60 protein-coding genes (1 of these 60 cut by a window edge) are annotated in these 55804 nt (G+C 62.6%); 32 read left to right on the plus strand and 28 right to left on the minus strand.

The window, feature by feature from the left end:
* Window positions 1–65 precede the first annotated feature (65 nt).
* Window positions 66–986, plus strand: coding sequence for an SDR family NAD(P)-dependent oxidoreductase (locus tag GWP04_01365; protein NIA24197.1), 921 nt, complete (start codon window positions 66–68; stop codon window positions 984–986).
* Window positions 976–1821, plus strand: a complete 846-nt coding sequence (locus GWP04_01370; GenBank protein NIA24198.1) for a 3-alpha,7-alpha,12-alpha-trihydroxy-5-beta-cholest-24-enoyl-CoA hydratase — start codon at window positions 976–978, stop codon at window positions 1819–1821. The genes GWP04_01365 and GWP04_01370 overlap by 11 nt, the downstream gene beginning before the upstream one ends.
* 24 nt (window positions 1822–1845) lie before the next feature.
* Here the strand turns inward: GWP04_01370 and GWP04_01375 are convergent, their stop codons facing one another.
* The 6 genes from GWP04_01375 to GWP04_01400 all read right to left on the minus strand — a co-directional run bounded on the left by GWP04_01375 (window position 1846) and on the right by GWP04_01400 (window position 8202).
* A complete protein-coding gene (locus tag GWP04_01375) occupies window positions 1846–2028 on the minus strand; it encodes a hypothetical protein (protein NIA24199.1) in 183 nt (60 codons plus the stop codon).
* Window positions 2028–2588, minus strand: coding sequence for a hypothetical protein (locus GWP04_01380; GenBank protein NIA24200.1), 561 nt, complete (start codon window positions 2586–2588; stop codon window positions 2028–2030). Before GWP04_01380 ends, GWP04_01375 begins: the two co-directional genes overlap by 1 nt.
* A gap of 71 nt (window positions 2589–2659) precedes the next feature.
* Window positions 2660–3292 (minus strand): thiamine diphosphokinase, encoded by a 633-nt coding sequence (locus GWP04_01385; protein ID NIA24201.1) that lies wholly within the window; start codon window positions 3290–3292, stop codon window positions 2660–2662.
* A gap of 136 nt (window positions 3293–3428) precedes the next feature.
* The gene (locus GWP04_01390) at window positions 3429–5387 is read right to left on the minus strand and encodes a prolyl oligopeptidase family serine peptidase (GenBank protein ID NIA24202.1); all 1959 of its coding nucleotides are present in this window, start codon (window positions 5385–5387) and stop codon (window positions 3429–3431) included.
* A 46-nt stretch (window positions 5388–5433) separates the two neighbouring features.
* Window positions 5434–6936 (minus strand): 4-alpha-glucanotransferase, encoded by a 1503-nt coding sequence (gene malQ / locus GWP04_01395; GenBank protein NIA24203.1) that lies wholly within the window; start codon window positions 6934–6936, stop codon window positions 5434–5436.
* A 48-nt stretch (window positions 6937–6984) separates the two neighbouring features.
* The gene (locus GWP04_01400) at window positions 6985–8202 is read right to left on the minus strand and encodes an ATP-grasp domain-containing protein (protein NIA24204.1); all 1218 of its coding nucleotides are present in this window, start codon (window positions 8200–8202) and stop codon (window positions 6985–6987) included.
* Between the two features lie 213 nt (window positions 8203–8415).
* Between GWP04_01400 and GWP04_01405 the strand changes: the two genes are divergently transcribed.
* Both GWP04_01405 and GWP04_01410 read left to right on the plus strand, forming a co-directional pair.
* Complete coding sequence (locus GWP04_01405; protein NIA24205.1) at window positions 8416–8919, plus strand: hypothetical protein; 504 nt, start codon at window positions 8416–8418, stop codon at window positions 8917–8919.
* A gap of 33 nt (window positions 8920–8952) precedes the next feature.
* Window positions 8953–9630, plus strand: coding sequence for an endonuclease V (locus GWP04_01410; protein ID NIA24206.1), 678 nt, complete (start codon window positions 8953–8955; stop codon window positions 9628–9630).
* Between the two features lie 14 nt (window positions 9631–9644).
* Here GWP04_01410 and GWP04_01415 read toward each other — a convergent pair whose 3' ends face one another.
* On the minus strand, window positions 9645–10106 hold the full coding sequence (locus GWP04_01415) for a hypothetical protein (protein NIA24207.1): 462 nt from the start codon (window positions 10104–10106) through the stop codon (window positions 9645–9647).
* 108 nt (window positions 10107–10214) lie between these two features.
* On the opposite strand from GWP04_01415, the gene GWP04_01420 reads away from it, so the two are divergent.
* Window positions 10215–11009, plus strand: a complete 795-nt coding sequence (locus GWP04_01420; GenBank protein NIA24208.1) for an alpha/beta fold hydrolase — start codon at window positions 10215–10217, stop codon at window positions 11007–11009.
* Window positions 11010–11015: 6 nt separating this feature from the next.
* Here GWP04_01420 and GWP04_01425 read toward each other — a convergent pair whose 3' ends face one another.
* Complete coding sequence (locus GWP04_01425) at window positions 11016–11792, minus strand: SDR family NAD(P)-dependent oxidoreductase (GenBank protein ID NIA24209.1); 777 nt, start codon at window positions 11790–11792, stop codon at window positions 11016–11018.
* A 53-nt stretch (window positions 11793–11845) separates the two neighbouring features.
* On the opposite strand from GWP04_01425, the gene GWP04_01430 reads away from it, so the two are divergent.
* Entirely contained in the window at window positions 11846–13057 is a 1212-nt protein-coding gene (locus GWP04_01430) for an aminotransferase class III-fold pyridoxal phosphate-dependent enzyme (protein ID NIA24210.1), read from the plus strand.
* A 248-nt stretch (window positions 13058–13305) separates the two neighbouring features.
* On the opposite strand, the gene GWP04_01435 is transcribed toward GWP04_01430, so the two are convergent.
* Both GWP04_01435 and GWP04_01440 read right to left on the minus strand, forming a co-directional pair.
* Window positions 13306–13584 (minus strand): hypothetical protein, encoded by a 279-nt coding sequence (locus tag GWP04_01435; GenBank protein NIA24211.1) that lies wholly within the window; start codon window positions 13582–13584, stop codon window positions 13306–13308.
* A gap of 98 nt (window positions 13585–13682) precedes the next feature.
* Window positions 13683–13799 carry a PTS transporter subunit EIIB gene (locus tag GWP04_01440; protein ID NIA24212.1) on the minus strand — a complete coding sequence of 39 codons (117 nt, stop codon included), beginning with the start codon at window positions 13797–13799 and terminating at the stop codon, window positions 13683–13685.
* Between the two features lie 147 nt (window positions 13800–13946).
* On the opposite strand from GWP04_01440, the gene GWP04_01445 reads away from it, so the two are divergent.
* From GWP04_01445 to GWP04_01470, 6 genes are all read left to right on the plus strand, one after another.
* Window positions 13947–15551, plus strand: coding sequence for a hypothetical protein (locus tag GWP04_01445; GenBank protein NIA24213.1), 1605 nt, complete (start codon window positions 13947–13949; stop codon window positions 15549–15551).
* A gap of 38 nt (window positions 15552–15589) precedes the next feature.
* On the plus strand, window positions 15590–16837 hold the full coding sequence (locus GWP04_01450; protein ID NIA24214.1) for a DUF3160 domain-containing protein: 1248 nt from the start codon (window positions 15590–15592) through the stop codon (window positions 16835–16837).
* A gap of 45 nt (window positions 16838–16882) precedes the next feature.
* Window positions 16883–17725 (plus strand): DUF3160 domain-containing protein, encoded by an 843-nt coding sequence (locus GWP04_01455; GenBank protein NIA24215.1) that lies wholly within the window; start codon window positions 16883–16885, stop codon window positions 17723–17725.
* 501 nt (window positions 17726–18226) lie between these two features.
* A complete protein-coding gene (locus GWP04_01460; GenBank protein ID NIA24216.1) occupies window positions 18227–18766 on the plus strand; it encodes a redoxin domain-containing protein in 540 nt (179 codons plus the stop codon).
* 8 nt (window positions 18767–18774) lie between these two features.
* A complete protein-coding gene (locus GWP04_01465) occupies window positions 18775–20724 on the plus strand; it encodes a Rieske 2Fe-2S domain-containing protein (GenBank protein NIA24217.1) in 1950 nt (649 codons plus the stop codon).
* 22 nt (window positions 20725–20746) lie between these two features.
* Window positions 20747–21313, plus strand: a complete 567-nt coding sequence (locus tag GWP04_01470; GenBank protein ID NIA24218.1) for a ribonuclease HI — start codon at window positions 20747–20749, stop codon at window positions 21311–21313.
* A 6-nt stretch (window positions 21314–21319) separates the two neighbouring features.
* Here GWP04_01470 and GWP04_01475 read toward each other — a convergent pair whose 3' ends face one another.
* Window positions 21320–22300: a Gfo/Idh/MocA family oxidoreductase gene (locus GWP04_01475; GenBank protein ID NIA24219.1), complete on the minus strand. Its 981-nt coding sequence runs from the start codon at window positions 22298–22300 to the stop codon at window positions 21320–21322.
* Window positions 22301–22331: 31 nt separating this feature from the next.
* Between GWP04_01475 and GWP04_01480 the strand changes: the two genes are divergently transcribed.
* The 6 genes from GWP04_01480 (at window position 22332) to GWP04_01505 (ending at window position 26784) form a co-directional block, all read left to right on the plus strand.
* On the plus strand, window positions 22332–22766 hold the full coding sequence (locus GWP04_01480; protein NIA24220.1) for a hypothetical protein: 435 nt from the start codon (window positions 22332–22334) through the stop codon (window positions 22764–22766).
* 46 nt (window positions 22767–22812) lie between these two features.
* On the plus strand, window positions 22813–23421 hold the full coding sequence (locus tag GWP04_01485; protein NIA24221.1) for an NAAT family transporter: 609 nt from the start codon (window positions 22813–22815) through the stop codon (window positions 23419–23421).
* 86 nt (window positions 23422–23507) lie between these two features.
* Window positions 23508–23990: a hypothetical protein gene (locus tag GWP04_01490; protein ID NIA24222.1), complete on the plus strand. Its 483-nt coding sequence runs from the start codon at window positions 23508–23510 to the stop codon at window positions 23988–23990.
* Window positions 23991–24062: 72 nt separating this feature from the next.
* Window positions 24063–25025: a zinc-binding dehydrogenase gene (locus GWP04_01495; protein ID NIA24223.1), complete on the plus strand. Its 963-nt coding sequence runs from the start codon at window positions 24063–24065 to the stop codon at window positions 25023–25025.
* A gap of 30 nt (window positions 25026–25055) precedes the next feature.
* Window positions 25056–26135, plus strand: a complete 1080-nt coding sequence (gene amrS / locus GWP04_01500) for an AmmeMemoRadiSam system radical SAM enzyme (protein NIA24224.1) — start codon at window positions 25056–25058, stop codon at window positions 26133–26135.
* Window positions 26136–26178: 43 nt separating this feature from the next.
* Window positions 26179–26784: a hypothetical protein gene (locus GWP04_01505; GenBank protein ID NIA24225.1), complete on the plus strand. Its 606-nt coding sequence runs from the start codon at window positions 26179–26181 to the stop codon at window positions 26782–26784.
* Here the strand turns inward: GWP04_01505 and GWP04_01510 are convergent, their stop codons facing one another.
* On the minus strand, window positions 26785–27276 hold the full coding sequence (locus GWP04_01510; GenBank protein ID NIA24226.1) for a prolyl-tRNA synthetase associated domain-containing protein: 492 nt from the start codon (window positions 27274–27276) through the stop codon (window positions 26785–26787).
* Window positions 27277–27328: 52 nt separating this feature from the next.
* Between GWP04_01510 and GWP04_01515 the strand changes: the two genes are divergently transcribed.
* Window positions 27329–27925, plus strand: a complete 597-nt coding sequence (locus GWP04_01515; protein NIA24227.1) for a PH domain-containing protein — start codon at window positions 27329–27331, stop codon at window positions 27923–27925.
* A 351-nt stretch (window positions 27926–28276) separates the two neighbouring features.
* A complete protein-coding gene (locus GWP04_01520; GenBank protein NIA24228.1) occupies window positions 28277–28981 on the plus strand; it encodes a hypothetical protein in 705 nt (234 codons plus the stop codon).
* Between the two features lie 48 nt (window positions 28982–29029).
* On the opposite strand, the gene GWP04_01525 is transcribed toward GWP04_01520, so the two are convergent.
* Both GWP04_01525 and GWP04_01530 read right to left on the minus strand, forming a co-directional pair.
* Window positions 29030–29560: a hypothetical protein gene (locus tag GWP04_01525; GenBank protein NIA24229.1), complete on the minus strand. Its 531-nt coding sequence runs from the start codon at window positions 29558–29560 to the stop codon at window positions 29030–29032.
* Window positions 29561–29596: 36 nt separating this feature from the next.
* Window positions 29597–30454 (minus strand): hypothetical protein, encoded by an 858-nt coding sequence (locus tag GWP04_01530; GenBank protein NIA24230.1) that lies wholly within the window; start codon window positions 30452–30454, stop codon window positions 29597–29599.
* A 159-nt stretch (window positions 30455–30613) separates the two neighbouring features.
* Here GWP04_01530 and GWP04_01535 point away from each other — a divergent pair, with 159 nt between their 5' ends.
* Together GWP04_01535 and lnt are read left to right on the plus strand one after the other, a co-directional pair.
* Window positions 30614–31516, plus strand: coding sequence for a DUF4349 domain-containing protein (locus tag GWP04_01535; protein NIA24231.1), 903 nt, complete (start codon window positions 30614–30616; stop codon window positions 31514–31516).
* A gap of 59 nt (window positions 31517–31575) precedes the next feature.
* Window positions 31576–33033 carry an apolipoprotein N-acyltransferase gene (gene lnt / locus GWP04_01540; GenBank protein ID NIA24232.1) on the plus strand — a complete coding sequence of 486 codons (1458 nt, stop codon included), beginning with the start codon at window positions 31576–31578 and terminating at the stop codon, window positions 33031–33033.
* 18 nt (window positions 33034–33051) lie between these two features.
* Here the strand turns inward: lnt and GWP04_01545 are convergent, their stop codons facing one another.
* Window positions 33052–33831 carry an NAD-dependent deacetylase gene (locus GWP04_01545; GenBank protein ID NIA24233.1) on the minus strand — a complete coding sequence of 260 codons (780 nt, stop codon included), beginning with the start codon at window positions 33829–33831 and terminating at the stop codon, window positions 33052–33054.
* Window positions 33832–33913: 82 nt separating this feature from the next.
* Here GWP04_01545 and GWP04_01550 point away from each other — a divergent pair, with 82 nt between their 5' ends.
* From GWP04_01550 to GWP04_01560, 3 genes are read left to right on the plus strand one after another with little or no spacing between them, the layout of a single operon-like run.
* A complete protein-coding gene (locus GWP04_01550; protein NIA24234.1) occupies window positions 33914–35248 on the plus strand; it encodes an MFS transporter in 1335 nt (444 codons plus the stop codon).
* Window positions 35248–36006 carry an NTP transferase domain-containing protein gene (locus GWP04_01555; GenBank protein NIA24235.1) on the plus strand — a complete coding sequence of 253 codons (759 nt, stop codon included), beginning with the start codon at window positions 35248–35250 and terminating at the stop codon, window positions 36004–36006. Before GWP04_01550 ends, GWP04_01555 begins: the two co-directional genes overlap by 1 nt.
* Window positions 36007–36060: 54 nt before the next feature.
* Window positions 36061–37398 carry a GAF domain-containing protein gene (locus tag GWP04_01560; GenBank protein NIA24236.1) on the plus strand — a complete coding sequence of 446 codons (1338 nt, stop codon included), beginning with the start codon at window positions 36061–36063 and terminating at the stop codon, window positions 37396–37398.
* Between the two features lie 54 nt (window positions 37399–37452).
* Here GWP04_01560 and GWP04_01565 read toward each other — a convergent pair whose 3' ends face one another.
* Window positions 37453–39420 carry a hypothetical protein gene (locus GWP04_01565; GenBank protein ID NIA24237.1) on the minus strand — a complete coding sequence of 656 codons (1968 nt, stop codon included), beginning with the start codon at window positions 39418–39420 and terminating at the stop codon, window positions 37453–37455.
* 110 nt (window positions 39421–39530) lie between these two features.
* On the opposite strand from GWP04_01565, the gene GWP04_01570 reads away from it, so the two are divergent.
* Both GWP04_01570 and GWP04_01575 read left to right on the plus strand, forming a co-directional pair.
* Entirely contained in the window at window positions 39531–40730 is a 1200-nt protein-coding gene (locus GWP04_01570) for an acyl-CoA dehydrogenase (protein ID NIA24238.1), read from the plus strand.
* Window positions 40727–41788, plus strand: coding sequence for a phosphotransferase (locus tag GWP04_01575; GenBank protein NIA24239.1), 1062 nt, complete (start codon window positions 40727–40729; stop codon window positions 41786–41788). Before GWP04_01570 ends, GWP04_01575 begins: the two co-directional genes overlap by 4 nt.
* On the opposite strand, the gene GWP04_01580 is transcribed toward GWP04_01575, so the two are convergent.
* Together GWP04_01580 and GWP04_01585 are read right to left on the minus strand one after the other, a co-directional pair.
* Window positions 41763–43487 carry a hypothetical protein gene (locus GWP04_01580; GenBank protein NIA24240.1) on the minus strand — a complete coding sequence of 575 codons (1725 nt, stop codon included), beginning with the start codon at window positions 43485–43487 and terminating at the stop codon, window positions 41763–41765. The genes GWP04_01575 and GWP04_01580 overlap by 26 nt on opposite strands.
* The gene (locus GWP04_01585; protein ID NIA24241.1) at window positions 43484–43987 is read right to left on the minus strand and encodes a hypothetical protein; all 504 of its coding nucleotides are present in this window, start codon (window positions 43985–43987) and stop codon (window positions 43484–43486) included. Before GWP04_01585 ends, GWP04_01580 begins: the two co-directional genes overlap by 4 nt.
* A 96-nt stretch (window positions 43988–44083) precedes the next feature.
* Between GWP04_01585 and GWP04_01590 the strand changes: the two genes are divergently transcribed.
* Genes GWP04_01590 through GWP04_01610 form a run of 5 tightly spaced genes read left to right on the plus strand, consistent with a single transcriptional unit; the run spans window position 44084 to window position 48910 of the window.
* Entirely contained in the window at window positions 44084–44806 is a 723-nt protein-coding gene (locus tag GWP04_01590) for an NTP transferase domain-containing protein (protein ID NIA24242.1), read from the plus strand.
* 25 nt (window positions 44807–44831) lie between these two features.
* Window positions 44832–45776 (plus strand): sugar-binding transcriptional regulator, encoded by a 945-nt coding sequence (locus tag GWP04_01595; GenBank protein NIA24243.1) that lies wholly within the window; start codon window positions 44832–44834, stop codon window positions 45774–45776.
* A complete protein-coding gene (locus GWP04_01600; GenBank protein NIA24244.1) occupies window positions 45773–46753 on the plus strand; it encodes a pyruvate dehydrogenase (acetyl-transferring) E1 component subunit alpha in 981 nt (326 codons plus the stop codon). The genes GWP04_01595 and GWP04_01600 overlap by 4 nt, the downstream gene beginning before the upstream one ends.
* On the plus strand, window positions 46746–47741 hold the full coding sequence (locus GWP04_01605; protein NIA24245.1) for an alpha-ketoacid dehydrogenase subunit beta: 996 nt from the start codon (window positions 46746–46748) through the stop codon (window positions 47739–47741). Before GWP04_01600 ends, GWP04_01605 begins: the two co-directional genes overlap by 8 nt.
* Window positions 47738–48910 carry a hypothetical protein gene (locus GWP04_01610; GenBank protein NIA24246.1) on the plus strand — a complete coding sequence of 391 codons (1173 nt, stop codon included), beginning with the start codon at window positions 47738–47740 and terminating at the stop codon, window positions 48908–48910. The genes GWP04_01605 and GWP04_01610 overlap by 4 nt, the downstream gene beginning before the upstream one ends.
* A gap of 41 nt (window positions 48911–48951) precedes the next feature.
* Here GWP04_01610 and ptsP read toward each other — a convergent pair whose 3' ends face one another.
* The 10 genes from ptsP to GWP04_01660 form a co-directional block, all read right to left on the minus strand.
* Window positions 48952–50664 (minus strand): phosphoenolpyruvate--protein phosphotransferase, encoded by a 1713-nt coding sequence (ptsP, locus tag GWP04_01615; protein NIA24247.1) that lies wholly within the window; start codon window positions 50662–50664, stop codon window positions 48952–48954.
* Complete coding sequence (locus GWP04_01620) at window positions 50661–50933, minus strand: HPr family phosphocarrier protein (protein NIA24248.1); 273 nt, start codon at window positions 50931–50933, stop codon at window positions 50661–50663. The genes ptsP and GWP04_01620 overlap by 4 nt, the downstream gene beginning before the upstream one ends.
* Window positions 50926–51528: a hypothetical protein gene (locus GWP04_01625; protein NIA24249.1), complete on the minus strand. Its 603-nt coding sequence runs from the start codon at window positions 51526–51528 to the stop codon at window positions 50926–50928. Before GWP04_01625 ends, GWP04_01620 begins: the two co-directional genes overlap by 8 nt.
* A 5-nt stretch (window positions 51529–51533) precedes the next feature.
* A complete protein-coding gene (locus GWP04_01630) occupies window positions 51534–52823 on the minus strand; it encodes a hypothetical protein (GenBank protein NIA24250.1) in 1290 nt (429 codons plus the stop codon).
* Window positions 52823–53197: a PTS sorbitol transporter subunit IIA gene (locus GWP04_01635; GenBank protein NIA24251.1), complete on the minus strand. Its 375-nt coding sequence runs from the start codon at window positions 53195–53197 to the stop codon at window positions 52823–52825. Before GWP04_01635 ends, GWP04_01630 begins: the two co-directional genes overlap by 1 nt.
* 92 nt (window positions 53198–53289) lie before the next feature.
* A complete protein-coding gene (locus GWP04_01640; GenBank protein NIA24252.1) occupies window positions 53290–53838 on the minus strand; it encodes a hypothetical protein in 549 nt (182 codons plus the stop codon).
* A gap of 24 nt (window positions 53839–53862) precedes the next feature.
* Complete coding sequence (locus tag GWP04_01645; GenBank protein ID NIA24253.1) at window positions 53863–54393, minus strand: PTS sorbitol transporter subunit IIB; 531 nt, start codon at window positions 54391–54393, stop codon at window positions 53863–53865.
* A 16-nt stretch (window positions 54394–54409) separates the two neighbouring features.
* Window positions 54410–54955 carry a PTS sorbitol transporter subunit IIC gene (locus GWP04_01650; protein ID NIA24254.1) on the minus strand — a complete coding sequence of 182 codons (546 nt, stop codon included), beginning with the start codon at window positions 54953–54955 and terminating at the stop codon, window positions 54410–54412.
* A 79-nt stretch (window positions 54956–55034) separates the two neighbouring features.
* Window positions 55035–55472: a hypothetical protein gene (locus tag GWP04_01655; GenBank protein NIA24255.1), complete on the minus strand. Its 438-nt coding sequence runs from the start codon at window positions 55470–55472 to the stop codon at window positions 55035–55037.
* Window positions 55472–55804, minus strand: partial view of a sugar-binding transcriptional regulator gene (locus GWP04_01660; GenBank protein ID NIA24256.1) — the 3' portion only. The gene runs 645 nt beyond the window's last position; 333 of the gene's 978 nt are visible here — the last part of the coding sequence; its start codon lies off the right edge, out of view — the gene reads right to left on this strand; its stop codon occupies window positions 55472–55474. The genes GWP04_01655 and GWP04_01660 overlap by 1 nt, the downstream gene beginning before the upstream one ends.

The raw sequence follows: 55804 nt of genomic DNA on the forward strand, positions 1-55804 counted from the left end.
CCGCTCGCGGCGTCCTCGTCCTCGACGGCACTAGCGTTGAGGACAACGACCACGAGGAGGAGACCATGTCGGATTTCGTGTTCGATCGGCGGGTGGCCATTGTCACCGGTGCCGGGGGAGGACTTGGTAGAGCCTACGCGCTCGAACTCGCCCGCCGTGGTGCCCGCGTGGTCGTCAACGACCTTGGCGGAGCCGTGGATGGCGTTGGGGGCGGGGCCGCGCCGGCCGACGGTGTCGTCAAAGAGATCGAGGCAGCCGGCGGTGAGGCCGTCGCGAACTACGACTCTGTGGCAACTCCTGAAGGGGGAGCCGCAATCGTCCAGACGGCTCTCGACGAGTATGGAACCGTCGATATCCTCATCAACAACGCGGGCATTCTGAGAGATCGGAGCTTTGCGAAGTTGGAGACGTCCGATCTGAAGGCGGTCCTGGCCGTGCACCTCGAGGGAGCGTTCTACGTCACCCAGCGTGCATTCAGGGCGATGAAAGAGCAGGGCTATGGACGCCTCGTTTTCGCCTCGTCGAACGCCGGCATCCTCGGGAACTTTGGCCAATCGAACTACGGCGCCGCCAAGATGGGTCTTGTGGGCCTTTCGAACGTCCTGGCGATCGAGGGGGCCAAATACAACATCAAGTCGAATGTGATCGCTCCGCTGGCGAGAACACGGATGACCGAGGATCTTCTCGGGCCGCTCGCCGAGTTGATGGACCCGGAACAGGTCGCTGCGATGGTGGTCTATCTGGCATCGGAGGAATGCGCGTTCACCCACGAGATCTTCTCGGCGGGCGGGGGCCGCTATGCGCGGTTCTTCGTTGGGGCGACGAAGGGGTGGTTTGCAGGTGCCGGTGTCGTCCCGAGTGTCGAAGAGGTCGCTACCCACCTCGACGAGATTCGCGACACGGACGGATTCCAGATTCTCGGGCAGATCTCAGAGGAGATCGGGTTGCTGCTCCGGTCGTTGAGAGGGGAAGACGATGCCGATTGACATCGAGCGGGTCTTGGGCGTCTCGCTTGCCGAAACGACCGAATCCTGGGATGAAGACAGAGTGATCCTGTACCAGATCGGTGTGGGGGCCGGTGTTCCGGCAACCGATCCGGACGAACTCCGGTATGTCTACGAGGCCGACCTGAAGGTGTTGCCCTCGTTCGTCACGATTCCTGCGATGTCCTCGATGTTCGGCATCGGCGCGGTGGAGGGTCTGACGTTCAACACGGTTCTGCTCGTCCATGGTGATCAGGAGGTGGTCATACATCGGGCGTTGCCCACATCGGCAACTGTCAAGCAGACGGGGCGCATCGCCGAGATCTGGGACAAAGGCAAAGGGGCGCTGGTCGTCATCGAAGTCGTGGGGCGGGACGCGAATGGAGATCCCCTCTACACGGCCAGATCGGGGCTGTACCTTCGTGGCGAAGGGGGATTCGGCGGTCCATCAGGTCCTCGTGCCGGTGATACTGCTCCGGATCGGGAACCCGATCTCATGGTGGAGTCGCCGACGCTCGAACAGCAGGCGTTGCTCTATCGGCTGAACGGAGACAAGAGCCCGTTGCACGCGGATCCGGCCGTTGCTGCCATGGCGGGGTTCCCCCGACCGATTCTGCACGGACTGTGTACCTACGGAATCGTGTGCAAGGCGGCCGTCGACGGCGTGTTCGAGGGCGACGTCTCGAGGGTCCGGGCCTATCGCGCGCGCTTCTCCAAACCGGTGATCCCGGGTCAGACGATCCTGACTTCCCTGTGGCGGCAGGGGGATCGTGTCATCCTGAGGGCATCGGTGAAAGAAACGGGCCAGGTGGTGCTCACCAACGCTTCGATCCGGTGAGCACCACACTCTCGTTCTCTCGGCTCAGCCTCGCCGTCTGAACGGCGCCCATGCGGCAAGCACGATGCCGAGCAGGATGCCTGCGATCGGCAGGCCGATCAAGGTCGTCGTCGTGAGGGGCGCAATGCCGAACTGCTGAAGCGACAGGGCAAGGAAGAATCCGAAGAAGAGACCGGAGATGATTCCGAGAATTGGCTTGCCTTTCATCAGATCCTCCTCCCGAATGCCGATCCAAGCAGCGCAAGCCCGGCCACGAGCGTGCCTGCCACCGAAACGATGCCGAGCGGGGTCGAGAGCGGAGAGCCATCGATCTTGACCATTACGTGTCCGTCACAGCGTCCCCCGTCGGCCTGGTGAAAGCCGGAAAGCTCGTAGACCCCGCGCGGAATCAGCGACACCGGCACCGGGAATTGTGCCTTGAAATCATCCAGGCTGTAGGTGCCGTTCGCCGATCGCACGTCGCCACTGTTCGGATGCCCCCATTCGGCGATCTTGATGGTCCACGGTCCGACCACCATGCCAAGGCTCCCGTGGTGGTTCGTGTTCAGGAAGCTGACCGATCCCTCCCACGTAGCGACGACTCCCTCCTTGTCGATGGGAACGACGATGGGATTGTTCGGGGTGTCGTTGTCGGGTCCGTAGGTGATCCCGTCGATCACGGCGGACCCGGTGCAGCCGCCAACGATGACAGCGTTTGCGGCGGCCGGGAACAGCACTACGGCTGTGATCAGGAACCCGGCAAGAAGCAGACTCCACAGGCGTCTCAAAGTGGCCCTCCTCTCGTTGTCCTGAACCTATCAGATCGAGAGGAACGATCAATGGAAAAGGTCGTGCCGGCTCATCTCTCGGGGAGCACAACGAGCAGGTTTCCGTCGGCGACGCCGATTTCCACCTGTTCGCCGAGGAACCGGTTTGACATCCCTCGAGTGCCGCCGGGTTGGAGGTCCTCGTCGTGCAGCGGCCATTGCAGACCGGAGGTTCGAACACGGTGCACCGGTCCACCGAATGCCAGCAGGCTGATGGTCTCTCCCGGTGCGCCGTGCAGGTGCAACGTTCCGTTGACTCGGTACGCCGTGCCCGTCCCGGTCCGCCACTCCACGTCGAGTCCCGTCTGCGCGGCCAGGAGCGAGGCATTGGCCAGGAAGTGGTCCATGCGGCCGCCGTGCCCACCGATCACGATGACCGAGGAGACGCCTTCCTCGCGCGCATGCGCCAACGCGAGTTCGAGATCCGTGGCATCCTTGTCCACCGGATGGTGCTGGATTCGAGTGCCCAGGCGCTTTGTGTTTTCGAGCGCCGTCGCCGACACGGAATCGAGATCACCGATCACGATGTCGACGCGAATGCCGAGCGTCGCGGCCAGATCCACCCCGGAGTCCGCGGCGATCACGTATGCGTCTCCAGGAAGCCCGTCCAGGACCGCCACAGGGACCTGGTCGCCTCCGGAGATGATGATTGCCATGTCGGTCATTTCTTCAGGATAGAGGAGGAGCCTCACCGTGAACGGATGGTTGAGGCGAATGACAAAATCGTCTTACGCGCATTCTGCGCGTAAGAATCCGCTGACCTGGGGATTCAGCGAGACCTCAGGGGAGTTCGACAATGTCTCAACTACTGGTTGAGGCCCTGTCGAGATGGCGAGCAAGCCACGTCTGGACCTCTTGATACCAGTGCAGAGAGTTCTGCGGCTTGAGGATCCAGTGGTTCTCGTCGGGGTAGTAGACAAGGCGCGCCTCCACTCCCTTGGCTTTCAGGATCCCGTAGAACTCCAGGCCCTGTGTCGATGGAACGCGAAAGTCGCGCTCCCCGGCGATGACGAGTGTGGGAGTCCGGCAGCCTGCGGTGTGCCGTGCGGGGTTCCAGCGGTCCACCGTGTCGGGGTCTTCCCAGTAGTCGGCACCGTAGGAGCGGATCCTGCCCATCGTCACGTCCGACGCATACATGCCCGGCAGGTCGGTGACCGCCGCGTGGGCGACTGCACACGCGAATCGGTCGGTCTGTGTCGTGAGCCAGGTCGTCAGATAGCCGCCGTAGGAACCTCCGGCGATGGCCATGCGGTCCTCGTCGAGAAACCCTCGTTCGAGGAGGTGGTCGGTCGCCGACAGGATGTCCTGCGTGGGCAGATCGCCCCAGGCGCCTTGAATCGATGTCGCGAAGTCCTGGCCCCAGGAAGTCGATCCGTGGAAGTTGACCAATGCAACGACATAGCCGGGTGCCGCGAACGTATGTGCGTTCCATCGGAAGTGAAACGTGTCTCCGAAGATGCCATGGGGGCCCCCGTGGATCATATGCACGAGTGGCCAGCGGCGAGCTGGATCAAAGTCGGGCGGGTAGACGACGAACGCCTGGATCGGGTCGCCGTCAGCTCCTTCGAAGGTGATTTCTTCGACATTGCCCAGCCGGAGGTCCGCCATCGACTCTTCGGTGAAGTGGGTCAGTCGTTGGCTTCCGGATATGTCGACACTCACGACTTCCGGGGGATGGCTGAGGTCCTGGAGGGTGGCGAACAGTGTGTCCGTGCCGGGCACCGGATGGCCAAAGGTCCCTCCTCGAGCAATCTGTCGTGGTTCCACGTCCTTCGGCGGCATCTGGTACAGATTTACCCGTGCGCGGTCCTCCGCGGTGAACACGAGGTCTCCTTGCGCGGTGAACTCCCATGAGGATGCGGAACGGTCCCAAGCTTCCGTGAGGACATGGTGTTCGTCCGGCTGCCGGTCATACCTCACCAGCCGAACGCGGTCCGCGTAGTAGTCGATTTCGCGTTGCATTCCGTAGACGATGAGGGTTCCGTCCGGGCTGTAGCGGGGCCGAAGCTCATGCCCGGTGCCGTCAGGAGTGAGACAGCGGGTCGCTCCGCCGGCGACCGGGGTTGTGAAAACGGCGGTGCGAGGCCGGTCATGCGGCGGTGCACTCGTGTCGGCCGAGAAGGCGACTTCCCTTCCGTCCGGCGAAACATCGTAGGAGTCGGCTTCCTGATCCCAGCTCCACCACCGTTGCGAGTCGGGGATGAGGTCTCGGATCTCTCGCGAGGCGAAGTCGAACAAGAAGATGTGCGGAACGCTTCCATCGGTCAGCCAGCGGTCCCAGTAGCGGTAGAGGCGGTCTTCGGTCACGTGGGCCTTGACCTTCGCATCCTCGCGCCGATCCCGCAGCTTCCGGGTGTCTTCGATGGTCGGTGCCTCGGTGAACAACGGCGAGAGGAAGAGCAGGCCGTCACCGTCGGGCATCCACTTGGGTCCGAGCACACCGAGCGGCATGTCGGTCAGGCACTCGGCCTCGCCTCCGTCGAGTGGCATCACATAGAGTTGCGCCGGCTCGTCGGGGCTCTCTGAGCGAACGAAGGCGATGCGGGCGCCGTCGAGCGCAATGGCGGGGGACTTCGCATCGTGTTTCGGATTGGTGAGCAGCTTCGGCTCTCCGGGAGTGAGCAAGTACAGGCTGGTCGTCGCCTTGTTGTCGTCGAGATCGAATCGCGTGACGGGAACCACGACAATCCCGCCGTTTGCGACCGGGTCGCCGACGCGGGGAAGTGTCCAGAGGTCGTTTGCAGTGATGGAACGTGTCATATCGAGCAATGTAGTGGTGTGCGCGGCGGTGACGACCCGGCCGGGTCTACTCGCCGCTCCTCCTCCGCTTTCCCGGCTTGCGTCGGGTGGCGCGGTTCAACGCCTGCATGCGCTGCTGCACCTCGGCAGTGACCGCGCCGGGAATCGCGCGCCACTGCCAATTGCCAGACGTGGTCCCGGGGCGGTTCATTCTGGCTTCTGTCGGGAGGTCGAGCAGATCCTGAAGCGGGGCCAGGGCGAGAACCGATCTCGACTTCCAAACAGCCCACATGCTGTCCCATGCGATTTGGCTGTCGTCGGTCCCCAGATACTCCAGCACGAATGAACGGCGGGCTTCATCGAGGCTGTCGAACCAGCCTCTGGTCGTGTCGTTGTCATGTGTTCCCGTGTATGCGACGCTATTGCGCGGGTAGTTGTGGGGGAGGAACTCGCTGGTCCGGTCCGTGTCGAATCCGAACTGGAAGACTTTCATCCCGGGGAATCCCAAGAGATCGCGCAGGGCGGGCACTCGGGGATCCAGTTCGCCGAGATCCTCGGCGATGACCGGGAGCCTTCCGAGTTCTCGCTGGATGGTCTCGAAGAAGGTCTCTCCGGGTCCGTCGACCCACCTTCCCTTGGTCGCATCGCGTGCTCCACCGGGCACCTCCCAGTAGTTCACGAATCCACGGAAATGATCGATGCGGACGATGTCGACAAACCGAAGCACCGCGCGGAAACGCTCGGTCCACCACGCGAATCCGGTCCTTTGGTGCTCGTCCCAGCGATAGAGAGGATTGCCCCACAATTGGCCGGTCTCGGAGAAATAGTCGGGTGGCACTCCTGCCTGGAAGGCGGGCTCTCCAGTTTCGGTCAGCTGGAAGAGTTGACGGTTCGCCCACACGTCGGCGGAATCACCGGCGGCGAAGATCGGGATGTCTCCGATGATGCTGATGCCAAGCGAACGTGCACGGCGACGAAGCGCACTCCACTGACGAAAGAAGAGGAACTGGGCGAACTCGTGACGGCGAATCTCAGTCGTGTAGGCCAGGGACGCCTTTTCCATCTGCGCCGGATCGCGATCTCTCAACAAGGGAGGCCACAACGTCCAGGAGTGACCGCCGTAGAGATCCTTCAGTGTCATGAAGAGGCCGTAATCGCCGACCCAATCCCGATGCGCATGGCGGAAGCGTTCGAAGTCGTCTTGTAGCGCACCGATGTTGTCGAAGGCGTGATTCACCAAGTCGCGTTTCCACGTGATGACAGCTCCGTAGTCGACACGATCGACGGGAAACGCAGGGGCGTTCTGGATCTCTGCTTCGTCGATCAGGCCTTCGGCAATGAGACTCTCGGGGCTGATCAGGTTGGGATTCCCGGCGAAGCTCGAGAAGCTTTGATATGGGGAGTCGGCGTAACCGGTCGGACCGAGCGGGAGAACCTGCCACAGAGCACAGCCCATCTGCGTCAGCTGGTCGAGCCACGCATGTGCAGAAGGCCCGATGTCACCGATGCCGGGCGGGCCGGGAAGGCTCGTGGGGTGGACGAGCACGCCTGATGATCGGGTGAAGTGCATCCGAGCATTATTGCGCGGTCGCGCCGGGAATCGAACAATGATCGGTAGTCAATCCGCGATGATCACGATCTCGAGTTCGTTTCTGGCCGCCGCCAGCGACGTCTCGACCTCGAGAGGAGTGCCGGCTCTGGCGAAGAGAAAGCCGAGATGGCGTGCCCCGTCGGGGAGCGGGATCACGTACGTACCCGGTGGGATCGTGACGGCAACCTCGGTGATGCCGGGCACAGCCCTGGCTGCGTCGAGACCGTTGACCGTCCGCAACGTTCCCGCGCTCGGCACAGGGACCGCCAGCACTCCGGAAGCGATGTCTTCACGGTGGGTGTTCACGCGCATCCCCAGGGCATGCCTGAGCAGCAGATCCTCCAAGGTCGTTCCGAGGAGTCCGAAGTGCAAAGAACGGCCGCGCAATCCTCCGATCGAGCGAGCTGCGACTTCGATGATCGCCACCCGACTCCCGTGGATGCGAAGCTTGGCGTGGATGGGACCTTCCCGTAGTCCCAGCGCCCGGACGGCGCGCGTCGCCACCGTCTCGACCTCCTCGAGGATCTCGGGGTGGAGTCTCGACGGTGTCACGAGCATGGTCTCTGCGAAGTACGGGCCGTCCATCGGCTCCGGCTTGTCGAAGAGAGCCAGGACACGTAAGGCTCCTTCGACGAGGAGGCCTTCCAGGACGATCTCCCTGCCCGGGATGTAGCGTTCGATGAGCACCAGTTCATTCGGATTCTGACCGGCAACGGCGAGTATACGACGGATTCGTTCGACGACAGGCGGCACCTGAAGCGGGTGGTCGACTCTGATGACGCCTCTGCTTCCAGAGAGCGAGAGGGGCTTGAGTACGACCGGAGTTCCCACGACTTCCGCAAGTGCGACGGTGTCGCTCGATGGCGCCGCGAGTTCGAAGGTGGGCTGTGGAACTTCGTGTTCGTTCAGCACGTTTCGCAGGATCGCCTTGTTGCGCGTGGCGGCAACCGATGCAGGGTGATTGTGCGCCAGTCCGAGCCCCTGGGAAGCAATCGCCGCGATCATGGCTCCGGCATCGTCCACCGGGATCACGGCGTTGATCGGGCGACGGTCGCCCGCCTGGACGATGGCCTCCGCCGAACGGTGCAGGTCCCGAGAGTCGATGTGGATGAATCCCTCGCTGCTCATCGAGGCGTGACGCTTCTCGGAGGCGATGACCAGATCGACTCCCAGTGATCTGCCGGCCTCGATGAAGTCGTCGGCCCGGTAGGTTCCGGTGGGGAGAATGAGGACCGCTGTGCTCACGGGCACATGATCGTCGTTTCTCGCCGTTAGAGGCCCTCAATCCGTGGGCGACCCTGTGCGTACGACGGGATGTTGCATGGGGCTTCCGGTACGATGTCACCCGCCATGGCACAGACACTGACGATCACCGACCTCGCTCGCGCCAAGATCATAGAGATCCGGGACCAGGAGGACGGGGAAGTCGAAGCGGTGCTCTTGCTCGAAGTGAGCGGAATGCAGGGTGATGATTTCGCGTATGAGCTGAGCTTCGTACCGCTCCCACACGTGGAGCGGACGCATCGTATCGAGCGCCATGGTGAGCTTGCGCTCGCTCTGCGTAATGAAGACCTCGACAAGCTCGATGGCGCTCTTCTGGATGTGAGGGCCGGTGGATTGGCGATGCAGAACCCGAACCGTCCTGCGAGCCCGACCTTTGATTCAGGATCGTCTGGGACGTTGGAGGGATCGTTGGCCGAGCAGGTCGCTCAAGTCATCACGCAACAGGTGAATCCGGCGATCGCTTCACATGGCGGCGCAGCGGAGCTCGCCGGTGTGGAAGGCCGGGACGTGTATCTGCGGCTGCTCGGCGGATGCCAAGGATGCGGACTCGTCTCGGTCACATTGCGGCAGGGAATCGAGCAGATCCTTCGTCGTGTGATTCCGGACCTCGGAGAGATCATCGACGTTACCGACCATCAGGCCGGAACGAATCCCCACTATGAATCCGAGAAGAAGTAGTTGACACTCCCGGGGTCCCGATACTCTTGACGCATGGACTGGCCGCGCACGGTCGAGGATCTTCGCGATGTGCAGACTCGGCTTGGTTCGACACGGCCGTGTGTCTTCCCCGTGCCGGAGACCCCGTCCGTCGGCGGCGTGTTCGTCTGCTTTCCGAGAGGTGGGATGGGAGCAGGCGCTGCCGGTGACCCGGGATGGGCGGCGGCCGTGGTGATGCAGGGCAGGCGACGTGCTCAGGCTGCAACGGTGAGGGGCTCTGCGGGTGCCGCCTACCGGCCGGGATTCCTCGCCTTGCGTGAAGGGCCTCTCCTCGCAGCAGCCGTGGATGCTCTCGAGCGAAAGCCCGACGTGCTCATCGTCAACGCGACCGGTCGTGACAATCCTCGCCGTTGTGGACTCGCCGTGCATCTCGGGGCCGTGCTCGACATTCCCACCGTCGGAGTTACGCACCGACCGCTCGTGGCGTCCGGGGCGTGGCCGCAGGAGGGGCGTTGGTCCAGATCCCCACTGATGTTGGGAGGAGAGGTCGTCGGGTACTGGTTTCGGACCAGTGTCGGGACACGTCCCGTATGTGTGCATGCCGGATGGCGAACCGGCCCGGACCTTGCCGTGGAGATCGTGAGGCTCGTGACGGGTCGGTTTCGTACTCCGGAACCCTTGCGTCGGGCGAGAACGGCTGCTCGTCGTTTTCGCACCGCACAACGTTTCTGATTCTGCTCGGTGACCTATCCCTGTGGTGTCGGTATCAGCGCCTCTGCAATGCAGTTCACGAAGTTCTCGATCGTGCCCTCTGCAACTCGATGGAGGAGCGCATCGTCGAAGATCTGTCCGATGGACCCCAGAGGGACCGTGTACGAGCCGCTGAGTCTGATCTGGGTCGTGTCCTTCGAGACCCGCAGCAAGTGCAGATCTGCCCGCATCATGGGGAAGAGCATCGGCGCACCCGTCGCTCTCCAGGAGATGGGAATGATCAGGCTGTCCGGTCCCCGCTCAGGCGTAGCCGTCTCCAACACGACGGTCTTCGCAATCACCGGTGCAGTCTTTCCCACGCCGATTCTCGCTCGCAGTTCCTCGCCATTGCGGTACGCCTCATGAGCCCATCCGCCGAGTTCGCCGAGCACCGGCTCGAGTCGTTCGACGGCTACGTCGAAGGGCACAGGGACTTGCGAGAAATAGGAGACGAACATGGACCACCTTTCGGTGCGCCAGAGTCTTGCAGGCCCGTGGGAGTACGACCAGGGTCGAACGGCCCTTCTCGCCACAGGTAGTGTTCGACGTGGACGAGGAGGATTCCCATGCGAGAGGTCACGTTTGATGGCGCCGAGTGCCCTGTGTACTGCCGGGTGTGGGAGCCTGCGGACCGCGTCGACCGGATCGTCCTGATCGTTCACGGCTACGCCGAACACGGCGGGCGCTACGAGCACGTAGCGGACGCTCTCGTTGGCGAAGGTGCGGCCGTATATGCGCCCGATCACATCGGACACGGTCTGTCGGGCGGAGAGCGTGCTCTGATCAGCGATTTCGAGCATGTTGTGGATGACCTGCATCACGTTGCCGCAATGGCTCGAAGCGAACATCCCGGCGTTCCGCTCATCGTTGTCGGGCATTCCATGGGGGGGTTGATCGGTGCGCGGCTCGCAGAGCGCTATCCAGACGAGGTGGCGGGCGTTGTGTTCATGGGCGCGGTGATTGGAGATTGGGATTGGGCGAGACAGGCCCTCGAGGATCCGTCGATGATGGCGACACCGTCGGATGTCGCCGGCATGTCCGGTGATCCGGCGGCCCAACGCTCCTATGCGGCGGACCCGTTGGTGTATCACGGTCTGTACAAGCGGCCGCTGCTCGTCGCGGAGGTGCAGGCACTCGACCGGTTCAACGCCGAGCTGGATCGTCTCACGATGCCGATCTTGTTCATGCACGGGACCGATGATCCGTTCGTGCCGTATCAGACCTCCTTGGACGCGGTGCTCCGCATGCCGTCCACGGATGTGACGATCCGGCTGTTCAAGGGTGATCGGCACGAACTCGTGAACGAACGTGACCGTGCCGAGGTCATCGCCGAACTCTGCAGGTTCGTTGCCCGGTTCTGAGCCGTCCTACGTCCAGCCTTGCAGGTTGAAGAGCGCCGTGAGCCTGTCCGACATGTTCGGAGCAACTGTCCCCAGCCACGCATAGACGCGTCCGCTGAAGGCGGGGACGTAGACCTCCGAGCGAGGCCGTCGGATCGCCGAGAGCACGGCGGTCGCCACCTTCTCGGGTGGCATCTTCTTTTGAATCTTCGGGACACGCAGTCCTTCGAAGGGAGCGGTGTCCACTCTTCCGGGGTAGATGCTCGTCACGGCGATGCCGCGGGCGGCGAGTTCCTGGCGGGCAACGCCGGCGAAACCCGAGAGAGCGTGCTTCGCCGCCGAATATGCCGCTTCCAGAGGGACGCCCTTCTTTCCGTCGAGGGAGTTGACGAATACCAACTGACCGCCCTGCTCCAGGAACGGGAGCGCTTCGAGGGCAGTGTTGAGAGCCCCGAAGTAGTTCACCGCCATGACGGCGTGCCAATCCGCAGCGGTGGTTGCTTCGACAGGAGCTTTGAGCCAGATTCCGGCGTTCGCCACCACGACGTCGATTCGTCCCCATCGTTGCACGGTACGTTCGATCAGGCCGCGGACCTGGTCGCGATCGGTGACGTCGATGGGGACGGCGAGCGCCTGACCTCCGCTTGCGGCGATCTCGGCCGCCAGGTCTGTGAGGAGTGCCTCTCTGCGGGCCGCAACGGCCACGTTGGCGCCGTGGGCACCGAGGGCGAGTGCGGTCGCCCTGCCGATCCCCGAAGAAGCGCCGGTGACGACCACGACGCTGTCTCGAATAGCCCGCCTCATTCTCCTTCACTCTAGGAGGCTGCGACGTAGTCTGGACTGGCGAAGGAGGTGCGATGGGTTTTCGACAGTATCCGACGAGCGATGCGAACTACGACGCATACGGCACGTACATCTCTCCCGGGAAAGTGGCGCTGTATCGTCAACTGGAACTCGGTCTGGTGATGGGATCCAGGGATGGGGCCGTCTTCACGGACGCCTACGAGGGAACCCGACTCTACAACTGCCACTGCAACGGCGGTGTCTTCAATCTCGGCCACAGGAATCCGCGCGTCCTCAGCGCCGTTCGCACTGCGTTGGACTCGTTCGATATTGGGAATCATCACCTCATCTCCGGGATGAGAGCCAGGCTCGCGGAGCGGCTCGCTGCAACGACCGGCGGTGCGTTGTCCGGTGTGATCTTTGGCGTGGGAGGAGGAGAAGGGATCGATCTTGCCCTGAAAGCGGTTCGAGGAGTGACCGGTCGACAGAAGATCGTTTCTGCGAAAGGCGGCTACCACGGGCATACGGGGCTTTCCGTGGCAGCCGGTGATCCCGAATACCGTACCCCGTTCGGCCCGAACCTTCCCGGCTTCGTACAGGTCCCATTCGACGATATCGATGCGCTTGTCACCGAGGTCGATTCCGACACTGCCGCGGTGCTGCTCGAGCCGGTGCCGGCGACCCTCGGCATGCCGATTGCAGCCGATGGCTACTTCGCATCCGTTGCAGAGCTCGTGAACTCCAGAGGCGCTCTCCTGGTGCTCGATGAAGTGCAGACGGGGCTTGGTCGGACGGGAACCATGTGGTGCTATCAGCAACTCGACGTCGTCCCGGACATCCTCGTCACGGGAAAAGGGTTGAGCGGAGGGATCTATCCGATCAGCGCCACCTTGATGAGCCCCGCGGTGTTCTCTTTCTTCGACGAGCTGCCGTTTGTGCACCTCTCCACCTTCGGCGGGGCGGAACCGGGATGTGCAGCCGCTCTCGAGGTCTTGGATATCGTCGAGACACCCGGCTTTCTCGACCGTGTACTGGAGCTTGCCGAACGCTTCCGAGCCGGACTCTCCGGTCTGCCTTTCGAACTCCGACAGCGAGGGATGATGATGGGGCTGGTCTTCCCCGCGTCCAATGCGGCCGTGATGGCCGCCAAGATGTTCTTCGACGCCGGCGTCTTCGTCGTGTGGGCCGAGAACGATCGTTCGGTACTGCAGTTCCTTCCGCCACTGATCCTCGGCGATGAGGAAGCCGACGACATCATCGCTCGCGTGCGGGGAATCTTCACATGAGCCTCGAACCTGTCCGGGTCGACGACCTGGAAGTATTGGAAGAACGATTCCAGAAAGCCTTCGCCACGGGCCACGCCGAAGGACTCGATGTCATCGGGTATGGAGAGATCACCAGTGTCGTGGCCTGGGCCGGATCCGATGGCATGGTTGCAGCAAAACGGTTGCCGACCTTTCGGGCCGGTGAAGGAGTGGAAGCGTATCTCGCCCTTCTCGAGGACTATCTGACAGGGTTGCGGGCCGCCGATGTCTCAGTCGTGCCAACGTCGTTTCAGACGCTCAGGCTCGACGGTCGAGATGTCGCCGTGTACCTGGTACAACCGTTGCTCTCGCCCGAGAACGTCGGACACGCTTATCTCAGAGGTGCTACGGAGCAACAGGCCGTCCGTCTCTTCGACCGTGTCTTCGAAAGGACCGAGGCGGCCATCGGCGCCCGGATCGGGATCGATGCGCAGATCTCGAACTGGGCGGTAGACGGGGATGACTTGGTCTATTTCGACGTTACGACGCCGCTTCTGAAAGATGACCATGGGGTCGACCGGATCGATGTGGATATCTTCCTGGCGTCACTGCCCTGGGCTCTTCGGGGGATCGTGAAGCGGTTTCTCGTGGTGGGGATCATCGAAGACTACTTCGATGTCCGTACGACCATCCTCAATCTGGTCGCGCAGTTCCACAAGGAACGGCTCATCTCACTCATTCCACTGGCTCTCGAGCGGGCAAACCGCAGGCTGTCGGATCCCATCGGTGCGGATGAGGTCAAGCGGTACTACGGGAGCGATGCTCGAATGTGGGAGCTCCTGCAGCGTCTTCGTAGGATCGACCGGTGGTGGCATCACAAAGTCCGCCGGCGTCCGTATCCGTTCCTGTTGCCCGGCAAGATCGATCGTTGATGAGAACCACGACCGGGGTCGTGTTCCCTCTGGGCATCGCCGCCGCCGTGTTGCTCGTCGGTGCATGTGCACCGGAGGCATCCGAACCTGTCCGGTCGTCGCCCGAGACCCGGGCTCCGACGGCTTCGACCACCACAACCTCCACGCCTCCAGCCATGACGGCCGTCACAGTGACCTCGACGACCTCGACGACGATCACTACGCCGGAGACGACACGGCGTCCCACCATCCGCATCGCGATGGTTGGTGACGTCATGCTCGGCCGTGGTCTCTCGCGCATCGTTCGGAACGACCCGCAGAGCATCTTCGAAGATGTGCGATTCGTCCTGTCGGACGTGGATATCGCCGGGGCGAACATGGAGTCGCCGTTGACGAATCGGCCTCACATCGCACTCAACCCGTACGCGCTCGAGGCGAGGCCGGAGACGGCCGGGCTGCTCGCCGCGGCGGGTTTCGATGTCCTGTCGGTCGCGAACAACCATGCGGGTGACGCAGGGCGGGCATCGGTGATCGATAGCGTCGAAGCGATCAATGACGCCGGGATGCAGGCGGTCGGTGGCGGGGTGAACCTGAGCGAAGCCGTGCGGCCGGTCATCGTGGAGGTGCGAGGGCTTCGTGTGGGGTTCCTCGCATTCGATGCGACGAGGGCGGGTACTCCGGCGAGTGAGAATCGGGCGGGCATCGCACCGTGGGACGACGAGACGGTTCGTGCCGCAGTGACAGGACTGCGTCCCTGGGTCGATCTGCTCGTAGTGGCCGTGCACGGCGGGGTCGAGTATCGCACGTGGACCGACCCGCACATGGCAGCGCTTGCAGAGGAACTCAGCGGCTGGGGCGTCGACGTGGTGTGGGGGAGTGGGCCACATGTCGTCCAACCCGTCTTCCTGATCGATGGTGCACGACCGACCGTGGTGGCGACGAGTCTCGGCAACTTCCTCTTCGACCAGGGTGATTCCGCGACAAAGGTGGGGGCGATCCTCGAGGTCCTTGCCGACGCCGACGGTGTCGTCGCGTACCGGGTAGCGACGGTCCAGCACCGTGACCGGCGGGTGCATTTCGACCAGTGGGACGACCCAGACGGTGACGCGGCGATGCTCGGCACCGAATGGTGGAGCCTCGGCCGCGGTTTCGAACCCCTCGAGCCCGACGAGCCCGGGGATCTCGAGCGGTTCCGGTGGGGTGATGTGGTCGACGCGACTCGAGGCGACGTGGACGGTGACGGGAGGGATGAGATCGTCGTGGCGTTCCGCCGGCCTTATCAGGAGAACCCGGTGAACGCACTGTTCCCCGATAGGCCGTGGGCCGACGTGTTGGGACGCAGCGCCCACATCGGTGTGTTTCGAGCCTCGGATCTCGAGCCCGAATGGATCGCGGGAACCCTGTTCCGACCCGTCAGACGGGTCGTGGCATGCGACGGAAGCCTTGCCGTCGGATACGGCTCGGACGAGACGGACGGTGTCGTGGCGTCTGGAGCGTGGCGGTGGCGTGGGTTCAGTTTTCTCATCGCTCCGACCTTGGATCGCGATGCCGCGCTCGGGTGCGCGGATATCGATGGTGATGGTCGAACGGACCCGATCCTGTTCAGTAGACCGGGAACTCCATGACCGGTCGTGTCGTTCTACAATCCCGAGGGGGGAAGATCGTGCGAACGTTCGCGGCAATCGTCGTCATTGCTCTTTTCGTGGTGGCGTGTACGAGTGGCTCTGAGGCTCCGACGACCTCTGCGGCCGTGTCGACATCGACATCGACATCGACGTCCGCGCATCCGAGCACGACCACGTCCGCGCATCCGAGCACCACCCCGTCCACGGCCCCCGTCGCCGACGCGACCCTCACCGTTCAGCAGCAGCCTCGGTCGCTGAGCCCGTTCGCCGGGTACACGCTGGTTCCGATGGACGAGGCAGGCACCTATCCGGGCCCTGCCTGGCCGACATCGCTCGATGGTGTCGTGATCTCGCCGGAAGCCGAGTACCTCGTCGGGCGGCCCGAGGCTGCACGGGCACTCACCGATCACGGTTTCGTCGTCGTACCGGGCTACGCGGCGCTCTTCCAGGATGTCTACGCGCAGGCGCCCTACGACAACCACGCGATTTTCGTGACCACCGACGCCGGCTACCACGTTCTTCATCTTGCCTTCAGCAAGGTGCTGCGTGACACCGAGCAGAACTCCCTCCTCCCAGTGCTCGAAGATCTCGTCACCCGCTCGGTCGCCGCCGCCCGAGGCCAGGCGGCAGCACTCGCAGGCACGGGCCAGGCGGACCAGGCGTCGCGAGTCGCGCAGCTCTTCGAAGCGGCAGCGGTGCTGCTCGGTCTCGACGTCGGGCCGGTCGGCCCGCTTGCAGACCAGGAGGTCGGCCTTGCCACCGAAGCGGCGCAGATGACCACGTCGCCGATCACCGGCTTCGCCGCATGCAATCGAACGCAGTCGCCACGCGGGTGTGTCGACTACAGCCTGTTCAAACCCAGAGGTCATTACACGCGCAACGAGGATCTCGAGCGGTATTTCCGGGCGATGTCGCTTGTCGGGCAGGAAGGCGCATCATTCGTCGCCGGGATGGACGGCGACACTCCGGTCGTCGACGAACCGTCGATGCAGTTCGCCCTCCTTGTCGTCCGGGCGATGCAGGCGGACCCGGTTATCGAGCAGGACTGGCGGCTCCTCTACGAACCTACTGCGTTCATGGTCGGCATGGCCGACGACTACACGCCGTTCGAGCTCGCAGCAGTCGCCGTAGCGGTCGCCGGAGACCGGTGGTCGACCGACGATTTCGCCGACACCGGCCTCCTGCAGACCGTCGGGGGGAAACTGCTCGCGACCCGTGCGGTTGGAATCAATCCGGAGGCGGCGTCGGTCCGCATCATGGGAGCACGGTTCGTCATCGATTCGTAGATTCTCGACCAGCTCGCCTGGCCGAACGTCGGAAAGGAGCCGCCGGTGAAACGACGTGTGTACGTGTCGCCGCTCGACGTCGCCGCGACATTCGATTCCAATCTGGCGCTCGGCATCCAACGACAGGCGGGCGAGGACCGGTACCTGCACTATGAGGACCAGATGGCCGCCATGCGCGAACTCGTCTCTGTACGTGCGGAAGACGACTGGGCCGCGACCGTATATGACGCGTGGTTGTCTGCCCTCCAGCCGGTGTGGCGTGAGCACGGTGACGCATTCCCGCCGTTCATGCGCAACGACGCCTGGACCGCGAAGGACCTCCAGACGGGCCTCGGGTCGTACACGGAGCTGAAGCACGACACGATCCTCTACGCGAAACAGGAATTCGCCGCGGAGGGCGGCGGGGACTGGACCGAGCTACATCCGCGACACTGGGTCGAGCCGGATCCGGTCGCATTCGAGAGGATGTCGCAGGTCGCGGCGCTGCTCCAGAGCGGCCTGGCCGAGCGGGGCCATCAGCACCGAGGACAACGACTGGCTCGGTGGGGTCGGGTCCGCCATGGAAGGCCTCTGGTATGCCTCGTCGGACGCCGACCCCAAGACCGGGGCGGTCGCGTCGGGGGATTCTCGCGACGCCCTCATTGCGGACATCGGACGGGCGTCTTTCGCGTATCTGGAGATCGGCACCGGGGTGATCGACCAGATCCTCGTCCTCGTCCCCGACGACGCCGGACGGTTCCAGGTGGCAATCGGCGGCGTCTACTCGTACTACGAGTTCTGGCGCCCCGAAGAGCAGGGCCGCCTCACCGACGAGGAGTGGTGGAAGCTCCTCGACGACGGTCGTGCACCGGACCGGTCGGCGCCGATGATCTTGCCCGATCCGGATGACGGTGAGCGTCACCGTCCCGCCTGGCAGGCCGCATTCCTGGTGCCCTGACCGGTATCCGCTCGAGAATGCCGGACGCGCAACGGCGTCGTGTGCCGTATGGGGCCGATCCATAGGAATGGTTTCACAAGCTCGCGAGAACCGGGTACCGTGATGGTCGCGGCCGGCCGTCCGGTTGGCTACCCTCCATCCGTGCCCGCTATACCCGTTGCCCCAGCGGGGGGTACGGTGAGCCTCCCAGCCCCGGACGGCTGCCGCATGAGCCGTTCTGGAGGAGTTCTGGCGAGCTACGCGACGCTGCTCACCGCCGACGATCAGATCGAGACGGCGCTACGGTTCTTGTGTCGAGGCAAGGATCTATTGCATCGGAAGAGAGTCTGATGACGCCCGATTTCACCCTGATCGATCAAGGGGGCAACCCGTGGACACTCTCGGAGCATCTCGACAGCGCCGTCGTGCTGCTCTTCCTGCGCGGTGACTGGTGACCGTACTGCAACGGCCAGCTGGTCAGTCTGGCATCACGATACGACGACCTACTCGCCGCCGGGGGTCGGATTGCCGTGATCAGCGTCGACACCCCACAACAGCATGCTGCACTGATCGAGAAACTCGGGCTGCGCTTCCCGATGTTGTCCGATCCCGACCGCAGTCGAGCCATCAGGCCGTACGGGGTTGCCGACCACAAGGATGCCCGCAATATCGCCCGGCCCGCCTTCGTCATCGTCACTCCGCAAGGAGATGAGGTCGAGAGGCGGTTGTCGGGCGACTTCGCCGATCGTCCTACCGAGGACGAACTGATCGCCGCTGTCGGCAAGCTTGGGATGGCCCCGGTCGAAGCGGAGCCGATCGCACTCGGTCCGGCGTCTCCCGGCCCGAATGCGATGCCGGTCGCTGCCATGGAGCCGTACTATCGGGGAGCGAAGTTCGCCGTCACCGCAATGCGGTTGCGACATCCCGAATTGGAGGAGGAGGCGAAGCGCTACATCGACGAACTCGACCGTTACATCGAAGCCGTGCGCGACCTCAAGAGGTCCAACGGCTGACAGGGGGGATGATGGACAAGACAGCCTGGAGGAAGCTCGACATCGGTGACCTGGCCGTGGGCCGGGTTACAACGGTGATCGTCGAAGGCCGTGCTCTGGCCGTGAGCCGCACCGAGTCCGGTTGGGGAGTACTCGACAACCGTTGTCCGCATCAAGGGGGTCCACTCGGCGACGGAGAGATCGAAGGTCCGTACCTGCTCTGTCCCTGGCACGGCTACGAGTACGACCCTGTCACCGGCGAGCCGCCGGCAGGGTTCAGCGATGTCGCCACCTGCTATCGCCTCGAGGAACGCGACGGCGGCCTGTACGTCGAGCTTCCCGTCCCTTCCGCGCAGCCGACCCTGATGGACCAGATGGTCGATGTCATGACCGGGTGGGGCGTGGACACGGTGTTCGGAATGGTCGGTCATTCCAATCTCGGGCTTGCCGACGCTCTGCGAAGGGCCGAACAAGACGAGCGCCTGCGGTACATTGGGATCCGGCATGAGGGCGCGGCTGCCTTCGCGGCTTCTGCCTACGGCAAACTGACCGGCCGCCCCGCAGCCTGCTTTTCGATCGCCGGGCCGGGAGCAACGAACCTGTTGACGGGCCTATGGGACGCAAAGGTCGACCGTGCACCGATTCTGGCACTCACCGGACAGGTGCAGACCCAGGTGCTGGGCCCGGGAGCCTTCCAGGAGGTCCCGCTCACCGAAGCGTTCGCGGCCGTCGCCAACTTCAGTCAGACGGTGCTCGTACCCGACAACGCGACGGAGTTGATGGCGCTCGCCCTCAAACATGCGCTGGTCGAGCGCGGTGTCGCCCATCTCGTGTTCCCAGATGAAGTGCAAAGCCTGCCGGGCCTGAGCGAACCGCCGGAGCGACTGCGAACCGGACGGGTCGCGTTCGACGGGATCGCGCCGCCGAAAGAGGAACTGTCGAGGGCGGTCGACCTCCTCGAAGGCGCTCAGCGGCCGGTGATCATCGCCGGAAACGGGGCACGCCAGGCTCGCCGGCTGGTGATCGAGCTTGCGGAACACATCGATGTACCCGTGATCACGACGTTTCGTGCCAAGGGTCTCATTGGTGATGACCACCCATTGGGGGGCGGTGTGGTGGGGCGCTCGGGCACACCCATCGCTTCTGCGCTGATGGCGCGAGCGGATGCCCTGCTGGTCCTCGGTGCATCGTTCTCGAACCATTCGGGTATCGCGACATGGGTGCCGACCATCCAAGTCGATTTCGATCGCATGACCCTGGGCAAGTTCCATCCCGTCGACGTCCCGATCTGGGGTGAGATCGGGCGGACGCTCGAGCTCCTGAAGGGGGCGCTGTCACCGGTTGATCGTCCCGAGCAACGCGCCACGGTCGAACTCAAGCGGACCAGGTGGCGCGAGGAGACCGTGCGAAGAGCCGCCATGACTGACGAGTCCGGCCGTATGCATCCGGCCCGCGTATTCACCACCCTGTCCGGGCTGGTGCCTACGGACGCGGTGATCTCTGTCGACGTCGGCAACAACACCTACGCGTTCGGTCACTACTTCGAGGCGAAAGGAGGCCAGGATGTTCTCATGTCCGGCTACCTGGGGTCGATCGGCTTCGGTTTCCCGGGTGCAATGGGGGCGTGGGCCGCAACACGTGGCACCAACCGCAAAGTGATCTCGGTCTCTGGAGACGGAGGCTTCGGCCAGTACCTCGCCGAGTTCACCACCGCCGTGAGGTACGGGATGCCGATTACCCACGTGCTGCTGAACAACGACGAGCTGGGCAAGATCAGCAGGGAGCAGATCGGTGCGGTGCGGCCGGTGTGGCAGACGTCGCTGGTCAATCCCGATTTCGCCGAGTACGCGCGCCTATGTGGTGGGCGGGGATTCAGGGCCGACGATCCTGCCGACCTGGAAGCCGTGTTCTCGGAGGCACTCGCCGTCTCCAATGGACCATCACTGGTCGAGGTCACCGTCTCTGCGCTCGACGTCTGAGTTCGGGCCTATCCTTTCGACGATGCCGACGTTCACATGCCAGAACTGCGGGAACGCGTTCACGCTTCCTCGACAAGTACTCGACCGATATCCAGGCTGGACACCGCCGCTGTGCCTCGACTGCCGTGACGCACGGAGCACATCGGAACCGGTTGCGAACGACGTTGGTCCCCACACGGGTGTGTTCACCGATGGAAGCGCCTCACCGAACCCGGGACCTGGCGGCTGGGGCGCCGTCTACGTCGTCGACGACGAGATCATCGCCGAGGCATATGGGCACGCGGAGCACACCACGAACAATCGTATGGAACTCACCGCGGTGATCGCGGCACTCGATCTCGTTCCCGAAGGCACCCCCATGACCATCTACTCGGATTCGAATCTGGTGGTGCGCACCATCAACGAGTGGGCAGCAGGGTGGGAGAAGCGTGGATGGAGGCGGAAGACGGGACCGGTCGAGAATGTGGATCTGGTAAAGAAGGCGTACTACGGGTGGCGGCCCGAATTGACGTTGAAGTGGATCAAAGGGCACGCCGGGTACCGATGGAACGAGTACGCGGATGAACTCGCCAACCGGTGGCGGGACTGAAGAGCCCTACTCTCCCGGAAACGTCAGCCCGATCTGATCTCTGATCCGATCCAGGATGTGCATCACCGCCAGTGTGTCGTCGAGGCTCATCCGCGGGCTCTCCGTTGCTCCTTCCAGAAGGCAGCGGTGTACTTCTTCGACTTCGAATCGGTAACCCGATCCTTCGTGACTCGTGTCGATCGTCTCGACGACGCTTCCTCGACGTTCGATGGAGAGCATGGGGGAGTGGTGGAACGGAGCATGGACCCGGACATGTCCGTCGGGTCCGGAAACGAATGCTTCCATGCTCGAATCTGCCACGAAAGAGGTGCTCAGCGTGGACAAGCCTCCATTGCGATGATGGAGGACGATTCCGGCCTGTTCATCGATTCCTGCATCGGACATTTCGGCGGTCGCGGTGATGCGATCGGGGGCACCGAGCAGCATCATGGCGAAGGTCACCACGTAGACGCCGAGATCCATGATCGTTCCGCCGCCGAGTGAGCGGTCGAACAGACGGCCGCTGGGGTGAGGTCCTGCGAGGAATCCGAAGTTGGCCTGGACCGAGCGGACTTCCCCGAGGCGTCGTGAACGTACGATGGCCTCGAGGCGGCTGATCGCCGGCTGAAACCGCATCCACATTGCCTCCATCAGAAACACATCTCGCTTTCGGGCGGCGGCGACCATCTCCTCGGCCTGCCGGTGGTTGAGGGCGAACGGCTTCTCGCAGAGAACCGGCTTTCCGTGTTCGAGGGCCGTCAGTGTGTTCGCGTGATGCAGTTCGTTGGTCGTGGCGACGTACACGACGTCGACATTCGGATCGCGAGCGACCTCCTCGTATGTGCCGTACCAACCGGGAATGTCGTGGAGATCGGCGAATGCTTTCGCTCGTTCTCTCGACGAGGAACCGATTGCGACGACTTCTCCGCCCGGTACTTGACGTATGGCCTCGACGAGCGAGGACGCGATGCGCCCTGCTCCCATGATGCCCCATCTCACATTCTTCATGGCCCCGACATTACCTCGGTACAGTGGGCCCATGAACGACCGGCCTGTCGTCGCGATCTCCGTTCCGCTCTTCGGCGACGAGCGCCGCAAGAACTGGGCGAAGGTGGTCGAGAGGGTGGATGAGGCCAAGAGTTCCGGCTGGGCGTTCGAGGGCGAGTTCATCGCAACCGGGGGAGTGCAAGACGTCCCTGTGGGTTCTGTGATCCTCGTGTACGGAGAGCGCGGATCCAGGGCACACCCGCAAGTCGAGGTGGGGGTGTTCACCGTCAACGCGGACGGAACGCTGTCGCGCCATGCCGGTGCAAAGGGACGGGCATGGGCTCGGACACTGAGAGATGACGTCATCGGGTTGCTCGAAGAGGCCGAAGGAAAACCGATCACACTTCTTCAGTGGTCGCCCGACCTGATTCGATATGAGGACGACGCTCTGCTCTCGGAGTTGCGCCGACGCGGCAGGGATGTCTGAGCGCCGGTGATGTGAGACTCCGGGGCCCGTCGGTAGACTCTCGGTGATGAGCGAACTGGCCCAGGCAATTGCCGCATTGCTCGCGATCACGAATCCGGTGGGTGCGCTGCCGGTGTTCATGAGTATCACCGAGGATTCCGACCGTCAGACACGTCGGCGGTACGCGGCCCTGGCTTCCGGTGTGGTGTTCGCAATCCTGGCTCTTTCGGCGATCGGAGGACGATGGATGCTCGAGGCATTCGGGATTTCGATGCCCGCCTTTCAAGCGGCCGGCGGTCTCGTCATCGTCCTCATGGGCCTCGAGATGCTGCAAGGAAGTCCCACGCGCGTGCAGCATTCGGATCGTCCCATCAGCGAGGAGGACTCGATCCTGGTGCCGTTTGCGATGCCGATGGTTGCCGGTCCCGGGGCGATCACGACTGTTATCACGTTGACGGCCAAATCGGGGAGTCTCGCAGGTGACCTTACGGTGGTGCTTGCCGTCGCGATCACCGCGTTGATCCTGCTCCTGGTACTTGCTCTTTCGGCGTCGGCAGGACGATTCATTCGCGGCCGCGGCGGTGTCCTCGTTGTTCGGTTCATGGGCCTGATCCTCGTGGCGATTGGAGCTCAGTACCTCTTCGACGGTGTCAAGGGGTTCTTCTTCGCCACATGAGAGTCGGCCCGTTCGACGCGCGCCATCTCCGGCCGGCGGTAGGGTTGGGACTGTCGACCCCGTAGGCTCGGGGCGGGGAGGTGCCGATGAAGAAGCTGTTCAAGATCCTGCTCTGGATGATCACAGTGAGTGCCGCCATAAAAGCGATGGCGGTCGCGCTTACGAAGATCATCGGTGAGAACACCGACAAGGAAGCCGACGAGTTCAAACTCGTGGCGCTCATGGGCGGCCGCAACTACGAGAGCGTCTCCTCACACCTTCGCTCTGGTCGGGTGATCGCCGCCATGGGAGGTGTCGACATCGACCTTCGCCAAGCTCATCTCGATCCGGAAGGGGCAAGGCTCAACCTGCGAGTTCTCGCCGGTGGAGCACGTGTCTTGGTCTGCGAGAGTTGGCGGGTCGAAGTCGACCATCGGGTGATCGGCGGCGCGGCCCAGATCGAGATCCCCGACCCGGAGACACTGCCCGACGGCGCGCCGATCCTGCACATCGACGCGTTGACGGTCGGTGGAGGACTCGTGATCGCCAACGCCGAGTCGGAATCCCACGTCGTCCGGTCGTCGACGTAATCGGATTGGCCGGCCGTGTCCGGGCCCCACGCTCTCTGACTACGGTGATGCCGGCGAACGAGGAGGAAGCCAGTGCATGCCATTCGTCTTGCGATGCATGGAGGTCCTGAGGTCTTGTGCTGGGAGGAGGTTCCCGACCTCCAACCCGGTGACGGTCAGGTTCGCGTTCGGGTCGCAGCTGCGGGCGTGAACTACATCGACACGTACCACCGGCGCGGCCTGTATCCGGTGGATCTGCCGTTTGTTCCCGGTCTCGAAGGAGCGGGCGTGGTCGACGCCGTCGGCGGCGGGGTTCGGCGCTGGAAGGTCGGCGATCGTGTTGCCTGGACTTCGGCCCAGGGGTCCTATGCGGAGCAGACACTCGTTGCAGCCGATCAGGCCGTGGCCGTACCCGAAGGCATCAATCTGGAGATCGCTGCGGCGGCCATGCTTCAAGGCATGACGGCGCACTACCTCGTTCATGACACCTACCCGCTCCGGCAAGGCGAGTTGTGTCTCGTTCACGCCGGTGCAGGCGGCGTGGGGAGGCTGCTCATCCAGATGGCTGTGCAGGCAGGGGCACGAGTGTTCGCCACGGCCGGAACCCCGGAGAAGCGACAAATCGCCGAGTCCCTCGGTTCCGAGGTCGCCTGCGACTACTCGGAGTTCGTCGATGTCATCGAGGAGGCGGCCGGTCAGAGGCCGCTCCACGTCATCTACGACGGTGTCGGCAAGACCACGTTCTTCGATGGCCTCGCCCTGACGCGTATCCGAGGCATGGTCGTTCTCTATGGGCAGTCGTCGGGTCCCGTCGAACCGCTCGATCTGCAGGAGCTGAACCGCAACGGGTCTCTGTACGTGACACGGCCAAGCTTGTTCCACTACATCGCAACGCCCGGCGAGCTGGAACACAGATCAGGCGAGGTCTTTCGTGGAATCTTGGACGGATGGCTGGATGTCACCGTCAGCCAACGGTTTGCCATGTCCGATGCGTCGGCGGCACATCTCGCCCTCGAGGGTCGGCGTACGACGGGAAAGGTCCTGCTGATTCCCTGAGAGCATCAGATAGGGCGTAATCTTTCGGGTATGGATCTCGGGCCCGCATGGTCGATCGCTCCGACCAAGTTCTGGCATGCGATCGACGACGGTCGCATCCAGTGCGATCTGTGTCCTCGCGAGTGCAAGCTGCGGGAGGGACAGCGCGGCCTGTGTTTCACGCGGGCGAGGCGCGATGACGAAATCGTGCTCACGTCCTATGGTCGATCGACCGGTTTCTGGGTGGATCCGATCGAGAAGAAGCCTCTGAATCACTTTCTGCCGGGAACCTCGGTGCTGTCGTTTGGGACGGCAGGCTGCAACTTGGCCTGCCGATACTGTCAGAACTGGGACATCTCCAAAGCGCGCGGCGATGACGTCTTGGCACAGCGCTCGTCGCCGCGAAGGATCGCCGACGAGGCGAAACGGCTCGGCTGCGCCGGCGTTGCGTTCACCTACAACGACCCGGTCATCTTTCACGAGTACGCGATCGACACGGCAGACGCGGCCCATGGCGCAGGTCTCGAGACCGTCGCCGTGACGGCCGGATACGTCAATCCGGAACCGCGTGCGGAGTTCTTCGAGGTGATGGACGCCGCCAACGTGGACCTGAAAGCATTCACCGATGAGTTCTATCACCGGTACTGCGCGGGCAGCCTTCAGCCGGTCCTGGACACGCTGCTGTACGTCCGTCATGAGACCGATGTGTGGTTGGAGATCACCACGCTGTTGATCCCGGGCCTGAACGACTCCGACGCAGAGATCGACGAGATGACGCGCTGGATCGCCGACAATCTCGGCCTGGACGTTCCCCATCACTTCACCGCGTTCCATCCGGCATTCAAGATGTTGGATGTGCCGCAAACCCGGTTCGCGGCACTCAAACGCGCCAGAGAGATCGCCATGGGCAACGGGCTGCAGTACGTCTACACGGGGAACATCCCCGATGAGGAGACCCAGAGCACGTGGTGCCCCACCTGCGGCACGAAACTGATCGGTCGATCCGGCTACTCGATCACCGCATGGAACATCGATCAAGGGCGCTGTGGATCCTGTGGCTCGGCGGTCCCCGGAGTGTTCGAGGACCGGCCGGGTTCCTGGGGCCCGAGACGACATCCGGTGGCGTGGTAGGTTCGGTCAGGTTCCGAGGGTCCGACACGGTACGCTGCGGCCCATGATCGAGATTCTCGGCTATATCGCTTCATGCCTCGTCGTACTCTCCTTGGCGATGACGTCCGTCGTGCGACTGCGCGTCATCAGCCTGATCGGCGCGGTGCTGTTCGGCATCTACGCCGTTCTGATCGGTGCCGTTCCCATCGTCCTGGTGAACGCGGCCGTCATCGTCATCAACGTCTATTACCTCTGGAAGGCCTTCACCGACGAGGAGTACTTCACGATCCTGGAGGTCCGACCGGAGTCGTTGTACGTCGCCGGTCTGGTCGACTTCTACCGTGACGACATCGCACGGTTCCAGCCGTCGTTCCGGCTCGCGCCGAATTCCGACCAGTTCGCCGTGTTGATTCTGCGGGACATGGTTCCCGCAGGCATCTTCATCGGAGAACCTGAGAGTCCAGGCGTCATGCGGGTCCTGCTCGACTACGTGACGCCGGCGCACCGGGATCTGAAAGCGGGACGATTCCTCTTCGATCGGAACCCGGACCTCTTCCGAGACCGTGGATACACGACGCTGGTGAGTGACGGTGGCAGCGCGTCGCACAACCGGTATCTCGAGCGCATGGGGTTTCGGCTGGAGCGTGGCCGGTACGTACGTGAGTTCTGATCAAAGGTCGATGATCGTCGGCTGATGCCCGGTCGCTTCGAGGAACTTGAGGAGGTCCGCTGAGGCAATGCTCGTGGTCATCGTGTTGTCCAATGGATGGAAGTTGAGCGGGTCCAGCGCCATGAGACCGCGGTCGAGGACCACCTGCACGGCGCCCTCGGCATCGTTGAGGACCGCAAATGGCGTGACTGCACCCGGTATGACCCCGAGGGTTCGCATGAGTCGGTCGGGGCTTCCGAAGGAGAACCGTCCTGCCCCCAGTCGCCCGGCGAGGTCCTTCAGATCGATCGGACGATCCTCCTTGGCGACGACGAGCCACATCTTGCCTTTCTTGTTGCGCAGGAAAAGGCTCTTCGAATGGCCTCCTGGCAGGTTGCCGCGTTCGGAGCGAGCCTCCTCGACGGTGAACACGGCCCCGTGATTGGCGGTTTCGGTCGGGATGCCGAGGTTCTCGAGGAACTGGAAGAGATCATCTGGTGTGGCGGGATGCATGTCGGCATCCTAGGAGGGACACCGCCGGCGGCGTTCCGATAGGCTGGCACATATGAAGTATCCCGAACGTCTTCTCAGCAGCGGCGAACGTGTGGAACTCGCGTTCCGTCCCCATTGGAAACAGCTCATCTGGCCGGTCTTCGTGTCGGTGATCGCCCTCGTCGGCGTCGTCGTCATCGCCGCACTTGCCGAGGGCATGTGGATGTGGGTCAGTCTTGCCGCCGTGGTCGTAATCTGGCTCGTGCTGTTCACACCCTCGTTTACGCGGTGGTTCTTTACCCACTACATCATCACGAACGAACGCCTGATCGTTCGCCGCGGCATGCTTGCCCGGCGCGGCAAAGAGATACCGCTCGAGGTGATGAACGACGCGGCCTTCAGCCAGACGGCCTGGGAACGGCTGTTGCGATCCGGTGACCTCATCATCGAATCGGCGGGAGAGCAAGGCCAGAGTCATTTCAGCGATATTCCCGACCCGGAAGGGATTCAGTCTGAGATCTACCGACTGCGGGAAGATCGGATGATCGCACTTCAGGGTGGATCCGGACCGGTCGAACATCTCGAGATGCTGGCCAGATTGCACAGGGACGGAGTCCTCAGTGACGAGGAGTTCGCCGAGAAGAGAAACAAGCTCCTCGGTCAGATCTAGTGCCTCGACCGGCAACCTTTGCGGCGTTCTACCGGCCAGGAACGCCGCTTGCTGCGTTCTCCGCCTCGACGCACCTGCCGGTGCGCCTTCGTTGTGCGGCCTTGCCATCGACGTTCCTGCCTCGGCATCGACCCCCCGAACGTTACCGGCCAAGGCACTAGCGGTTCCGTATCCGACTTTACGTCGGCGTTTCGCGCTCGTAGCGTGTTAGAGGTCATAAGAGGTGAGATGGATCCACGAGAGCCGCAGAGTCAAGTCGTTCCGATCATTCTCATCGTCCTTACCATCGCAGCAGTCTCCCTCGTCGGGATTGTGCTGTATGTGATCATCACGTCGTAGGAGTCTCCCCCCATGCAGGAACTGTTGAGCGCGTATCTACCGGCCGCAGCATCGGTCATCTCGTTCGTCTTCGCCTCAATGGTGCTTCGTAGGTGGCTGGATCGAAGGCAGCCCTACATGTTGTTGTGGGGCATCGGATTCCTCATGTACGGCATGGGTGGAGCGATGGAGGCGATCTTCGGCTTCGTCGGCTGGAGTCCGCTCGTGTTTCGATTGTGGTACCTCTTCGGTGCGATCCTCGTCGCCGCATGGCTCGGTCAGGGTACGGTCTACCTGCTGGTGCATCGGCGCTTTGGGAGAGTGAAACTGGCCGACATTCTGATGGTGATCCTGGCGCTGGGTTCGTTGTACGCGCTGGTCAAGGTTGCCGGGGCGCAACTCGACCCGAGCCAGATGCTCGAAGGGGAACTGAGCGGACACGCCATCGTCAGCCCCGGTGTCCGTGTACTGACACCGTTCTTCAATCTCTACGGTGTGATCATGCTTGTCGGGGGAGCGATCTACTCGGCGTATTACTTCTGGAGAACGAGAGCTGCGGCGAACCGGATGGTTGGGAACATCTTCATCGCGATCGGGGCCATGATGCCGGCATTCGGTGGTGCAGCACAGCGCTTTGGCATACCGGTGGCTTTGTATGTCGGTGAGTTCCTGGGGGCGATCCTGATGTTCATCGGCTACCTGTACTCCTCGCGGTCCCAAACGTCCCGGGTGATGTAGCGGCCAAGGGCCCCGTTTCGAACTGATGGTTCCCGTGCCCGGGCCGGTTCAGGAAGTGCTTTTGACGAAGCGCCGGGCGGCAGAGGACAGATCGGCAATTCCTTCGAAGAAGCCCGGAATCGAATCGTGGATGAACCGATGCCAGTTCAGCGTGGCGATGATCAGGATGACGACTGGTGGGAGCCACCAACCGTTGATCGACTGCGAGTACGCCAGCCACATGAACAGGCCGTAGGCGGTCGCCTGGAGCACGGACGAGAGTGAATTGTTCCCCAGTGCGATCCAGCCTCCACCGAGCACAACGACGACGAGTAACCCGACTCCCCAGCTCACATAGCCTCCGAGGGCCAGACCGATCATCAGGCCGGCACCGACAAACGTGTCGACTTGGAGATCCCATTGACCGAGATGTGTGGGCCGCGAAGCGGCACGGGCACTCTTGCCGTCGAAGAAATCGGTCAGCCAGGCCGTGGCGAGAAGTGCGGCGGCAGTCTCGAGCCGACCCTGTCCAACCATCGCCACCAAGAGCAAGGCGATGAGCGCTCGCAATCCGGTCAGCACATCTGCCAACACCGCCATACTTCATTCTGGCAGATCGCCCTGTTCGCGGTTGGCCTAGCTCTCCTGATCTCCGAAGGGGTTCTCCGTGTTCTCTCGTAGGAAACGTTCCACTTCCGAAGCAATCTCTTCACCACTCGGAATCGTTTGCTGCTCCGCCACCAACTCTTCGAGGCGTTGGAGGTAGGCAACCGCCTCCGGCTTGTCGGCGACGGTCGCGTCGAGTTCCCGGCGCTGTTCCGTCGCATCGTCGACGAGGTCACCCAACGGCAGCTCGATGCCGAGGTGCCGGGCGGCACGCTCGATGACGGCGATCGTTCCGGCATGGTACGGTGCCGCCACGTAGTGCGGAATCTGTGCCCAGAAGCCGACGGCCGGGATTCCTCTGCCAGTGACGGCTTGCTCCACGATGTTCACGGCGGCGCCAGGGACTTTGAGGATGCCTTGCGGCAGTTGCTCGTCATCGGGAATGAGATTCTTCCGAGAGGCCGTCGTGAGGATCCGCACGGGGCGGGTGTGGGGGACCGCTGCCGGTACGCCTCCGAGAGAGACCATTTCGACAACGCCAAGTGACTCTGCGATCTCGGCGATCGACGTACTCAGTGCTTTCCATCGAAAATCCGGCTCATTGCCACTCAGGACGAGCAGGTCGCGTTCGTGTCGGACGTGTGTCAGTGTGATCTCGGGCCAGCGAACCGATTGCATCACTCCTTCGACGAACTCGATGTCGGGACGCGATGAGCGATAGTCGAACAAGGCGTCGCCGTCGAAGGTCGCCAGCCGCCTGCCGTCGTGTGCGATCGACATCGCCGCCCGGGTACCGACGGAACCTGCGTTCACCCAGCCGTCGAAGGCAGCGATGAGTGCCGGAGCAACCAGGTCGGGGATGTCGTCGACCAGTTTGTACAGTGCCATACGATCCTCAGCGTACTTCAGCGTCCGGCATGTGCCGCGAATCGGAGAATGGTGGCCGCCCGTACGGCCTTTGCCAGGGTTCGAGGAACCTTGCGTTCCTCGTGGGACGTCTTACTGTGGTACACCGGGCCAGTTCCGGATGACGATCAGGAGTGGGACATGAAGCGTGGAATTGCAGTTGCAGGTCTGGTGCTTTTGCTGGCAGGGTGCGCGTCGGGCACCAGCAGCGAGATGCTGGACAAGAGCACACCTTTGCGGGAGCTTGCAGCAAGCGGTGCAGCGGAGCCGGGAGCCGAGCAGGTAACGAACGACCAGGTCACGAACGATCGCAAGATCATCAAGAACGCCTCCATCGATCTCGAGGTGGCAGATCCGGAACAGGCAGCGCGCTCCGTGGCACGGCTGGCCGACCAGTTTGGCGGCTTTGTTTCGAACGAGAGTCTGTACCGAGATGGCGACGGCGTGGACGAGATCACGTTCGCGCGACTCCAGGTTCGTGTTCCCGCCGATCGGCTGACAGAGTTCCTGGATGCGTTGAAGGCCGAGGCTGTCGACGTGCGATCCTTGAACATGACAGCGCAGGACATCTCGGAGCAATACAGCGACATCGAGGCACAGCTGCGCAACCTGCGCGCCTACGAAGACGAGCTGCGCCTGCTGCTCGCCGAAGTTCGGGATCGGCCGGAAGCGACGCCGGACGATCTGCTCAGCGTGTTCGAGAATATTCGCCAGGTCCGTGGTGAAATCGAGCAACTCGAAGGCAGGCAGCGACTGCTCGACTCGCAGGTGTCGTTGGCGACCGTCGATGTGACCTTGACGCCCTCTGAGGCCGTCGCACCACTGGCCAGGGAGGGATGGAGCGCCGGCTCGATCCTGCGCCAGGCAATCCGGGGACTCATCGTTGCGCTGCAATGGATCGCTTCGGCGGCGATCTGGCTGGTGGCCTTCTTCCTCCCGGTGCTCATCGTCATTCTCGTGCCGATTGCTCTGGTGTTCTGGCTGGTGATGTGGATCGTCCGCCGGCGCAGACTGCCGGACACGGATGGCAGTGACGGGACCTGAAAACCGAGGGAGGGCCATCCCGTCGGGATGAAGTCCCCGGCACCGACTAGCGTGCGGCCGTGGTCTGGTTCGGTGCGCTCGCGTCTGCGGTCCTGTTGTGGCTCGCGTTTCCTCCTGTGGGTTGGGGAGCGATGGTGTTCATCGCTCCCACTCCACTGCTGTGGGGTCTGCGCCGGGCGAAGAGCCGCCGGGCGGCAGTCGGCGCCGTATACGTGTTCGGGATCGTCTTCTTCACTTCATTGCTGTGGTGGGTGGCGATCAGCACGCGCGTAGGCGCGGCGGTGCTGTTTCCGATCATGCCGCTGTATTTCATACCGCTCGGATGGGTCGTGTGGCGGACCCGCTCGTGGGCGCCCGGTCTCTGGTGGATGGTGGCCGTAGGCGGATGGGCGGCGACGGAGTGGGTGCGTGGCCACTGGCCGTTTGGGGGTTTCCCGTGGGGTTCGCTCGGCACCGCGGTCGGTGACGTTCCGGCCTTGCGGGCAACGGCGCAGTGGATAGGGGAGACCGGACTCTCGGTACTGGCGATCGGGATCGCTGCAGGACTCGTCCTCATGCTGGAACACAGAAGCGCCCGTTGGCTGGTCGGTGCCGTCGGGACCGGTCTGGTGCTCGTGCTCGCCGGATCTCTCTGGCCACCGCAGACCGATGGAAACGTCCTGCGCGTCGCGGTGATCCAGGGGTCGAGTCCATGCCCCGGCCGGTACTGCCTGGGTGAGAATCAGGAGATCTTCGACTCGCACCTCGCGTTGACACGCACCCTCGATGCGGGAAGTGTGGATCTCGTCATCTGGCCCGAGAGCTCTGCCCAATATGAGGCCGAAACGCTGACCAATCCGCAAAACGGCGAAGCAGTGGCCGCACAGGCGGTGCGATTGGATGCCTCGATTCTCGTTGGGTCGACCCGAGCCGTGGGAGACAGCGGATTCGTCAACGCGAACCTTCTCTACGGGCCGGACGGTGACGTCGTCGGCGAGTACACCAAGCGTCAGGGGGTGCCGTTCGGCGAGTACGTGCCGTTCAGGCGGTATCTGGGGTGGGTCAAGGAGATCGATCGTGTGTCCCGGGACTTGGTTCCCGGTGAGGGCTCTGTCGTGTGGGAACTCCCGGAGGGTCCGTTCGCGTCAGTGATCTGCTTCGAGGCCGCATTTCCCCGTCACGTACGCGAAGCGGTCCAAGCGGGGGCGAGATTTGTGGTGGTGACGACCAATGAGTCCGGCTATGGACGCACGGCAGCGACGCTGCAGTTCAGTGAGATGACCCGCATGCGGGCAGCCGAGAACGGTATCGACATGGTGCATGCCTCGATTACGGGCTCGAGCGCTCTGATCACCGCCGACGGGACGATCACCGATCGCACGCCGATCATGGAACCCGCCATTCTCAGAGGTGAGGTCGGATTCCGGACGCTGGGGCCAACTCTGTACACCCGCATAGGGGATTGGGTGCAACTGCTCGCGATCGCAGGACTTCTCATTGCCGTCGGTCTTGGCGTACGGCGAGAACGGGTGGAATAACGCTGTTGGCGCTCGCGCTCATGGCCTTTCGGACGGTGCACCGAGGAGCTTCTCGATGATGGCAGGAACCGTTGAACCGGCCGGCCCGTCCACCCGAACGGCAGCGAGCTCGTCTCGGTCGGTCGGCCCGAGGTTGGCGATGACGAGCGGAGCGCCGCGAAACACGGGTTCGAGGACGAAGTCGACCGCGGGATATACCGAAAGCGTGCTTCCGATCGACAAGACGGCATCAGCCTCCTGGGACATCTGTTGTGCGCGGGCAACGGCGGCACCCGGCAGCAACTCGCCGAACAACACGGTGGTCGATTTGAGAATGCCGCCGCAGTGGAGGCAGTGCGGGTCGTCGTCGCCTCCGACGATCCGGTCGAGGATTTCCTCTGCAGACCAAACCGTCGCACAGGAGACGCAACGAACATGCCTCAAGTTTCCGTGGAGTTCGGCGATCTCGGTTTCCGGCAGGCCTGCCTTTTGGTGGAGTCCGTCGATGTTCTGGGTGATGCAACCGACCATTCGGCCGCTCTTCCACAGATCTACGGCTGCGTAGTGGGCCGGATTCGGATGTAGGTCGCTGATGTTGAGATCCCCGGCGAGGTGGATTCGCCAAACTTCACGCCGGGCCTCGACGTCGGACAGGTAGCGGCCGATCTCGAACAGTGAAGGGTCGACTCGGGACCAGAGGCCGTCCGGGCCGCGGAAATCGGGGATGCCGGACTCGACGGAGATCCCGGCGCCCGTGAACACGAGGATGTGCTCGGCTCGACCGAGGATGGCGGCGGCTCGCTGGACGGACTCGTGCACGCCCAGCAAGATAGCGCATGGCCGGCATGTTTTCGCCCGATGGGCGGGTGTGGAGGCTTGACGGCCTGTAGCCTCGGCACTCATGAGCACATGGGTTCACCGACAGCGACTCTCGACCCGGCACAAGGTGCTGTGGGCTTTTGGGACATTCGGCGTGTCGCTCTCGTACGAGGCGTTCATCGGCTGGGTGCAGTTCTTCTACCTCGACGTTCTTCGCCTCGCCCCTCTCGCGATGACGTGGGCCTGGGTGCTGTACACGCTGTGGAACATGGTCAACGATCCGATTGCCGGTCAACTCTCCGATCGTACGAGCACCCGCTGGGGCCGGCGTATCCCATGGATCATGGGGCTGGCGATACCCTTGGGCATCAGCTTCGCGTTGATCTGGACACCGCCCGCCGGATTGGGGCTTGGCCTCGGAGGCGGCCTCTGGTGGTACTTCCTGATCGCCATTTGCGTCTTCGATGCGATGTTCTCTGCAATCACCATCAACTACGTAGCGCTGTTCCCGGCGATGTATCCGGAGCAGGGCCCGCGTGCCGCCGTGGCGGGGTGGCGGCAAGGGTTCGCGATCCTCGGTGTGATCGTCGGGGTGACGTTCGCCAAGAGTGTCGCGGATGCCGTCGGATGGGCGGCGATGGGGGTGCTGTTCGGAGCGTTGGCAAGCCTCGCGTTCTTCATCTCTCTCGGCGGGAGTTTCGAGCCTGCTCGTACGTCTGTCGCATCAGACGTTCCGTTCAAGACGGCGGTTCGGATGACACTTCGCAGCGGTTCATTCCGATGGTTTCTCGTCATGTCGACCACTATCGAGTTCACGCTCATCGTCCTTCCCGCCGTTGTACCGCTGTTCGCCAAGTACGTGCTGGGGGAGAGCGATGGTCTTCGGCAGGGCCTGATCAGCGGTGTTGCATTCGTTGTCGCCATCCCTTCGTTCGCCTTGTGGACGTGGGCGGCCAAGCGGTGGGAGAGTCGTTCGGCCATCATCGTCGCGCTCGGTCTCTTCGGTATTCTGCTGATACCGCTCGGAGTGGTCCGGTCGTATGACCAGGCACTCATTGCGGCGGCGGGACTCGGCGTCGGTCTGGCCGGACTGCTGATGCTGCGTGAAGTCATGCTGGCCGACGTGATCGATGAAGATGCCGCCCGTCACGGTGTGCGTCGCGAGGGGATGTTCTTCGGAATGCACGGGTTCGTCATCCGAGCGGCGTTCGCCTTCCAAGGCACGCTGATCGGCGGGATGCTGGCGATCACCGGTTACGACCCTGCACTCGTCGCGCAGCCGCAGAATGTCGCGTTGGGACTCCGGATCCTCATCTCCGGCGCGCCGCTGATCGCAGTCCTCATCGCTGTCTACGCTGCGCGCCGGTACTCATTGCACGGGGAGCGTCTCGCAGCGGTGAAGGCGGCGACGCCCTGATGGATTGTGTCGTGCTCGCCGGCGGGGTGCCGATGCCGGGCGACAGCCTCTATCCGTTGACCCGGGGACTCCCGAAGGCGCAGGTCGAGGTCGCGGGCAGGACCGTCGGTCAGCGGGTCATCGACGCGCTGACGGACGCGGAGACGATCGATCATATCGTGATCGCGGGGATCGAGCCCGGGGTATTCATGTCTCCGAAGATCGTCGAGACGGTCCCGAATCGTGGCGGCCTCGTCGACAACTTCATGGCGGGCGTCGACGTGTTGCTTGCCCGCGACCCCGACATGTCGATTGCCGCGGGCTGTACATCCGACGTCCCACTGCTGAGCGGGGCCATGGTCGACTGGTTCACCTCTGCAGCCGGAGCGCACGACGCGGTGGCCGGGGTGATCCGTCGCGAGGCCGTCGAGGCCGGTTACCCCGACTACCCGAACGAGTACTGGCGTCTCACCGACGGTGAATTCACCGCGGCCGACTTCATCGTTTTCCGTCCGGCGTTGGCGGTTGACCTGAAGTCTCGCCTCGAACCGTTCGCCGGAGCGCGCAAGAACGCTCTGCAAACCGCGCGACTGATCGGATGGGGCCTCCTGTTCCGGTATCTGTTTCGGCGTCTCGGCCTCATGCAGGCGGAGAGAAGCATCTCGAAGACTCTCGGACTCGGCCTCCGGATCCTCGACGTTCCTCATCCGGAGATGGGGCTCGATCTCGATCTCGTGGAACACGTTCCGGTATTGGAGCGTTGGGTGGCGAGGCGCTAAGGAACGCCGCCCCCATTGCCGATGGAGATGTGTAGCCACTCGTGAGGAAATGACGTGAAGCCCATGCAACTCGCCGGTCCGATCGCTGCCGCCTCCACGTTTCCCGACGAAGTGGGGAGAATCGCAGCAACCCTCCAGTCTGTTGCCGACCATCTGGAGCTTCGGATCCGTGAGATGGAGACACTCGACCGCATCACGACCTTGATCAACGATGGTCTTCTCCTCGAGGACGTTCTCGAAAAGGTCTATGAGAGCTTTCGAGGAGTCATCCCGTACAACAGGATCAGCTTCTCACTGATCGAGGGTGATCGCGTGTTCGCCAAGTGGGTGAAGTCCGACCTTCCGACGGTGAAGCTCCTCGTGGGCTACTCGGCGGATCTGGAGGGAAGCAGCCTCCAAGACATCATCGAAACCGGGAAGCCCAGAATCATCAACGACGTGGGCGCGTACTACCGGTACAAGCCGGACTCGAAATCCACCAGGCTCATCTTCGAAGAGGGCATCAGGTCGTCGCTCACCTGTCCATTGACGAACAACGGGACGGCGGTCGGGTTCATGTTCTTCTCAAGTGTGGCCCGTAACGCGTACACTCCCGACCATGTCGCAACATTTCTGCGCATCGCCTCGCAACTCTCGACCATCGTCGATCGCGGGCGCATGATGTCGGAGATAGCGTCGCGTGGGGCTGCGATCGAGGAGCAGAACAGGGAACTGGCTCGGCTGAACGAGACCAAGGATCGTTTCCTTGGCATGGCCGCCCACGACCTGCGTAACCCGGTCTCCATCGTGCTCATGGCGGCCGAGTATCTGGCAGCCTGTGCCGTGGATGAGGAGCATCGTATCTTCGTCGAAGATATCGTCCAGCAAGCCCGGTACATGCTCGAACTCATCAACGATCTGCTTGACGTGTCCCAGATCGAGTCCGGGGCGCTCGAGCTGTATCGCCAGGAGGTGGACCTCTACGAGTTCCTCAGCCTCGAGGTGAAACGACATAGGCAGCTGGCGAAGGGCAAAGGCACGACGGTCGAGTTCACGCCGAGCGAGGGCGGGCTCGTACAGGCCGATCCGGCACGCCTTCGCCAAGTGGTGGATAACCTGATTTCGAACGCTGTCAAGTACTCGCCTCCCGGCAGCAACGTGCGTGTCTCCGTCCACGAACTGTCTCCCGGGTGGAAGATTCAGGTCCAGGACGAAGGTCCGGGTGTCAACAGCGCCGATCGGGAACGGCTGTTCAGCTACTTCGGGAAGCTGTCCAACCGGCCGACCGGTGGAGAGGCGAGCACCGGACTCGGGATGGCGATCAGCCGGCGGATCGTCGAAGCACACGGCGGCGAGATCGGGCAGGATCCCGCGCCCGGTGGCGGAAGCATCTTCTGGTTCACCTTGCCCTAGAGAGGCAGGCACCCCAAGCTCCACGTTCCGCCACCGGAGCGCCGACCGTGATGATCAGAATCGCTCGAAAGCGACTCGTTCGAGCGTGTCGAAGTCGTGCACGGCAATTCCACCTTGGGTGATCGTGTAGATGTTCGGTCCGATCACCATCGTTCGAATGGGCGTCCAGCGCCACGGCTCGAGCCGTTCCAAGTCCTTCCCGGAGATGGGCCCGTCCTCGAAGGCACGCAACACCTTCTCGAAGGTGAGGTGCCTTCCGTCCACACGTACGGCGAGAACGCCGGTGTCGTACGAGGATCCATCACGTTCCCATCCTTCGTATGGGGTGAGTACGAGTCCGTTCCAGAACGTGAACGCGTGGTGGTCGTTTTCGGCCTGTGAGTAACCGCCGTCCATCGCCACCTGATCGATCTTGACGGGATGCGCAGGGTCGGAGACGTCGAACAGCGAGAGTTGCGTGCCCTTCGTCCTGCCGGTCTTGTCGGCGTCCTGGCCGAGTCCGAGGAGTAGACCTTCACCGACAGGGTGCAGGTACGCGGAGTACCCAAGGATCTTGAGCTCACCGACGACGCTCGGTCGTCTCGGATTCGACAGGTCGATCGTGTAGAGAGGGTCGGTCTGACGGAACGTCACGACGTACCCGATGTCGTCGATGAAACGCACCCCGAAGATGCGCTCGCCGCGTCCAAGACCGTCGATTCTGCCCACCTCGGCGAGCCGGTTGCCCTCGAGTTGCAGGATCGTCACCAGGCTCTCGGACTCATCGGACCACCACCAGCCTTGTGGGGCGGTCGTACTTGCCACGCGCAGTGATCCGTCGTACTCGTCCATCGAGAACTGATTCAGCAGAAACCCGGTGACTTCGCCACTGGCCACATAGCGAGGGCTGCCCGAGGTGTCGAACATGTGGATCTTGCTGCGATACCTCTCCGCTTCGTCCCTGATCTCGTTTTCCTCCAGCAGTCCCCAGTCCATCCACGGCTGGGTGGCCACGTAGACGTGCTCGGCCGTCGCATACAGCGTGCTTCCCGATGCAACGACACCCGCGTCGTCCCACGAGCCGATCCCGTCCTCGAGGTCGAAGGTCAGAATCGAGAGCGTGTTCAGACCAGAGAACTCATTGGGCGCCATCACCGACGAGCAGTCGAGCAGCCTGCCTTCGGTGGTGCGGCCGGCACTCTCGAGGACGTAGTAGGGCAGCCAGTTGTCGAGCTTCGAGTCTCGAACGATCTGCTGGTTCTTGGAGGTGGCGACCCGTTCGGATCGAAGCCCGGATCCCTCCGGATACGCCCAGTCGAAGCCAACCGGCGAAGAAGTGATCGCGACGGTTGCCCGAGAACCCACGAGGCGAGATGACACGTACCCGCCGTCCAGCCAGAGCGTCTGGACGAGCTTGGGGCGGTACGGATCGGACACGTCCACTTGGGCCAGACGGGTCACGGCCGACTGTGGAGGCGCTATGCCCGTATCAAATGCCAGGGGTCGCGGGCCGCCCTGCCAGTCCTGGCCGATCAGTACGACGGTGTCGCCGAAGAGCAGCATCTGGCTTGGCCACCAGTCACGAAGCTCGAGGCTCCCCGCGATCTCGACCCCATTGCTCTTCGGGAGCGCTATCTGCAAGGAACCGTTCACCAGAGCGAAGATGCGGTTGCCGTCGGTCTTGACGATATCTGCCTCGTCGACGCCTGCGACCTGCACATTGGTTCCGGAGTAGTCCTTTGTGCTGGATGCCTGGGTCGTCGAAGGCGACGTGATCGGGCCCGGTGCGCCGCGGACTGCGTCCTCTTCGAGGAAGGCGGGTCCGTACGGCCCATATCCCGGCAGACCGTATGGCCCCACGAGCGGTAGCGCCTGCTCGATGTAGTAATCGAGCAGATCGTCACACTGGCTGAAGCTGTGCAGCGCGGCACCGAATACACCGGGCGTGGTTGGTTGTGTCGTTGTGCTGCCCACGGTGCCGACCTCGGCACAGGCGGACATCAAGAGTGCAAGTACGGTGAGCAGGATCGTGAATCGGCGCATGGTTCCTCCGTTCGTTCGCCGCTTGGACGGCTCGAGGGGCCTGCCGGGTTCCCGGAACCGGCGGTGGGCGGCGATTGCGTCCCTGTGATGCCTGTGTGAGACTGGCGGCCATGGCAACCTCAACCGAGCTTGATGCAGTACTCGAAGTCGTGCGCAGTTTCATCGATCAGGAGGTCATTCCGGTCGAATCCAAGTTTCTCGCAGACGGTTTTGCGGGGGTCTTTCTCAAGCTGCAGGCACTCCGCCACCTGGTCAAAGAGATGGGTCTGTGGGTTCCTCATCTGCCGGAGGAGATGGGCGGCCCAGGGCTTTCGCTCGTCGAATTCGCACAGGTAAGCGAGCAACTCGGCCGGACTCCGCTTGGACATTTCGTATTCAACGCCCAGGCTCCCGATGTCGGAAATATGGAGCTGCTGCTGGGTCACGGAAGCCCGGCACAGAAGCAGAAATGGCTGCTCCCGCTGATCGACGGCGAGATCCGGTCGTGCTTCTCGATGACAGAACCGGGCCGTGCAGGGTCGAATCCCACATGGCTGGCGACGACTGCGACGAGAGACGGGGATCACTACGTGGTCAACGGTGACAAGTGGTTCACGTCTGCCGCCGAAGGAGCCGCGTTCACCATCGTCATGGCCGTGACGAACCCACAAGCTTCGGAACGTCATCAGAGGGCGAGCATGATCATCGTTCCCACCGACACTCCTGGTTTCGAGCTGGTGCGAAACACGTCCGTGATGGGGGAGGCCGGTTCAGGATGGGCGAGCCATGCAGAGGTTGCGTTCACCGATTGCAGGGTGCCCGTGGAGAACCGGATCGGAGCCGAAGGTGCGGGGTTTGTCCTGGCACAGGAACGCCTGGGTCCAGGGCGCATCCACCATTGCATGCGCTGGATCGGCATCTGTGAGCGAGCCATCGAGATCATGTGCCGTCACGCGGTCGATCGGGAACTTGCTCCGGGGAGGCCACTCGCATCACGCCAGGTCGTCCAGCACTGGATCGCGGACAGCAGGGCAGAGGTGAACGCATCCCGACTGATGGTGCTCGACGCGGCGGCGAAGATCGAACGGGAGGGGAGCCGTGGGGCTCGCACCGAGGTTTCGGCAATCAAGTTCTACGTTGCCAACACGCTCGGCAGAGTTCTCGACAGGGCCCTGCAGACACTCGGTGGGATGGGAATGACCGACTACACGCCGATCGCCTTCTGGTTTCGACATGAGCGGGCCGCTCGCATCTACGACGGTGCCGACGAGGTGCACCGCAATGTCGTCGCCCGCACGGAACTGGCGAAGTACGGATATCAGGGTCGATGAAACCGGAGCAGGCGAGTTCCGTCCGTGTCGGAGAAGAGTTCGACGTCGATGCCCTGCAGCGGTGGCTGTCTTCTCGTTTTCCCGAGTTGAGCGGACCGATCGAGGTCTCCCAGTTCCCATCGGGTCACTCGAACCTCACGTACCTGCTCGGCATCGGAGATCACCAACTGGTCCTGCGCCGCCCCCCGTTCGGAGCACGTGTCAAGTCCGGTCATGACATGAGCCGTGAGTACCGCATCCTCAGCCATCTGCGACCGGTCTGGCCCAAAGTGCCGGAGCCGATCGCCTTCTGTGAGGACCCTTCGATTCTCGGAGCGCCCTTCTACCTGATGGAGCGAGTGGACGGCATCATCCTTCGCGGTGGGACTCCACCGCCGGATGCTCCGACGATGCGTCGCATCTGTGAAGCTTTCGTGGAGACGTTGGCGCAGGTCCACGGCATCGATGTCGTCGGCGCCGGGCTCGAGATGCTCGGCCGTCCCGGCGGCTATGTCGAACGTCAGGTCAACGGCTGGTCTCGCCGTTGGAACGATGCAATGATCGAACCCGTGGCGTCGATCGACCAGACGATCACATGGCTCGCGGCGAACCGACCGTCCGAGACGGGTGCCGTACTCATTCACAATGATTTCAAACTCGACAACCTCGTTCTCGACCCCGACGATCCGAGTCGCGTGCGCGCAGTCCTCGATTGGGAGATGGCAACGCTTGGCGATCCACTCATGGATCTGGGATCCAGTCTCGCCTATTGGGCGGAGCCGGGCGATCCTCCTGCGTTGAGGAACATAGCGGGAGGACCGACAACGGCACCCGGGAGCAGCACCCGTGTCGAGATTGCAGAACGCTACGCAGGGATCAGGGGCATCGATATCGAGCAGCTGATGTTCTACTACGTGTTCGGGTTGTTCAAACTGGCCGTGATCGCTCAGCAGATCTACTACCGATACCACCACGGGTTCACGCACGACGAACGATTCGCCGCGTTCGGAGCGGGAGTGGCCATGCTTGGTGATGTTGCGCAGCAGGCCATTGTCAGCGGGGAGATCTCGCGGAGTTGATCAGCGCAAACAGCGCCGGTCGGGGGTTGCATCGGCGGTCGATGAGGCCGTGACGGCGGTAGTAGCCGCGGTCGTGGTCCATGAAGCCGTCGAGGAACATCGGAACGTCAGGATGTCGCAGCCTTACAGTCAACGCCTCGGTGGCCAGGCGTGCGATGTATCCGTCGTCGTCGAATACGCCGCTTTCGTCACCGCGGGGCATCTCGATGCTCATCGATGCTCCGACGCCGATCGTCCGAGCCGTCTGGATGGCCATGGACACGGCTTCCGCGACGGGGTGTCCGGGAGCGGCCCGGTAGACGAAATCCTCGAATACATCTGCGGCCCCTGCATCCACGAAGTGGGAAAGGAGATCATCGGCGCGCGGATCGAATCCGTGTGTGACGAAGTGCTGGACATCGCCTGATCCGATCGGGACGATGGGGGCGAGGGCCCTGGGAACCGGAGATGGGCCGAGGCTCGAGAGCACGGTTTCGATCTGGTCCGGTTGGACGATGATCTCCCAGCGGACGACGGCAGGTGCGCTCTCGTCGATGGCACTTGCGATAGCGACATCGGGTACTCCCGCCGAGAAGACGGTAAAACGCATGCCCAGCCGGGCGAGATCGTTGATGCGCCGGCGTCGCTCGGCATGCATGATGTCTTCTGCCGGAATGCGAACGTCGGAGATTCTCGACTCCCTGAGGGCAAGCAGGGGGTAGTCGTTACGAACCATCTTTCGCACGAAGGGATCGAGCCCATCGGTCGGAAAACCGACCGTTGCCATCCAGTCGTGGCGCAGTGTGACTCCGATCGGGCAGGTCCAGTCCGACGCAGCCGACGTTTTGGCCGGCACAGGAAGGGAAGCGCTGCCGGTGTTTCCGTACGTGCGGACCGGCCGAACGGCATGCCCATCGGAGGTGACCTCGACGATGAAGAATCCCAGTTTCGCGCGGTCGTCGCGTCCCGCTTCTGCTTCAGGCGGGATCGCCGCCAGCTCCGAGTAGTCCGGTCTCACGAAACCCGTCGATGGGAGAGTGTAGAAGTCACAATGGTGACGGTTGTACAGGAAGTTGTGCACGTGGCCGGAGAACCAGGCTTCGACGGAGTGGCGTTCGATCAGATCGATGAGCCAGGATCTGGCCGGCTCTGCAAGGTTGTCGTAGTTCTCGGCCTCGTTTGGGTCGCGGATGAACGGCGGATAGTGGCTGAACAGGAAGATGCGCCGTCCCGCCGCTGCGGTGAGATCGTTCTCCAGCCATCGGCGTTGCCGATGTTCTCTCTCGAGTCCCGAGTTGAGGATCGGAGTGTCGATGAGCACGAAGTGACAGCCACCGTGGTCGAACGACCCGTAGGCAGGCCCCCAGTACCGTTCGAAGACTTCGTAGGCGGTGTCGCGTACCTGGGGGACCGCGACGTGTGGATTCGGCTTGTCACCGACGTCGTGGTTCCCGGGCAGATGACGCACGGGAACCTCGATGCCTCGGTAGAGGTCGGCGGCGAGGCGTACGGCGGCTTCGTGTCCGGCTTCGACCGGAAGGGGATGGACGATGTCTCCCAGGTGAATGACGAACGAAGGTTTCAGCCGATTGATCAGATCGACTACGAACCGGTTGCGTTCCAGCATGGCACCGTCAGAGGGGTACCCGCCGGAGTCCTCTCGGCGGATGTGGGAGTCGGCGATGACGGCAAACCGAAATGTCGACGGGGGAGCGCTCAACGCGAGCTCTCATCCCTCACGTTCGGTCCCTCGTATCGCGCCACTCGACCTCCAGAGCGCGCCACGAGAAGCAACGGGCATGTCCATGGATGGGAGTCCATGGAGTCCACAGCACGAACCAACGCCTCACGTGAGATGATCTCGGGTCCCTTCACTGCGATCAGGGTGGATCGGTCGACGCCGTGGAGGACCTGATTTCCGTGCACTCTCTTGATCGCCTCGGTGGCAGCCACGTAGCCTGCGAGTGCGTCGATATCCTGAGATGCGAACTGTTCGAGCATGTCATCGATTCTCTCGATCGTCGCATTGTCCGGGAACGGTCCATCCACGAACACCAGCGTGTCGATATCGGGCGACAGCTGGGCCAGGCGTTGTAGGAGGGTGGGCGCATGCACTTGAAGTGTGGGGCCTGCGAAGCGACCGCCCATGACAGCGAAGACCATGACGTGTCCTTCGTCCGCCCACAGTCCGAGTTGGCGGGAATCGAAGGGGCGTAACATGTGTGGGCTTGTGACAGGTGGGAATCGCATGGAGCCAACTAGTGTAGAGCGTGTTCCATCGGATGCCTCTTTGCTAGTGCCGGGTGAACGCGAATGATGACTGCCGCCATTCTCCTCGCCGGAGGGTCCGGTTCCAGGGCAAGGATCGACGTCAACAAGGTGTACCTCCCCATCCGAGGACGTCCAATGTTGGCCTATTCGCTCGACACGATGGGCAACTCCGAAGCAGTGGACATGATTGTGCTCGTGATCCGCGACGTAGATCGTGAGCAGGCAGAGCTGCTCGTGCAACAGAACGAGACGGGAACGCCGACCAGGATTGTCGAAGGGGGTCGGACTCGCCAGGCGAGCGAATACGAGGGCCTGAAGGCTCTGACGGCTCGGATCGAATCCGGTGAGATCGATTGCGTCGTCATTCATGACGGGGCGAGGCCCTTCATGTCCACCAAGCTCCTCGAACTCGTCATCGAACGCGCACGTAGCGATGGAGGAGCGATTCCCGGCTACGTTCCCGAGGAGCCTCTCTACGAGACGAAGGATGGGCTCATCGTGTCCCTCGCCGGCGAAGATCTTCGGAAGGTACAAACGCCCCAGGGTTTCCACGCGTTGCCGCTCCTTCACGCTTATCGACGTGCAGCGAGAGCTGGATTCGAGGGTGTTGACACCGCTGAGACCGTCGAGCGTTTCAGCGATCTCCCCATTCGTTTCGTTCCGGGAGATCCCCGGAACATCAAGGTCACGTTCGTCGAGGACATCTTTGTCGCCGAGGATCTCGCGTACGACTGGCGTGACGGAAGCTGGGACGCCGACGGCGTGTGAGCAATTGTGATACTATGTCACAATTGTGATTCCCGAGTCGGTAAACCGCCGTCGTCGTCTCGCAGAGGCTGCAGAGCGCTACTACATCGATGGCTGGTCGCAGGATCGTATCGCCCACCACTTGGGTACCAGCCGATCCAACGTGTCTCGTCTGCTCGAAGCTGCACGTCGGGAGGGCGTGATCCGGTTTGTGATCGATCATCCGCTGCGGCGCCATCGATCACTGGAGCAGGAGCTCGTTCAGCGTTTCGGGATACGCGAGGCAATAGTGCTGGTTGCGGGCGGTGACACGCTTGCTTCGGTTGGGCGTCTTGCTGCCGAGTGGCTCGTGGATCATGTTGCCGATGGCGATCGCATCGCCATCGGGTGGGGGCGCAGCGTCGAGGCAACCGTCGCCAACGTTGCGGTCGAGCAGCCGCGCGACGTCGAGGTCGTGCAAGTCGGAGGCGATCTGACCATGGCGCCGGCTTCGTCGGGCCACGAACTCGTTCGGATGCTGGCCGAGGCGCTGGGCGGTCGCCACCGTTTCCTGCACGCGCCTGCCCTCGTCGAGGATGAGACGGTCGCCGACGAGCTCCTTTCCGACCCCAGGATACGAATAGAACTCCAGCTCGCTCGTTCGGCCGATATCGCGTTGGTCGGCATAGGCATACCTGGAGAGGGCTTCGCGGAACGAGCCATCGCCGACAGCTATCAGGGATTGATGAAACCGGAAGCGGTGGTCTGTGCTCGCCTCATCGACCAGGACGGGGAAGAACTCCAGGGGCCGCTCAGCCGTCGGGTGATCGCATTGACTCTCGACCAACTACAAGCGATTCCCTGTGTCGTCGGTGTCGCTGCCGGGGTGGCAAAGGGCCAAGCGATAGCAGCGTCCCTGGCCGGTGGACTTCTCGACGTCCTGGTATGTGATCAACCGGCAGCGGCGGCGGCACTCCACGACGACGCGGCCCGCAGTCATGTGAGGGAATGAGTATGGCAAGAAAGGATCCAACCGATTCTGCGCAGGCGGCCGATGTTCTCAAGGGCATGTGGTCGATACGAGTCTTTGAAGAAGCCGTCGAAGAGCTGTTCTCGAGAGGGCTCCTGCACGGCACGATGCATCTCACGATCGGCCAAGAGGCCGTGGCGGAAGGGGTCTGTGACGCTCTCGACGAGGGAGACTTCATCACTTCGACACACCGAGGCCACGGCCACGCCCTCGCCCACGGAGCGGACCCCGAGCGAATGCTGGCCGAACTCCTGATGAAGGATACGGGATACTGTCGAGGCCGAGGCGGCTCGATGCACATCGCGGATGTAGACAGCGGGAACCTCGGCGCCAACGGAATTGTCGCCGGATCGATGACCATTGCCACCGGTGCGGCTCTCTCGCAGCGATTACAGGAGACCGGCAAGGTTGTCGTCTGTTTTTTCGGTGACGGTGCTGCAAACGAAGGTGCGTTCCACGAGGCGCTCAATCTCGCCTCGATCTGGTCCCTTCCACTCGTTTTCGCCTGCGAGAACAACCAGTACGGAATGTCCATGGCCCAGGAGAAGTCAACGGCCGGAGGGTCGGTGGCGAATCGAGCGTCTGCATACGGCATGCCTGGTGTCCAGGTGAATGGCAACGACGTGGTCGAGGTGTTCGAGAATGCAAGAGAAGCGGTGGAACACGCCCGTTCGGGCGAGGGCCCGAGCCTGCTGGAATTCGTCACCTACCGGTACAGGGGCCATTCGAAGTCGGATCGTAACCTCTACAGAACACAGCAGGAAATCGACCAATGGCGCAGTACGAAAGATCCGCTCATGCTCTACGAGCAGCGTCTGCGCTCACTTGGTTGGCTTGATGACGAGGAAATCGCAGCTGCGCAGCTGGCGGCTCGTGAGCGAATACGAGAGGCGGTAGTGGCTGCATACAAAGCACCTCCTGCGCTCGTAGACGACTTGGAGGGAGCCGCGTATGCCTGAGACGAGCTCATACGCGAGAGCTGTCGGAGCCGCACTCCGATTGCTGCTGACCGAGGACCCCCGTGTGTTCCTCGCCGGGGAAGACATCGGCGTGTACGGCGGGGCCTTTGGCATCACCGACGGACTTGTCCAGGAGTTTGGAGAGGACAGAGTCCGGGATACGCCGATATCTGAGGAGGCCATCATCGGGCTCGCGGTGGGCGCCGCCATTACGGGACTGAGACCGGTCGTGGAGATTCAGTTCTTCGATTTCATCGTGAACGCGATGGACCCCCTTGTGAATCAGGCGGCGAAGCTCCACTTCATGTATGGGGGACATGTCGACGTCCCGATGGTCGTGCGAACAGCCGGAGGTGGGGGTACCGGGGCCGCGGCTCAACACAGCCAAAGCCTCGAGGCTTGGTTTGCGCATGTCCCGGGACTGAAGGTCGTGCTGCCCGCCACTCCTCAAGACGCGTATGACCTGCTGTTGGCGTCGGTGTTGGATCCCAATCCGGTGGTGTTCGTCGAACACAAGCTGCTGTACAAGACCGAAGGTCCTTTCGAGTCGAGAGCCCACATTGCCGAGACGCCCGCGCGAATCGGTGAAGCCAAGGTCATCCGTCCCGGCACCGATCTGACGATCGCCGCATACTCGATCATGACGGTCAAGGCGTTGGAGGCAGCGGAGAGACTTGCCGACGCCGGCATCGACGCGGAAGTCGTCGACCTGCGAACGGTGCGGCCACTCGACATCAAAACCGTCCGTGGGTCGGTGAAGAAGACGGGGAGACTCCTCGTCAGTCACGAGGCGCCGACCGCCGTGGGTGTCGGCGCAGAAGTCGTTGCAGGGGTGGTCGAATCCGACGCGCTCGACTACCTCCTTGCTCCGGTACGGCGTGTGTGTGGGAAAGACAACCCGATGCCGTATGCCAAGGAACTGGAACGAGCGACGATTCCTCAGGTCGATGACATCGAGAAGGCGGCCAAGGAGCTGATGAACGCATGAGCGGCGAGAACATCCTCGAGATTCGCCTGCCTGCCATGACCGCAACCATGGAACAGGCAACCATCCTTCAGTGGTTGGTCGCCCCCGGTGATCACGTGTCGGAAGGTCGACCGATTGCCGACGTATCGACGGACAAGGTGGATATGGAGCTGGTGTCTCCGTATGAAGGGACGGTGGTCGAGTTGCTGGTGGAACCCGGCACGGTCGTTCCGCTGGGCGCAACCATTGCCACCATTGCATCCGCGACCGGTGATCTGCTCGCCGGATTGGATCTGACCGAGTACGAGCCGTCACCGCCTGCGTCCCCAGAGACTTCTTACGGCATCGTGCCGGCATCGCCACCGGCGCGACTGCTCGCCCGGCAACTCGGTGTCGATTTGTCCGAGGTCGAGCCCACGGGGGCACGTGGCCAAGTGACCTCGGTCGACGTGAAGGCGTTCGCTCGGCGAGGTGAGGCCCATCCTGGCGAACGTGCCGACCGTGTCCCTGAGCAAACATCTGCACCATCCCAGAGCTCGCCGATGCCGGTCGATACCGCGAGGGAGCTCTCGGTGCGCCGGGCCACTGCCGAGATCATGAGCAGGTCCGCGGCAATCCCTCAATTCACGCTGTATCGCACGATCGTTCTCGATCGCACTGCAGCGCGCAAAGGAGATCACAGTTGGACGACCGAACTCGTGAGGGCACTCGCTGCCGCATTGCGAGAGCATCCCGAGGTGAACAGCCGATGGGATGATCAGCAGCGCCAACCTGTGCCGTGTGAGGCGGTGCGAGTGGGAGTGGCGATCGACCGGCCGCACGTGGGACTGATCGTTGCTGCGATATCTGATCCTGACACTGTCGATCCGGACGAGGCCGATCGCATCGTGCGTTCGACCCTCGATCGCGTCCGGGGCGGTTCGCCCAGCCGAGAAGACATGGCGCAGCCTTCGATCACCCTCTCGAACCTCGGTGGTCTCGGGATCGACTCGTTCGCCGCTCTGGTCTTCCCACCCCAATCTGCGATCCTGTCGGTGGGGAGCATTCGGATGCGGCCGGTGGCAACGACGGACGGTGCGGTGAAAGCAGCGCTCACGTGCGAAGTCGGACTCACGATCGACCATAGGGTCGCCGATGGAGCCGATGGCGCAAGGTTCCTCGCAACGTTCGCTCGGTATCTCGAGGGTTGATCCTGCCCGCAAACGTGCAGGCCTTCGTGCCGGTCATCCGGTCAGGATGGAACGGCTCTCATCAGGATGTCTCTCACTTCAGCGGTCGAGGACGCCTGCAGGCAGCGGTCGGCAACTGTCCTGGCGGCATCCGTGGACCATGACCGGATACGGTCTTTCACCACACTGATCGACGGTGGGTTCATGGACCATTCGTCGAGGCCAAGCCCCAGCAGTATGGGAACCGCCACGGGATCTCCGGCCATTTCTCCACACAGTCCAACCCATTTCCCGTGCGCGTGGGCAGCTTCGATGACCATCTGGATCAGGCGCAGAACTGCTGGATGGAGGGGGTCGGCGATTGTCGCGACCGCTGCATTGGTTCGATCGACCGCCAACGTGTATTGCGTGAGATCATTGGTGCCGATCGAGAAGAAATCGAGCCGGGAGGCAAGTGCACCAGCGATCAGTGCCGCCGAGGGCACTTCGATCATGATCCCGATTTCGAAGGAAGCAGCCCGTTCTATGCCGCGGCTGTCGAGCGCGGCCGCTGCTGCGCCGACTGCCGCTCGTGCGGCCTCGACTTCGGCCAAGGTGGCCACCATCGGGAACATGATCTTCAGATTGCCATGGACCCCGGCACGCAGCAGGGCTCGGAGTTGCTTCTGGAAGAGATCGCGTTCCGCCAAGGTCAGGCGGATTCCCCGCTTGCCGAGAAACGGGTTCAGCTCGTTCTCGAGATTGATGCCGGGCACCTGCTTGTCGCCGCCCACGTCGAGAGTTCTCACTACCACCGGGCGGTCGCCGAACAGTTCAAGAATCGACCGATAGGCCTCGTACTGCTCATCTTCCGTGGGGAGAGTTCCCCGATCGATGAACAGGAACTCGGTCCGAAGCAATCCCACACCCTCGGCTCCCGACCGATCGGCGCGCTCGGCATCTGCGACGCTGCCGATGTTCGCCACCACTTCCTGGCGATGTCCGTCCACGGTGACCGCCGGCTCTGAGGCGCGTGCGGCAGCAACCGTGAGGAGTCGGGCCTGTCGTTCATACTGCTCACGCAGAGCGGCGAGCTGTTCTGTGTCGGGGTCGATGTAGAGAAGACCGGCATCACCATCCACCGCGACTGTTGTCCCGGTGGCAACGTCGAGGTTCGTGATTCCGACGATCGCCGGGATTCCCATCGACCGAGCCAGGATCGCCGCATGGGAGGTGGCGCTGCCTTCTTTGGTGCAGAAAGCCAACGCCATTCCCTCAGGAAGTGACATCGTATCCGACGGTGTCAGATCGTCGGCGATGACGACCGACGGCACGGTGATTTCCGACAATCCTTCGGAACCCAGTCCCATCAGTTCGCGCACGAGTTGTTGTCCGATGTCTCGCACGTCGATTGCTCGCTCGGCGAAGTAGTCGTCTCCGATGGATGCGAATTCATCAGCAAGTGCGGACGTGACCGCGACCACGGCAGCCTCGGCCGTGGTCGCCTCGGCGGCGATCAGGTCGGCGGCTTTCGCGGAGAGTGCCGGGTCGGCCAAGAACATTCGATGCACCTCGAATATCTCGGCGGCAGCATCTCCGGCGTGGTCGGCGGCGATCGCAACGAGCTCACTGAGGCGACGATCGACGGCTGCGATTGCGGCCAGCAGGCGCTCCTGCTCTCCAGGGATGTCATCGACGGGACCCTTGGGAATCTCGGGCGTCTCGGGTCGATAGACGAACGCTGGTCCGATGGCGATACCGCCGGCCGCCGGGATGCCGTGCATGATGCGGTTCATTCTTCGAAGTTACTCTCGACGAGTCGCTTGAGCGTTGAGATAGCTGCCTCCTCGTCGGGGCCGTCGGCTTGGATACGAACCTCATGGTTCTTCGCTACCGCGATCCTGAATACGGAGATGATGCTCTTCGCATCAACGGGATCACTCCCACGAGTGAGATTGGTGAGGGTGATCGAGCTGTCGAACCCTTGGGCGGCCTTGACGAATATCGCGGCCGGGCGCGCGTGTAGCCCAACTTCATGCCTGACGACGACTGTGGTCTCAACCATCTGTCCAACTCCTGTCGCTCATATGTACGGTGATGGTGGCAAGGAACTCGGCAGCTTCGAGCCGAGTGACCGCAGTGCCCACATCGTCTCCGACAGCCAGTACACCCATCCCTCGAATCACGGTCACGCCTTCTGGAAGAGGTTCTGTCGCCACACCCAGCCGGATGGAACCTGCAGCTTCACTCATGGATGCCACAACAGGCTCCGGCACACGATGTTGCTCGGCGAGAGCCAGCAGCATGGGCGGCAATCCCCATGCTGCCGCCTCATGGAAAGCAAGGGCGGCGACGAGCGGATCGGAGTCATCGATGGGAACCGTATCCAACGCTCGATTGTCGATGCAGCCCAGGTCGGCGCCTACAGCGGTTCGCGTCGCGGACTTGTCGGACCGACGGACGGCGACCGCTCCCAGTGTTGCGGGAGCCAATCCGGCCGCCAGGAGACGTTCGGCGGCGCGACGAATCTCCGCGACCAGATCACGCTCCGATGGAGCGGCGTAGAGCAAGTCATTGCGGATACGATCGACACGCCGGGGCTGCATTTGAACGGCGCGATCGACCGAGCGACGCATGATTCGCCGGAGCAGTCCTTTCATGGGCTTCAGTGCTCGGCCGTTTCGAGATCCTGGAGCCGTCTCAGGTTGACGACGGTGAGCGACTCGTCGAGTGCGACGTCGTCATAGGCCAGGGTTTGGCCCATCTCCACATCTCGCAAGATCTTCGCTCCGGGTGCCAAACCCAAGGGGAGAAGGCACTGTTGGCGTGCAATGTCGGCACGTTCAATCAGTCCGTAGACAGTGAAGCCACCGAGACCGTCGATGATTTCGCCGGCCTTCAGCGGTCTCTTGGCCACGGTGATGGCTTCCGCCGTTGGATGAGCATCGGTTGCGAGTGTCGTTTCGCCCATGAGTGCGGCTCGGGCGATCCATACAGGTGTCTCCAGGCTCGTCAGATGATACGGACGGTAGAGCGCCCAGTAGGGTCCCGGGCCCATCGACAGATACTGAAGATCGCGTATCAGTTTTGGGTGGTCCGTCGTGAACGTCACGAACACACCAGGGGCGATTCCTAGACCGAAGTCGACCACCCCTTCATGTGACTCGATTCCTCCGGCATCACGAGGAACGTACGTTTGAGCCAGTGCCTCTTGCGTCACATTGGGTCCGTGCATTCCCCGTATGTCAGGTATGAATTGTATGCCGTTTGCCAGCGATGTCATCTCCACCATCGTCTTGGTGCCGTCAACGAAAGAGGCGAGCATCTTTGGATTCATCTTGCGGGCTCGCGCCATCTCGGCCATGGAATCGGGGTTCGCCGAGCGGTCGAGTGGATTGTTCTTTCCTTTGCCGGCGGCGACGACTTTGAATCCAAGACTGGTGGCAAAGTCGTAGAGCTCCATCGTGGCACCTGGCTCATCGCCTCCGGTCAGCGTGTAGACCACGCCGGCGGCCTTGGCCATCTTGCGAAGGATGTAGCCAACGGTGGCATCCGTCTCGACATTCATCTGCATCACGTGCTTGCGGGCCAGGATCGCGTGATAGGCGACACGGGCTCCAACATCGGGGATTCCTGTCGCCTCCACGACCACATCCAGTGGCTCGATCGTTGCTGCAAGATGGGCCCTTGTGGTGGCGACACGTTTGCCTGCATACACGGCATCTGCAGCCTTGTCCGGATCCTCGGTGTCGACGATGTCCGATGCGTCTACACCGGCGGAGAGGAGGACTTCTGTGGCACGCCCCGGCACGACGTCGGCCACGACCACTACGCGCATTCCGTAGACGGTCTCCATCTGGCTTACCAAGCCCTCACCCATCTGGCCGGCGCCTGCGAGACCAATGCGCACGATCTCCCCGCGTTCCTCGCGCGATTTCAGTAGCGGTAACAGCATCAATGCTCTCCTTTGAGAATCCGCACGACAGTGCCAGGCGTGACGTTCGGTGCCGGAACTTCGGGGACGCTCACGTCTCCGGGAAGTTCGGGTTCGGTGCACCCGTTGAACTTTACGATGAGGTGTCCGAGATTGGCCAGGTTCTCGTTTGCGACGTCTCCCACACAGAGCACCGGGTACGGTTCTGTGCCTATCTCGAGGATGTCGCCGGCCTCGACTGGGGAATGCAATTTGTCATGATCAATGAGAATGGCGAACTCGTGGAGTTCCTCGGGGGCTTCTTCGCCGAAGAACACGAGGATGCCTTCTGCAGCGAACGCCTCGGCCATTTCCCCTACGCTGATCACGGTTGTTTCATACTTGACGGTGGTCATGGCATTAGTCACCCCACCCGGCCGCCGGCCGGGCCCATCGAGCGTGGGATGGGATCCGGCGGTCAACCGGATCCCATCGCGTCGGACCTTGCTCAGTCCTCGATCAAGGAGATGTTGTCGACATCAACCCCGGAGACGAAGTTCTCCTCGGTGATGAATCGCGCCAACGGACCCGAGGGACTCGCCCCGTGCACGTCGACGGTCAGCACACCCTTCATGGGGTACACACCGATGCGAGCCGTGCCACCACAATCGATGACGGCGACTGCAATCTCGCTGAAGCCGGCTTTCGACTTGAAACCGTCGAATGGCCTCCCACCGGTGAGGTCTGCGATGCGCTGAGCGACCGGGTGGATGCCTCCTCCGGTCACGGAGTAGATCAGGTCCCTTCCTGGTTCCGGCTGGATGACCAGTCCTGTGCCCCACCCTTTCATGCCGCGTCCGACGCGCACCTTCCGATACCCTCCCTCAGGAGGCGAAGGCTGCGCAGGCTCGGCAGGGACCTCGACGGTCTCGGCGGCAGCCTCGTCTGGAGCGGACTCTGCGGTCGTGGCCGTCTTTTCGGCCTCCGGCCGAGTCGCATCCTCCGTTGCTTCAGCAGCTTCTTTGGGGGACTTCTTGTGCCGTTTCAGAAAACCCATTCGAACAACGCCTCCTCTTGTCGATCAGGCGTACATACCGATGCTGGCTGCCCACCCGATCACCACGGCTATTGGACCCGTGATCATCCGGGAGAACAGCACTGCTGGTACCCCGATCTCTACAGTCTCTGGTTCTGCTTCTCCAAGCGCGAGACCTACTGGAATGAAGTCGCACCCAACCTGGGGGTTGATGGCCCACAAGGCCGTCAATGCCATGGCCGGCGAGATATTCCCTCGGCCGATCTCAACACCGATAAGTGTACCGATGATCTGCGCGATGACTGCTCCGGGACCCAACAGTGGTGAGAGCAACGGAAACCCGATGATCACCGAAAGGATGAGGAGTCCAATGACATTGCTGGCCAAGCCTTTCAGACCGTTGGCCAACCAGTCGCCGACGCCTGTTGCAAGGATGATGCCGATGACAAAAGCGATGAATGCCATGAACGGAATCACGGTCTTCAACACAATGTCTACAGCGTCGCGGCCTGCCTGAAACAGGGCTCCGACCACCAGGCCGGTTCCCTTACCGAGTCGAGTCAAGAAATCTTGCATGTTCAATCCTCCTCGATCAGGCGGCTGGGATCAGACCGCTGCGCTTCCACAGGAATGCAGTGATCCGCTCGGTAACGATTCCCCGGATTTGGATGACCACGAGTCCGGTGAGCAAGTAGCGGACGGCCAAGTCCGTGACGCTCAATCCGAGAGCTTCGATGCCGGTCGCAATGCCGAGCCAAACGAAGAGCTCACCCGGGTTGATGTGCGGGAAAATCCCCAGTGGGGGATGCACATACGACACCGCAGCGTCATAGAACGCCGGCTTGTACTTCTCCGGGAGGAACTGGCCATTGGTGTACGCCATCGGATTCGTCAGGAAGAACACCGAAAGCACGGGCCAGACTACGTACCTGATGGGGTAGTAGATAATCCCTTCGCGAGCTGCCCATTCACCAAACTTGTTCACGCGTTCCGGCCCAATCAGCGCGATCAGCGCGTTTACGCCGGTAAGCAGCACGATGAGCAGCGGAACGATTCCGACCAGCAGACCGGAGAAGACATCGGCACCTTGCTTGAAGACACCGATGAAAGCTTCAGCCCAACTTGCTAGTAATTCCATTGTCTCTCCTCTCAGACTGACAGCGTCTGTTTACTTTCGGTCCGCTGTAGTAACCGGTCTCACTTGCGCGTTATGTCATTCAGTCATCCTCCTCAGATCCGTCCACCCTCGATTCAATTGACGAGGAACGTTTGTCTCTCGCGTTCTTGAGAAAGCCTGCCGCCTGTTCGAATGCCGCCCAGGTCTTGTCGCTTACTCCGGCCGGGGGTGTCCCGAGGCCAAGATTGTCGAGCTGCCAGCCGACGACGCTAGGAACAGGCTGAAGGCCGGCGAAGATGGTGAACCCGGATAGGCGCTCTGCAGCGACGACTACGTCGGATTGGTCGATGACCGCGACGACATAGGTCTTGCGCTTCCAGTTCGAACCGGCCATGCCGATGGACATTGTGCTTCCCAGGCGGCGAAGATCCTGGGCACGTCCATGGAATCGATGCATTTGCCATGTGGAGAGACCGAGTTGGATGAGCCAGGCAACCACGAGAAGGATGAGCAGCATGATCGTTTTGGACTCGAACATCACGCCACCTCACTGATAGATGTATTTGTATCGATATGGAGGATCGCCTCGGCGGCGGTGGAATCGGTGACGAGGGCATCCAGATACCCGCCTCTGAGCACGGAGAGGATCGCAGTGGCCTTGCCCTTTCCCGCTGCGACCGCCATGACGAAAGGTATCGAGGTGAGGTCTTCCAGCGGCATGGCCACGATTCTTCGGTTCTGGGGCAGATCTGCAGGGCGTCCCCGGTCGTCGAACAAGAAACCCAAAAGATCTCCCACGACGCCACGTTCTTGGAGCTCGGTAATTGTTGCCCGGTCGAAGTATCCGGCGCGGACGATGCCCGGAATCTG

This window comes from Gammaproteobacteria bacterium (assembly GCA_011682695.1).
Classification (GTDB): domain Bacteria; phylum Actinomycetota; class Acidimicrobiia; order Spongiisociales; family UBA4744; genus BMS3Bbin01.

Excerpts from the sequence above, each read along its gene's own strand:
- GWP04_01365 (NIA24197.1), top strand. The coding sequence starts at position 66 with ATGTCGGATTTCGTGTTCGATCGGCGGGTGGCCATTGTCACCGGTGCC.
- GWP04_01370 (NIA24198.1), top strand. The coding sequence starts at position 976 with ATGCCGATTGACATCGAGCGGGTCTTGGGCGTCTCGCTTGCCGAAACG.
- GWP04_01375 (NIA24199.1), bottom strand. The coding sequence starts at position 2,028 with ATGAAAGGCAAGCCAATTCTCGGAATCATCTCCGGTCTCTTCTTCGGA.
- GWP04_01385 (NIA24201.1), bottom strand. The coding sequence starts at position 3,292 with ATGACCGACATGGCAATCATCATCTCCGGAGGCGACCAGGTCCCTGTG.
- GWP04_01390 (NIA24202.1), bottom strand. The coding sequence starts at position 5,387 with ATGACACGTTCCATCACTGCAAACGACCTCTGGACACTTCCCCGCGTC.
- malQ (NIA24203.1), bottom strand. The coding sequence starts at position 6,936 with ATGCACTTCACCCGATCATCAGGCGTGCTCGTCCACCCCACGAGCCTT.
- GWP04_01405 (NIA24205.1), top strand. The coding sequence starts at position 8,416 with ATGCAGGGTGATGATTTCGCGTATGAGCTGAGCTTCGTACCGCTCCCA.
- GWP04_01410 (NIA24206.1), top strand. The coding sequence starts at position 8,953 with ATGGACTGGCCGCGCACGGTCGAGGATCTTCGCGATGTGCAGACTCGG.
- GWP04_01415 (NIA24207.1), bottom strand. The coding sequence starts at position 10,106 with ATGTTCGTCTCCTATTTCTCGCAAGTCCCTGTGCCCTTCGACGTAGCC.
- GWP04_01420 (NIA24208.1), top strand. The coding sequence starts at position 10,215 with ATGCGAGAGGTCACGTTTGATGGCGCCGAGTGCCCTGTGTACTGCCGG.
- GWP04_01425 (NIA24209.1), bottom strand. The coding sequence starts at position 11,792 with ATGAGGCGGGCTATTCGAGACAGCGTCGTGGTCGTCACCGGCGCTTCT.
- GWP04_01430 (NIA24210.1), top strand. The coding sequence starts at position 11,846 with ATGGGTTTTCGACAGTATCCGACGAGCGATGCGAACTACGACGCATAC.
- GWP04_01435 (NIA24211.1), bottom strand. The coding sequence starts at position 13,584 with ATGGTCATCTTTCAGAAGCGGCGTCGTAACGTCGAAATAGACCAAGTC.
- GWP04_01440 (NIA24212.1), bottom strand. The coding sequence starts at position 13,799 with ATGGGATCCGACAGCCTGCGGTTTGCCCGCTCGAGAGCCAGTGGAATG.
- GWP04_01445 (NIA24213.1), top strand. The coding sequence starts at position 13,947 with ATGAGAACCACGACCGGGGTCGTGTTCCCTCTGGGCATCGCCGCCGCC.
- GWP04_01465 (NIA24217.1), top strand. The coding sequence starts at position 18,775 with ATGATGGACAAGACAGCCTGGAGGAAGCTCGACATCGGTGACCTGGCC.
- GWP04_01470 (NIA24218.1), top strand. The coding sequence starts at position 20,747 with ATGCCGACGTTCACATGCCAGAACTGCGGGAACGCGTTCACGCTTCCT.
- GWP04_01475 (NIA24219.1), bottom strand. The coding sequence starts at position 22,300 with ATGAAGAATGTGAGATGGGGCATCATGGGAGCAGGGCGCATCGCGTCC.
- GWP04_01480 (NIA24220.1), top strand. The coding sequence starts at position 22,332 with ATGAACGACCGGCCTGTCGTCGCGATCTCCGTTCCGCTCTTCGGCGAC.
- GWP04_01485 (NIA24221.1), top strand. The coding sequence starts at position 22,813 with ATGAGCGAACTGGCCCAGGCAATTGCCGCATTGCTCGCGATCACGAAT.
- GWP04_01490 (NIA24222.1), top strand. The coding sequence starts at position 23,508 with ATGAAGAAGCTGTTCAAGATCCTGCTCTGGATGATCACAGTGAGTGCC.
- amrS (NIA24224.1), top strand. The coding sequence starts at position 25,056 with ATGGATCTCGGGCCCGCATGGTCGATCGCTCCGACCAAGTTCTGGCAT.
- GWP04_01505 (NIA24225.1), top strand. The coding sequence starts at position 26,179 with ATGATCGAGATTCTCGGCTATATCGCTTCATGCCTCGTCGTACTCTCC.
- GWP04_01510 (NIA24226.1), bottom strand. The coding sequence starts at position 27,276 with ATGCATCCCGCCACACCAGATGATCTCTTCCAGTTCCTCGAGAACCTC.
- GWP04_01515 (NIA24227.1), top strand. The coding sequence starts at position 27,329 with ATGAAGTATCCCGAACGTCTTCTCAGCAGCGGCGAACGTGTGGAACTC.
- GWP04_01520 (NIA24228.1), top strand. The coding sequence starts at position 28,277 with ATGCAGGAACTGTTGAGCGCGTATCTACCGGCCGCAGCATCGGTCATC.
- GWP04_01525 (NIA24229.1), bottom strand. The coding sequence starts at position 29,560 with ATGGCGGTGTTGGCAGATGTGCTGACCGGATTGCGAGCGCTCATCGCC.
- GWP04_01530 (NIA24230.1), bottom strand. The coding sequence starts at position 30,454 with ATGGCACTGTACAAACTGGTCGACGACATCCCCGACCTGGTTGCTCCG.
- GWP04_01535 (NIA24231.1), top strand. The coding sequence starts at position 30,614 with ATGAAGCGTGGAATTGCAGTTGCAGGTCTGGTGCTTTTGCTGGCAGGG.
- GWP04_01550 (NIA24234.1), top strand. The coding sequence starts at position 33,914 with ATGAGCACATGGGTTCACCGACAGCGACTCTCGACCCGGCACAAGGTG.
- GWP04_01555 (NIA24235.1), top strand. The coding sequence starts at position 35,248 with ATGGATTGTGTCGTGCTCGCCGGCGGGGTGCCGATGCCGGGCGACAGC.
- GWP04_01565 (NIA24237.1), bottom strand. The coding sequence starts at position 39,420 with ATGCGCCGATTCACGATCCTGCTCACCGTACTTGCACTCTTGATGTCC.
- GWP04_01570 (NIA24238.1), top strand. The coding sequence starts at position 39,531 with ATGGCAACCTCAACCGAGCTTGATGCAGTACTCGAAGTCGTGCGCAGT.
- GWP04_01575 (NIA24239.1), top strand. The coding sequence starts at position 40,727 with ATGAAACCGGAGCAGGCGAGTTCCGTCCGTGTCGGAGAAGAGTTCGAC.
- GWP04_01585 (NIA24241.1), bottom strand. The coding sequence starts at position 43,987 with ATGTTACGCCCCTTCGATTCCCGCCAACTCGGACTGTGGGCGGACGAA.
- GWP04_01590 (NIA24242.1), top strand. The coding sequence starts at position 44,084 with ATGACTGCCGCCATTCTCCTCGCCGGAGGGTCCGGTTCCAGGGCAAGG.
- GWP04_01600 (NIA24244.1), top strand. The coding sequence starts at position 45,773 with ATGAGTATGGCAAGAAAGGATCCAACCGATTCTGCGCAGGCGGCCGAT.
- GWP04_01605 (NIA24245.1), top strand. The coding sequence starts at position 46,746 with ATGCCTGAGACGAGCTCATACGCGAGAGCTGTCGGAGCCGCACTCCGA.
- GWP04_01610 (NIA24246.1), top strand. The coding sequence starts at position 47,738 with ATGAGCGGCGAGAACATCCTCGAGATTCGCCTGCCTGCCATGACCGCA.
- ptsP (NIA24247.1), bottom strand. The coding sequence starts at position 50,664 with ATGAACCGCATCATGCACGGCATCCCGGCGGCCGGCGGTATCGCCATC.
- GWP04_01620 (NIA24248.1), bottom strand. The coding sequence starts at position 50,933 with ATGGTTGAGACCACAGTCGTCGTCAGGCATGAAGTTGGGCTACACGCG.
- GWP04_01625 (NIA24249.1), bottom strand. The coding sequence starts at position 51,528 with ATGAAAGGACTGCTCCGGCGAATCATGCGTCGCTCGGTCGATCGCGCC.
- GWP04_01630 (NIA24250.1), bottom strand. The coding sequence starts at position 52,823 with ATGCTGTTACCGCTACTGAAATCGCGCGAGGAACGCGGGGAGATCGTG.
- GWP04_01635 (NIA24251.1), bottom strand. The coding sequence starts at position 53,197 with ATGACCACCGTCAAGTATGAAACAACCGTGATCAGCGTAGGGGAAATG.
- GWP04_01640 (NIA24252.1), bottom strand. The coding sequence starts at position 53,838 with ATGGGTTTTCTGAAACGGCACAAGAAGTCCCCCAAAGAAGCTGCTGAA.
- GWP04_01645 (NIA24253.1), bottom strand. The coding sequence starts at position 54,393 with ATGCAAGATTTCTTGACTCGACTCGGTAAGGGAACCGGCCTGGTGGTC.
- GWP04_01650 (NIA24254.1), bottom strand. The coding sequence starts at position 54,955 with ATGGAATTACTAGCAAGTTGGGCTGAAGCTTTCATCGGTGTCTTCAAG.
- GWP04_01655 (NIA24255.1), bottom strand. The coding sequence starts at position 55,472 with ATGTTCGAGTCCAAAACGATCATGCTGCTCATCCTTCTCGTGGTTGCC.